The sequence below is a fragment of the Agaribacter marinus genome, from assembly GCF_030160655.1.
In the GTDB taxonomy this organism is placed as follows: domain Bacteria; phylum Pseudomonadota; class Gammaproteobacteria; order Enterobacterales; family Alteromonadaceae; genus Glaciecola; species Glaciecola marina.
In genome coordinates this window covers 57,672-115,342 of record NZ_BSOT01000011.1, presented here as the reverse complement: position 1 = coordinate 115,342, position 57,671 = coordinate 57,672, and the positions used below count along the sequence as shown (strand labels likewise).

35 protein-coding genes (2 of these 35 cut by a window edge) are annotated in these 57,671 nt (G+C 41.4%); 10 read left to right on the top strand and 25 right to left on the bottom strand.

Annotation, left to right across the window (positions count from 1 at the left end; all coding sequences use genetic code 11):
* Positions 1-1,001, top strand: partial view of a sialidase family protein gene (locus QQK00_RS17655; protein WP_284219005.1) — the end only. The gene continues 2,236 nt to the left of window position 1, outside the view; only the last 1,001 of its 3,237 coding nucleotides appear in the window; its start codon lies beyond the left edge, outside the window; it ends in the stop codon at positions 999-1,001.
* Positions 1,002-1,130: 129 nt separating this feature from the next.
* Here QQK00_RS17655 and QQK00_RS17650 read toward each other — a convergent pair whose 3' ends face one another.
* The 5 genes from QQK00_RS17650 to prsT form a co-directional block, all read right to left on the bottom strand.
* The gene (locus QQK00_RS17650) at positions 1,131-1,988 is read right to left on the bottom strand and encodes a hypothetical protein (RefSeq protein ID WP_284219004.1); all 858 of its coding nucleotides are present in this window, start codon (positions 1,986-1,988) and stop codon (positions 1,131-1,133) included.
* A 60-nt stretch (positions 1,989-2,048) separates the two neighbouring features.
* Complete coding sequence (locus QQK00_RS17645; protein ID WP_284219003.1) at positions 2,049-6,866, bottom strand: LamG-like jellyroll fold domain-containing protein; 4,818 nt, start codon at positions 6,864-6,866, stop codon at positions 2,049-2,051.
* Between the two features lie 384 nt (positions 6,867-7,250).
* Complete coding sequence (locus tag QQK00_RS17640) at positions 7,251-9,683, bottom strand: beta-galactosidase (RefSeq protein ID WP_284219002.1); 2,433 nt, start codon at positions 9,681-9,683, stop codon at positions 7,251-7,253.
* A gap of 174 nt (positions 9,684-9,857) precedes the next feature.
* Complete coding sequence (locus QQK00_RS17635) at positions 9,858-10,664, bottom strand: ion transporter (RefSeq protein WP_284219001.1); 807 nt, start codon at positions 10,662-10,664, stop codon at positions 9,858-9,860.
* Between the two features lie 126 nt (positions 10,665-10,790).
* Complete coding sequence (gene prsT, locus QQK00_RS17630) at positions 10,791-13,586, bottom strand: XrtA/PEP-CTERM system TPR-repeat protein PrsT (protein ID WP_284219000.1); 2,796 nt, start codon at positions 13,584-13,586, stop codon at positions 10,791-10,793.
* 189 nt (positions 13,587-13,775) lie between these two features.
* On the opposite strand from prsT, the gene QQK00_RS17625 reads away from it, so the two are divergent.
* Positions 13,776-15,518 carry a DEAD/DEAH box helicase gene (locus QQK00_RS17625; protein WP_284218999.1) on the top strand — a complete coding sequence of 581 codons (1,743 nt, stop codon included), beginning with the start codon at positions 13,776-13,778 and terminating at the stop codon, positions 15,516-15,518.
* A gap of 114 nt (positions 15,519-15,632) precedes the next feature.
* Positions 15,633-17,018: a siroheme synthase CysG gene (cysG, locus tag QQK00_RS17620; protein WP_284218998.1), complete on the top strand. Its 1,386-nt coding sequence runs from the start codon at positions 15,633-15,635 to the stop codon at positions 17,016-17,018.
* 24 nt (positions 17,019-17,042) lie between these two features.
* On the opposite strand, the gene QQK00_RS17615 is transcribed toward cysG, so the two are convergent.
* On the bottom strand, positions 17,043-18,299 hold the full coding sequence (locus QQK00_RS17615; protein ID WP_284218997.1) for a sensor domain-containing diguanylate cyclase: 1,257 nt from the start codon (positions 18,297-18,299) through the stop codon (positions 17,043-17,045).
* Positions 18,300-18,683: 384 nt separating this feature from the next.
* Here QQK00_RS17615 and QQK00_RS17610 point away from each other — a divergent pair, with 384 nt between their 5' ends.
* From QQK00_RS17610 to QQK00_RS17600, 3 genes are all read left to right on the top strand, one after another.
* On the top strand, positions 18,684-19,619 hold the full coding sequence (locus QQK00_RS17610; protein WP_284218996.1) for a hypothetical protein: 936 nt from the start codon (positions 18,684-18,686) through the stop codon (positions 19,617-19,619).
* A gap of 125 nt (positions 19,620-19,744) precedes the next feature.
* Complete coding sequence (locus QQK00_RS17605) at positions 19,745-23,116, top strand: amidohydrolase family protein (RefSeq protein ID WP_284218995.1); 3,372 nt, start codon at positions 19,745-19,747, stop codon at positions 23,114-23,116.
* A gap of 351 nt (positions 23,117-23,467) precedes the next feature.
* On the top strand, positions 23,468-23,704 hold the full coding sequence (locus tag QQK00_RS17600) for a helix-turn-helix domain-containing protein (RefSeq protein WP_284218994.1): 237 nt from the start codon (positions 23,468-23,470) through the stop codon (positions 23,702-23,704).
* 99 nt (positions 23,705-23,803) lie between these two features.
* Here QQK00_RS17600 and QQK00_RS17595 read toward each other — a convergent pair whose 3' ends face one another.
* From QQK00_RS17595 to QQK00_RS17540, 12 genes are all read right to left on the bottom strand, one after another.
* Complete coding sequence (locus tag QQK00_RS17595; protein ID WP_284218993.1) at positions 23,804-27,763, bottom strand: translocation/assembly module TamB domain-containing protein; 3,960 nt, start codon at positions 27,761-27,763, stop codon at positions 23,804-23,806.
* Between the two features lie 3 nt (positions 27,764-27,766).
* The gene (locus QQK00_RS17590; protein WP_284218992.1) at positions 27,767-29,560 is read right to left on the bottom strand and encodes an autotransporter assembly complex protein TamA; all 1,794 of its coding nucleotides are present in this window, start codon (positions 29,558-29,560) and stop codon (positions 27,767-27,769) included.
* Between the two features lie 336 nt (positions 29,561-29,896).
* On the bottom strand, positions 29,897-31,225 hold the full coding sequence (hslU, locus tag QQK00_RS17585; protein WP_284218991.1) for an ATP-dependent protease ATPase subunit HslU: 1,329 nt from the start codon (positions 31,223-31,225) through the stop codon (positions 29,897-29,899).
* A gap of 25 nt (positions 31,226-31,250) precedes the next feature.
* Positions 31,251-31,775, bottom strand: a complete 525-nt coding sequence (gene hslV / locus QQK00_RS17580) for an ATP-dependent protease subunit HslV (protein WP_284218990.1) — start codon at positions 31,773-31,775, stop codon at positions 31,251-31,253.
* Positions 31,776-31,903: 128 nt separating this feature from the next.
* Entirely contained in the window at positions 31,904-33,229 is a 1,326-nt protein-coding gene (locus tag QQK00_RS17575) for a glycosyltransferase (protein WP_284218989.1), read from the bottom strand.
* A 64-nt stretch (positions 33,230-33,293) separates the two neighbouring features.
* Entirely contained in the window at positions 33,294-34,373 is a 1,080-nt protein-coding gene (locus tag QQK00_RS17570; protein WP_284218988.1) for a hypothetical protein, read from the bottom strand.
* A gap of 135 nt (positions 34,374-34,508) precedes the next feature.
* Positions 34,509-35,099: an SPOR domain-containing protein gene (locus QQK00_RS17565; RefSeq protein WP_284218987.1), complete on the bottom strand. Its 591-nt coding sequence runs from the start codon at positions 35,097-35,099 to the stop codon at positions 34,509-34,511.
* Between the two features lie 131 nt (positions 35,100-35,230).
* Positions 35,231-37,423 carry a primosomal protein N' gene (gene priA, locus QQK00_RS17560; protein ID WP_284218986.1) on the bottom strand — a complete coding sequence of 731 codons (2,193 nt, stop codon included), beginning with the start codon at positions 37,421-37,423 and terminating at the stop codon, positions 35,231-35,233.
* A 250-nt stretch (positions 37,424-37,673) separates the two neighbouring features.
* Positions 37,674-37,835, bottom strand: a complete 162-nt coding sequence (locus QQK00_RS20545) for an integrase core domain-containing protein (protein WP_431307759.1) — start codon at positions 37,833-37,835, stop codon at positions 37,674-37,676.
* 706 nt (positions 37,836-38,541) lie between these two features.
* On the bottom strand, positions 38,542-38,835 hold the full coding sequence (locus QQK00_RS17550; RefSeq protein WP_284218985.1) for a hypothetical protein: 294 nt from the start codon (positions 38,833-38,835) through the stop codon (positions 38,542-38,544).
* Positions 38,836-38,936: 101 nt separating this feature from the next.
* Positions 38,937-41,150: a peptidase domain-containing ABC transporter gene (locus tag QQK00_RS17545; RefSeq protein WP_284218984.1), complete on the bottom strand. Its 2,214-nt coding sequence runs from the start codon at positions 41,148-41,150 to the stop codon at positions 38,937-38,939.
* On the bottom strand, positions 41,151-42,392 hold the full coding sequence (locus QQK00_RS17540; protein WP_284218983.1) for an HlyD family secretion protein: 1,242 nt from the start codon (positions 42,390-42,392) through the stop codon (positions 41,151-41,153).
* 387 nt (positions 42,393-42,779) lie between these two features.
* On the opposite strand from QQK00_RS17540, the gene rpmE reads away from it, so the two are divergent.
* Together rpmE and QQK00_RS17530 are read left to right on the top strand one after the other, a co-directional pair.
* Positions 42,780-42,992, top strand: a complete 213-nt coding sequence (gene rpmE / locus QQK00_RS17535; RefSeq protein WP_284218982.1) for a 50S ribosomal protein L31 — start codon at positions 42,780-42,782, stop codon at positions 42,990-42,992.
* A 151-nt stretch (positions 42,993-43,143) separates the two neighbouring features.
* Positions 43,144-44,382, top strand: a complete 1,239-nt coding sequence (locus QQK00_RS17530) for a malic enzyme-like NAD(P)-binding protein (RefSeq protein ID WP_284218981.1) — start codon at positions 43,144-43,146, stop codon at positions 44,380-44,382.
* A 30-nt stretch (positions 44,383-44,412) separates the two neighbouring features.
* Here the strand turns inward: QQK00_RS17530 and QQK00_RS17525 are convergent, their stop codons facing one another.
* Positions 44,413-45,534, bottom strand: coding sequence for a methanobactin export MATE transporter MbnM (locus tag QQK00_RS17525; RefSeq protein ID WP_284218980.1), 1,122 nt, complete (start codon positions 45,532-45,534; stop codon positions 44,413-44,415).
* Positions 45,519-46,406, bottom strand: a complete 888-nt coding sequence (locus tag QQK00_RS17520; RefSeq protein ID WP_284218979.1) for an MbnP family copper-binding protein — start codon at positions 46,404-46,406, stop codon at positions 45,519-45,521. Before QQK00_RS17520 ends, QQK00_RS17525 begins: the two co-directional genes overlap by 16 nt.
* Before the next feature lie 17 nt (positions 46,407-46,423).
* On the opposite strand from QQK00_RS17520, the gene QQK00_RS17515 reads away from it, so the two are divergent.
* Entirely contained in the window at positions 46,424-49,156 is a 2,733-nt protein-coding gene (locus QQK00_RS17515) for a choice-of-anchor B family protein (RefSeq protein WP_284218978.1), read from the top strand.
* A gap of 119 nt (positions 49,157-49,275) precedes the next feature.
* On the opposite strand, the gene QQK00_RS17510 is transcribed toward QQK00_RS17515, so the two are convergent.
* The 4 genes from QQK00_RS17510 to QQK00_RS17495 all read right to left on the bottom strand — a co-directional run bounded on the left by QQK00_RS17510 (position 49,276) and on the right by QQK00_RS17495 (position 56,029).
* Positions 49,276-51,693, bottom strand: a complete 2,418-nt coding sequence (locus tag QQK00_RS17510) for a M12 family metallo-peptidase (RefSeq protein WP_284218977.1) — start codon at positions 51,691-51,693, stop codon at positions 49,276-49,278.
* 216 nt (positions 51,694-51,909) lie between these two features.
* Positions 51,910-53,505 (bottom strand): alkyl hydroperoxide reductase subunit F, encoded by a 1,596-nt coding sequence (gene ahpF / locus QQK00_RS17505; RefSeq protein ID WP_284218976.1) that lies wholly within the window; start codon positions 53,503-53,505, stop codon positions 51,910-51,912.
* A gap of 219 nt (positions 53,506-53,724) precedes the next feature.
* The gene (gene ahpC / locus QQK00_RS17500; protein WP_284218975.1) at positions 53,725-54,288 is read right to left on the bottom strand and encodes an alkyl hydroperoxide reductase subunit C; all 564 of its coding nucleotides are present in this window, start codon (positions 54,286-54,288) and stop codon (positions 53,725-53,727) included.
* Between the two features lie 250 nt (positions 54,289-54,538).
* Positions 54,539-56,029: a CYTH domain-containing protein gene (locus QQK00_RS17495; RefSeq protein WP_284218974.1), complete on the bottom strand. Its 1,491-nt coding sequence runs from the start codon at positions 56,027-56,029 to the stop codon at positions 54,539-54,541.
* Between the two features lie 91 nt (positions 56,030-56,120).
* On the opposite strand from QQK00_RS17495, the gene QQK00_RS17490 reads away from it, so the two are divergent.
* Entirely contained in the window at positions 56,121-56,726 is a 606-nt protein-coding gene (locus QQK00_RS17490) for a TIGR04211 family SH3 domain-containing protein (RefSeq protein WP_284218973.1), read from the top strand.
* Between the two features lie 148 nt (positions 56,727-56,874).
* Here the strand turns inward: QQK00_RS17490 and putA are convergent, their stop codons facing one another.
* Positions 56,875-57,671 carry the end of a bifunctional proline dehydrogenase/L-glutamate gamma-semialdehyde dehydrogenase PutA gene (putA, locus tag QQK00_RS17485; protein ID WP_284218972.1) on the bottom strand. The gene runs 3,007 nt beyond the window's last position, so the window shows 797 of its 3,804 coding nt (coding positions 3,008-3,804); the start codon falls outside the window, past its right edge; the stop codon is at positions 56,875-56,877.

Here is a 57,671-nt window from a genome sequence, read left to right as displayed (position 1 = left end):
GAATTACGCAGTTGTATAGGCAATCGGTATATTACTCGGTAACTTGTACTGAAAATGACACTTGCAAATTCTTTATGCAACCAGACCCTGGTGTTAATATTACTAGTAACGAAAGTGGAAGTTTGTCTGCAACATCATTTATTCAAGACAATACGGGTAAACTTCGAGTCTCATATCGTGTTTTCGGTGATGACGTGACCCTGGCGATAAACAACTCCAATGACCATGGAGCAACATGGTTTAAATCTACCGATAGATTGAACCAATACTCAAGCAGTCGAACAGTATTGTATAATGCTCCTGACGGTGCTCTCTACCTGCTGACAAGTTGCGGTTCGTCATCACTATGTGTATTAGAAGAAGTTAGCTTTGGTCAATGGGATCGTAAAGCCTCTATCCCAATACCGACAACTAAAACATGCTTTGACAGCGGAATCTGTGTTACTCATTCCCCATCTGAAGATGATATTATTCAACTAGATTCCGGCGAGTTTATGGTTTCATTCTCACGCAATACTGATGGAAATAATGTTAACGTATATACGATCACGTCATTTGATCTAGAAAATTGGACGGCACCTGTCCAAGTAGCAAACGATGAAGATTTTGATTTTGGTTCCAAAGTCATCCAGTTGTCCAACGGCTCTTTACTTATGGCATATATTTCTTATGGAAAATCTGGTATTGAGATCGTCAGATCTGATGCTGGTGAAGATTGGGAGCATGTACAAACGATTGAAAAAGATGGCTACGCCTCATCTGTCATCTCCTTTACAAAGAGCAATGAAGATATACGGCTGTTTTATGTGCGGTATGGCAAACTTTATTATGAGATTCTTCAAGACAATGGGCAATTTGAATCGCCAATATATGTGACGGATATTGAAGGTTTCGAGCCCCATGTAATCAGGCTAGATGATGGAAGTTATGGTATGGTTTATTCGTTAGATCACAATGAAACACGGGATATCTTTTTTGAAAACTTAGGTAACTTAAACTAAGAACTCTTAATAGTTTCTAGTTGATCTATTACTTATGTAAGTTAAATTTCGTTTGCGAAACAAAAAAGGTCAGCGTTCAGCTAAACGCTGACCAAACATGTCACTCAAATATTTATCCCGGAGACACCGTTAAGGTTTATTTGAGCGACGACGTAAAAAGGTTAAATAGCTAAGTGCAACAATTACAGCCATACTAGGCGCACTTACGCTGTTAGCTTGTGCTGATACATTAAAGCCGCCTGAACTGTTAGGTGAAAATACGAGTGACATTTGATCTAAATCGAAAAAATCGTTACTTGCACCGGTAAATTGATCACAACTATCTGCACTGTCAAAACACCACTGCTCAAACACTGTTGATGCTCCTGTATTGTCACCTACACTTAAATCAACCAGACTATTTGGACCAAAATCACCCGCACTTATGCCAGTGACTATGCCTTCATCCAACGAATCAAAAAGGCTTTCACCTGCATCATCAAAAATGCCATTGTAACTAAAGATAATCTGCCCAATATCGAGTAGCTGCAATTGGAAACTAGCTAAATGATCTGGGTTGAGCGCCGAACCGACTTCATTCCATGTAAACACCGCTCTGTCACCAAAATCATTGAAATGGATACTGCCGCTATCCTCTAACGAAAGGTCAGTATTAAATGGCGTAAATAAAGGCGAACCATCGCCTAAAAATTCATCCAAATCTGCCCATAAATCATAATCAATATCATCGTCGTTACCTGCCAAACCTGCGTTATCGAGTGCTTGAACGCCGCCATTTGTGCCAACGGCAAAATCACTGTACGTATCACCCGCAAATGGAAATAAGAAACTCAGTGATACATTTGAAATCTCATCGTCTTCGCCACTTAAATCGGTAATTTCATCACCAAAATTTGATTCCCATAAAACCGGCACCGCCATCGCAGAGCCCGCTGAAAAAGCGAATAAACTAAACACTGCTGACTGAATTAATTTCTTGCTTTTCATCCTTATTACTCCTTTATCATTTTTCTTGCAGCGCCATCAACTAATGGCGCTGCAATTTCTTCAACGACCCAAATTATATAGTTCGCTAGCTTCAGTGGATGTGAGTGCATATTGATACACTCGAACTTCGTCAATGTCGCCGCTATACATTCTAAAACCGACATCTGCCGCAGGCCCGCCTATACTTGTCGGCCCATTGTCATTTAACGGCTCTACTTCAATCTCTCCTTCAAGGACATCATCAACATAGAACTTGAGTGATGTGCCTTTTAGTACCGCGACTAGGTGGTGCCATTCGCTGTCAGCCTTATCAGCAACCGTAATGAAGTTGTTTCGAATACCTGCCCGTACATCGTTGCCGATACCCTGAATGGTGAATGGGCTATTACCTGTCCATTTGCTCACACGCTTAAACATATAGTTGTCGCCTTGAGGTGCATAGCGAACCCACATCGACACACTATATTCATTGTTAATGTTGCCATACGGAATATTAGGCAACACAACGATATCGTCTTCCCCATCAAAATTCAGATAGCTACCATCACTATCACTCTGCCATCCATTAGTTTGTATCGGGACATCAGGTAATTCCCCAGCCCATTGTGCACCATTGAAAAACATGCCGTGATATCCATTGCCAGATGCGTCACAACTCGTTAGTGGCGCGTCAACCGCACTAGGGTCTACGTCTTCGAATCTAAGGAATACAGATAACGCTGGTTCGTCAACGATGTCACAAGGCGCATCAGCGAATGGGCGTTCAGCAGCATGATTGGCAATTGTCGCTTCATCTAAGGCGACATTGTTGTAGATGCGGAGATCATCCAAGCTACCTTTAAACGGATTTGCCGGTACAGCACTATCACCAATGGAAACAAGATTTCCGTTACTTTTTGGTTCTACTACCTCTTCACCCTTGAACTCACCATTCATGTAAAGCTTTAAGGTTTTACCATCTAAAATCGCAGCTAAATGATGCCACTCATCGTCAGCATAGCCGCTAACTAAAAGCCCTTTACCATTTACTCTTGCGCCAATTTTTCCGTCCGAACCCGCCATAACATAAAACGGATTGCCTCCATGCCAGCGGCTTTTAGAAAATGGGAAGCTTGTTTTACTTTGTGGTGCGAATTTTATCCAAGTAGATACACTGTATTTTGCGTTGCCATCGGCATCAATATCATATTGAATATCTCCAACTTCAACTCTGTCATCAACGCCATCAACGGTCACGCCGTTAATGCCTGAAGGTGGCACAGGCGCGATCCACATTGCACCATTCTCAAGTGAGAACACTTCATCAAATGCACTGTTGCAGGTAGTTAAGCTTGACTCAGGGTTGGCATCATCAGCATCATCCAGTCTTAACAGTACTTCCAATCCTGGCTCGCTGACCAACTCACAAGTCATGTCTGTTGGTTCACGTGTCATTGCTAACTCAGCGATTTCTGCAGCTGTGAGCGCTCTGTTGTTGTAAACCCGCACATCATCCAAACCACCTTTGAATGCAGGGCCAGACACGGCACTATCGCCAATAGATAGCGCTTGACTGTTTGATTGGGGTTCAACTACCTCGCTAGCCTTAAGCTCACCATTAATGTAGACCGATAGTGTTTTTCCGCTTAACACGCCCGCCACATGATGCCATTCATCGTCAGCATAGCCGCTGATAAGTGGACCTTTACTATTGATTCTTACCCCAATTTTTCCGTCACTTGTTGCCATGAAATAAAACGGGTTGCCACCATGCCAACGACTCTTAGATATTGGAAAAGTGGAGCTTGTTTGATTTTTAAATTTGATCCAAGTGGCTACTGTGTAGTTAGCGTCGCCGTTTGTATCAATATCATATTGAATATCACGTAGCACGACTCTATCGTCAATACCGTCAAAAATAAGGCCATTGACTTCTTCAATTTCAGGATCTGGCACAACAACATCCGGAACAAAGTTTTGTAGTTCACCGTGATTGCCCCTGCCAGAAAGATCTTGAGTCGTGTTTCCTTCCCCTTCATTTATACTTAGATGTAGACTTAAGACTGGATCACGTTTTAATACAGCTTCAAATTGCGTGTATGCATTTACGCTGGAGATACCAGTAATTTTTATATATCGAGCGTCAATAGGGACGTCAAATTCAAACTCTTCAAGCGCATTCGTTGCCATCGAATTTTCGGCAGATGCTTGACCATTCGCAAAGCTTACCGTCTCCCACACTTGATGATCTAAGGAATATTCAAGCGTAAAACTATACGCCGAATTGACGCCATTCAAGAACGCAAGTTTTATCCCCGAAAGATTGAGAACGTCTTGTAAATCAATTGAAATATATGCATCTTCACCACCAGACCAATGTGTCCCGTCATTGCGATCGAGTATATTGTTTGGATTGTTACTAGCCGAACTTTCAGATGCAATTGCCGATGCTCTCGCTATTTCACGCTTACCAATTTGTATATTTTGGATATGATTGCTGTTACCAAAAGAGCCTGTTGCATCCGCGCTTTGCCAATCACCCGAGGTTTTCGCTGTATAAACGGAAAATGATGTGACTCGATTGCCATCTTCAACATCTTGTCCAAATTGAAGACCCGCAGGTTCGTAGTAATCACCCAAGTCGAAGATAGTCTCATTTGGATAACTATCTGCTACCGTCGTTTTGCTTGCGCCTTCAATAGGAAAGCCCATTTGATCCAATACAACAATGTTTGCCTCGGCGCCATCGATGCCCGATTCAGCCACAAACCTGACATATCTTACCTTACCAGCAACCTCTACTAGCCATTCTGGCAATTCGCCAAAACGCTGTGCGACTTGCGCTTCGTATAAAGAGTATGGTTTTACAGGACGCCCTATCGACTCTTCAATCGCTTGAGACTGGCTATAGTCAGCATTTGAATACAGATACGGGTTTGCCAACGGTGGGAATATTGCGGTACCCGCGCCATCCAGCGTGTAAGTGATCACGGTCGAACCGTCATCTGCTGGACTATCGCAGTAGTCATCATCATCTTCGTCACGCACTTCTCTGCATTTAGGATGTAACTCATCAAAATTAGGAATTTCAGCGCCGTTAGTGAAGTATTCGTTTATGGCAAAATCCACATAATTTTGCTGTTTTTCAAAGGTATGAGGATTTCCATGCATGCCAATAACGTATGGCGTTACAATCCGTCCAAACTTACTCCCAGCTTGCATGAACTGAAAGTTTTCTTTACTTGCTGCTGTGTTATTCGGGTTCCAAAACACAAGGTGCTTAAGGTGATTGGGTTGACTTCCTACAGATCCTCCCCATCGACCTGTAATAAAACCGCCTTTGAGCTTGTCAAATAGGTTAGCGCGAGGAAATGACGCATGGATATTGGGACCAGCTGTCGGCGTCATATTCGCATTCAATATGACGTTGGCACTAGCATGATTCGCATAACCAGGGCCATGCCAAGTATCAGCCCTATCATCAATATTTATCGCAAGGACGTTTGTACTTCTTTCAATTGCTAGACTTGAGTGACCAGCCTTACCCGTAAAATCAACATCTTGCACGGTAATAGCTGCGCCGTTAATGGTAAGTCCCTGATTGAAACTTTTAAACTCGACATTCTTCACCCACGAGTGCGACACACGATTCATTCGCAATGCGGTCCATCCACTGTCATGTATGTAGTTTTTGTGATGAACAAAATCTTCATTCCATGCACCTTCGAGCGTAAGGTCTTCCATACCAAAAAATTGCATGGGCTGCAGATCTTCCTCTAATCCCCAACCATGTCCTTCGGCTTCGGCATTTTTTGCCTTCTCTATTGTTGCGTGTATAGGCGAATGAAACACCACACGTTTACCAATGATTTGTTTTATTTGTTTTCTCTCAATCCTACTGAGCCCTCGATTTAATCCCGCTTGGTGTGATGTTCCATCCGCTAAAAACCAAGGCTCAGGCATATAAGGCGACATTGCCTCAGCAATTGCGTCATCACGAGTATCTAAACTTCGGAGCGTAACCCACTGCCCTACATATAAATCATCAACACTCTCAACCTTTAGTGAATCAGATGACTCTCTTAGTACACTGTCTTTTGCCCGCGTTATATAATTAGGCTGAGATAACTTATGCTGTGCTGGCGAACTAGCAGCGCCCGACCGCGGTTGCCACTCACGACTTACACCGACTTGAAACAAAGACGGTGTCGTCCACATGAGATTTGAATAAGGCGCTCGAAAATGCTCTCGCATGTATAAAACAGTTTGGCCTTTTCCTGCACCGCGCAAAATAATATTGCTCCGGTCTATGACGATAGGTTGGTGCGCCTGCGCAAATATTCTGTCTGCGTCGTTCCCCTGCCCTGTGGGTTGCGATTCAGCTACACCCATCATATCCGATGGTTCATTGACCAAAAACAGCCCCGCGGGAAAATAAATGATCGCACCGACGCTGTTTTCACCATAAATGGCGTTGTTGTCAATGTACTCACTTGCGGCAGCTATAGTTGCGCGCAATGCCTCCTTATCAGAGTTTGTGTCATTCGGGATTGCACCATAATCCAAGACGTTAAATATTTTATGGCCAGTTAAGCTTGGATCAAACTCAGGAACACTCGCTGGATAGCCAATATCGAGGTTGCGTGTGGGTAATGGCTCTTCACCAAATTTGTAACCTGCGAACGAAAAATTAGGTAGTACATCGTCAGCGCTGTAGCTTTTATCTCTGTAAAAAGATTTTTTGTCTAATTGAAAGCTACTATTTTTCTCTCTGGCTTCGAGGTAATTTTGCCAGTGCTCCGAAACGACTGGAGGGCCATCTTGTGCCATTACGTCTGCACTCAGCGCTGATAATGTCATTAGCGCTAGCAGATGTTTTATTCTGTAAATTGAGTACATGGTCTATCTCTCTTTAAGCGTTTATGTGCCGTTATTGTTCGCTTAAGGTGCATTAAGAAAAGAATTGGGGAATAACGCCGGTCATTCCGGAAGTTCAAAAAACACACAAAGCAGAGGTATGTTATATGACAACATACAATATTACAAACCAAAATTTAAAACTATTTATAACATTTAAATAACAATTAAATCAGGTAAATAAGAAGAGGAAGATGTTGTCGCAAGAATATGCAAGATTCAATGGCTTGATACAGCGCTAAGATGAAGAGCAATACTAACTACCGAGTACAATCGTTAACCTGATGTGATGGTTAGCCAGTATTGCTAATTTTTACGTCTAACTAACAGCGAAAATAGCTGTCTAATTGTGTCGATTTACACAAACTATTTCTCGGTTTTTAAGTCACCAAAACGCCGCTCATACATTTCTGAATGCAGTTCTCTAGCAGCTTTCACCATAGCGTTATATGGAATATCAGTGACGGAGACAAAACCAACATTGTAGTTTTCTCCATCCCATGAACGACCAGTAATCGGCGAATCTAAGTATTGAAACCAATGTGCACCCACAAAATAGTTATTGTCTAAAATAGAGTACATATAGTCTTTATACATACGCGCTCGGTCGTCTTGATCCGTCGCATGAACTAAGCCAGGGTGAAAAAATCCCGAGGCTGTTGTGCCCATATGGAATTCTCCAATAACGGTGGGCATATCTAAGTCATCTAAGAATTTCCATTTATTTTTGGTCAAACCTTCCTTGTATAAGTTAAAACTTACCACATCAGCGTGCTTAGCTGAGGCCTTGACGACAGGCTTAGGCATGCCCCAATCGGCGAAACGAACGCCCATATACATATGATTTGGCATATGCTTATCCATCGACTCACTAATAATTCGGAAATACTCAGACGAGTAAGTAAATAACAGGTGCTCATAATCTTTTACTTGCTCAGCGTTTTTCTCATCCAGTTTGGTTTCAAACCCACCTTTCGCAAATGCTTCCCAAGAAGACAGCGCTATGCCCCATACCGCGTTCAATTTATTGATACTGCCATACTTACTCTTCATTTCTCGGACAAATATACCCTTTGTCGGCGACTCATCTTCCGGCCGATTAAGCGTGTTGATAACAATACCCAGTTCGGTAGTCAGCGACTCAGGGCGCCCCCAGCTATGCTCGTTGTCAATAAAAACACCCACACACCAAGGGCTGTCCTGCACTTCTTTTGCAATTTTGCTTACCGTACTTTCAACGCTAGACGAAAAAATGGGGTCAAAAGGATCTGGCATTCTGACCCAGAAATCATTTCCGCTAGAAACCGTTTTAAAGTCACCACTAATCCACCCATTCGCGAAGTAGGGAATTTTATTGTTGTCATAAAACATCGGATCAACCCAATTGCCAAATGACGTAAAGCCCCAACTCAACATTCTGTCTACTGTCACGTTACGCCATGTCTCCAAATAAGAATAAGGTGACGTTTCGCCATATTTACGTTCAAGATTAGCCATATAAAAACTGAACACTTCGCCTTTTTTCATTGGTCCAGAATGCGCACCACCTCTATAGCCATAGCTGCTTGCCAATGGATGATCTACTTCAGGTAACCATTCAAACATGTTCTTTCGCGTATCCGAGAGTAGTTCACGACTAGGAATGGATTTCAACGCTGGCGGGTTAAGCCCTTGTGTGATGGCAGGGTCAACGTCGTCAGGTCCTCTGGCCCCGACAAGGTTTGAATCGTAGTCATAGCCGGTCAACGTACTTGCATCAGTAATTCTGATGTTGGCAATACCAGTGGTTAAAAATAAATAGCCTTCTGGGTCTACAAGCGACCATTTCTCGCCAACCTTTTCAGTTCTAAAATAACCTGTACCTTTTAATTTGGGACCATCTTTCCAACCACTGAACTTAGAACGATTAGCAATTTTAGGCTTAGCGTTTAACTCCGCCAGCTCAGCATCACGCACGTTCAAAAGTTCATCAGTAGAGTGTACTTTTTCTTCGTATTCCATTCGTGATGGCTGACCAAATTCATCAACGATATTTACCAGAAAATCTTTCTTCATTTTAGGGTGTTGCAATAACCGAATATTATCTAGGGTAATTTCTTTATCATGCAGGTTATATTGCACACTCATCGAGAAAGTACGGATACCTGCAGTATCTAGATTTTTCGCCCCCCACATCCAAATAAACTGCGTGTCGTCTGTTTCCCATGTTGGCGGGTTCGAACGTAAACCTGAACTCAAATTCAGTTCAACTTTATCACCAAGTCCTGTATCGGGACTCCCAAGATCGTGCCCGATCATTTTCGAATAGTAGGTATTCGAACCACCAACAGGAATGACAACGCTTCGTGTGTAAGACTGCCATTTGGCATCCCCTACGTTGAGGTATAGTTGGGTAGAAAGCTTACCTTCATTTGCAATATCAAACGCAAGGCTAAAACTATCTAAATGACTCCAATCATAAGGTACTTTAGGCGTAAAACTAATACCCGAATATTCGTGTAACGATGAATTAAACTTCACTCGTAAGGCTTTTTTACCCTCAGTAACACCATTGCCACTTGATACAAACTCGGCGGTCGCGTTAACCAGTTGAATGTCGACAGGAATATTGTCACCTTCAAAGCTAAACAGCGTATGCTCGGCGTTTGAAACACTCTCTTCTGCCTTGACTATTTGTGATGCCAAAAGTAACACAGATGCCAACATTGCTGATACCGCAATAGTCAACAAGGAATAACTAGATGAAGCGCAGCCATTGTCGTAGTTATTACATGTTTTCAAGAGAGATTTGTGTTCCATATTTTTGCCTTTTTATGACTACACAGGATGAATGACAGCTTTATAAGAGCGATAAAACAGGTATACCCGAGTATATAAAGTTCACTATTATTTAGTCTGTATCAACCTAGTTTACAATTAGTAAAAATTTTTTAGCCGCGACACGTATGCAGCATAAAACTAACGCCCGCTAGTCTAATTTTTTAGTTGTTTAATCTGCTCACTCAACGACGCAATTTGCGCTTGTAAGTCGCTGAGTGTGGGCTGATCCTTTTCCAATTCTTTACGTGCTTCTTCACGTTCTCTTGTATGTTCTTCTTCCATTACGCCGACAACAATCCCGATAACCATATTCAGGAAAGCAAAAGCGGTGAAGAAAATAAATGTCATATAAAACAGCCAACTCATTGGATACACATCCATGGTTTCGTATTGAATATCTGTCCAATCTTCAAATGTCATTACGCGAAACAGAGTCAACATCGAGATCGCAATATTGCCCCATAGCACAGGATTAATATCACTAAACAAGAAACTGCCTACAGCCGCATATATATAGAAAATAATAAACATCAACAGTACAACATAGCCAAGTCTTGGCAACGCAATGAAAAGTGAATTTATCAACACTCGTAATTCAGGCACGATGGATATCATTCTAAGCACGCGGAAAATACGAATCAGGCGAGCAAGCAGGGCCATTTCAGAATCGTCCACGGGAATTAAGCTAATGATGACGACCAAAGTATCGAAAATATTCCAGCCAGAATGAAAGAAACGCCTTTTATTTTCTTCTGTGATAAAACGGATACATATCTCGATTAAGAAAAATACCGTTATAAATACATCTAAGTAAGTTGTAATTAATAGTGACGTGGGCGAAAGATCATAGGTTTTTGCGCCGATTTCAAGCGCTGAAACTATGATTACAGCAATAACGAAAAATTCGAACGCTTTGTTGTGGCGAAGTGTTACTAGGCCTCGATGAAGTGCATCAATCATTGACTAAATACCAAGTGAAAAAAAGCCCGCAACTATGCAGGCTAAGTAATAACATGTTGCGCTAAATGTGTATGAAAATGCGGTGTGATCATACAGATCACACACTACAAAAATAGAAAAATTACCCTATAAATCATAATCTTTTTTTAACTGTTCAGCTCTATCTTTAGAAATAGGGGAACGCAAGCTCAGCTCATTAAGCCTACGCTCTGCGATAAGCTTGTTTCCGCTCAACAAAAGAGATTCTACGAAGTTCAAGAGTATTTCTTCGTTTTTAACCTCATCAGTGATAGCTCTTTTGTAAACATCTACAGCATCCTCCACTTTGTCTTGCTTAAGCAAGACTTGCGCGTAAGTATCAGCCGTCGCCACATTGTCTGGGCGAATGTCATAGGCTCTCTTAGATAACTCAGCGGCTTTATCCAGTTGACCTTCTTCCATAGCCAAATAAGCCAGGTTGTTTAACACAACAAAATTATTTGGCGTAATTTCGATGACTTGTTCATATGTTGACATGGCATCAACAATCGACCCTTTCTGGATTTGGCGTTCACCCAATAGCATTAACACCCTGACGTCTCTCGGCGCATCATTACTATGTGCTTTAATAACTGAAAACGATAAGTCAGACTTACCGGTCAAGTCATATGCACGCGTAAGTACCAAGAGATTATTTATGTTGCGATTAGCATCATAAGCCACTTTTGCGTCGTCAATCGCGTCTTCGGGTTTATTCTCAAGCAAGGCTATTCGGGCTTTTACACCACGCAAGAAAGGAAGTTGAATATACTGTTCATCAATATTCTTTAAGGCATTCTTCGCCTCGGTCAACCGGTTATTCATCGCATATAAATAGGCTTGTATAAACTGAACCTGTAAATTGTTTTCCCTAACTAAAAAATTAGTCGCAATATTTAATGCTTTTTCATATTCCCGCTTACCATCTAAAATCAACAATTGCCCCAACACTGCACTTTCTTGATTTGGGTACAATTCAGCCCATTTGTTGTAATGCGTTTCAGCTTCATTGACTTTATTAGCGCGTAAAAGCGCACTGCCGTATAGTGCCCAATATTGGTTAGGTGACGATTTATCTGCGTTAATATCGTCTAATACATCGATTGCATCGTTGACGTTGTTAGTTGCGATTGCAGCACGTGCTGTGAGTAGTCTAATTGGCGCGTTATCCGGGTTGGCGGCCTGCTGCGCTTTAATTTTCTCATATGCAGCAGCCGAATTACCTTTTTGCGCTTTTAGCGCAAAATAACTGGCAAGCCCGACGATGTTTGACGGCGATTTAGACAACAATTGTTCCGTCGCCGTTAACGCATCTTCATTCTTACTTTGCCTAAGATATAATCTAATTTGAGCAACCTGCACCGCTTCACTTTCGGGCGCTAGCGTTTTTGCTTTATCGAGTGTTGATTGTGATGCAACAAAATCGTCTTGTCGTTGTTCCACCTCAGCCTGAAGTAAATAGCCGTCGACAGAGGCCGCTGCCGCAGTCTGCCATTCCTTTGCGAGCGCAAGTGCCTTATCTAATTGACCTGTAGACAGATATGCTGATGCCAAAGTAGTTTTCGCGGTAACAGACTCAGGCGCTTTATCTACGGCCTGTTCTAAATCAAGCAAGCCCTCTACATCATTCAAAGACAACTTTAAAATACCTAAGCGCGTCAGATCGTCGGCCGTTTCACTAATTTTTTCGGCCTGTTCGATTACTGTTCTTGCGGCCTCTTCATCCCCAGCTTTAAGAAGTTCGTAGCCAGCTCTTGAAAATAGAGAGGCATCTTCAGCCGTTATGTTATCTAAACGCGCAAGCACTTCGTCAGTTTGATCGCCCATGTTAGCCTGTAATTGACTTGCGGCTAAAATGCGTAAGCCCGGATGATTGTCAGGTAAAAACTCAGCGATAAATGCTAAATGCCCTACCGCTTTTTCAAATTCACCCAACTTAAACGCAGAATAGCCTGCAATGAGTCGACTAGTAGGATCAGCTCGACCAAACTTTATTGAGTTTTCACTGTATTCGAGTGCTGCCGCATGATCTTCAGCGGCAGCTCGAGTTACCCCTTTCAATTGATTTAATAGCGCATTATTTGAGTTTATAGCTAACAAATCATCGATATGTACTTCAGCCCGCTCTGTTTCACCTTGCTCAACAAGAATATTCGCAAGTCCAAACTTAATTTCAATATCATCCGGCGCAACTTTAATGTAATCCTCATACACTTTCGTCGCTTCGCCCATTTGTTCATTTAAAATGTACATCCGTGCGGTAAAATTCAATACATCTCGATTTAGCGGTGCTTGTGCCTTAAGCGTCTTTGCTACTTCAAGTGCAGCGGGAAAATCTTGATTCAACACCTGCTGGACAGCACTTACTAGCCCTCGATACACAGACGTAGATTCAATGAGTAGAAGGTCATCAATTAAGTTACGTGCGTCAGCGTTTTTTTCAAGTTGAACAAGCGATTGCAACTTTCTGTAGCCAAATTCTAATCGTTCTACACTCGTTAACTGCGATTCATCGATTTCTAATTCAGACAAGGCGACATTGGCACCGGTCCGCTGATATGCTTGAGACAATAACGGAATGACGTCCGCTGCAGGTTGCCCTAACTCAAGTGCTCGCGACAATTCTTTTTCCGCAGAATCATATTTGTTTGTACTTAAATATACTTTGCCTAATTCAAACCTTGCCGCGGCTAACTGAGGATTCTCTTGTACGGCATTTTTAAGTTCAACAATAGCAGCTTGCGTATCACCTTGTTCGGCAAACACTCTTGCTTGCTCAATATGTTCATCTGCCGTTTTACCCGAACACGCTAATAAACTGATTGAAAACGCACTAATTGCTGACAGTTTTAGTAGCGCTTTAATAGCGCTTTTTTTCGTAAAACGTCGCTTACTACCTTGCATAAAACTTCCTCGTATTAAAAATACATGTAACACCTAAGCATCACCTTTTCTAACTGATTCTATTAAACCACAGCTTTGTTAAATAGTTTAATGGTATATCATTGTCATTTAGCATATAATGCGGTCAATTCATAGGCGTTCGCATCCTCTCTGCTTTGCCCCATTTCTAGTTTTACCAGGATTTATAAAATGACCGACACTGTCGATATCACATTTGCCGACCTTGACCTACCTGCACCAATATTGCAAGCGCTTGAAAAGGTAGGTTATGAAAAGCCATCACCAATACAAGCTAAAAGTATTCCCCTTCTTCTCGAAGGGAACGACTTGCTAGGTCAAGCACAAACCGGCACGGGCAAAACAGCGGCATTCGCGCTTCCCATGCTATCACGCATAGATGCTGATGCACTACATCCACAATTGTTAGTACTTGCCCCTACGCGCGAATTAGCCATTCAGGTCGCAGAAGCATTTCAAGTATATGCTAGCTTTTCTAAAAAAATCAAAGTATTACCGGTTTACGGTGGTCAATCGTACGATAACCAAATTCGCCAACTCAAGCGCGGCGTTCAGGTAGTTGTAGGCACGCCAGGGCGTATTATTGACCATATTCAGCGTAAAACGCTGAAATTAAATAACCTAAGATTTCTTGTATTAGATGAAGCAGACGAAATGTTGCGCATGGGCTTTATTGACGATGTTGAGCTTATTTTATCTCACGCGCCGGAAGAGAGACAAACGGCGTTATTTTCTGCAACAATGCCTGAGCAAATTAAGAAAATTGCCAATCGTTATCTAAACAAACCTGAACATATAAAGATTGCGTCAAAAGCATCGACGGCTAGCACCGTTAAACAACGATATTGTCAGGTAGCACCGCATCACAAATTAGAAGCACTTACGCGCATCATGGAAGTTGAAGAATTCGACGGCATGATTATTTTTGTTCGCACAAAGACAGCAACATTAGAACTTGCGGACAAATTGAGTGCTCGTGGATTCGATGTTGAACCACTCAATGGTGACATTCCACAAAACTCTCGTGAACGTACTGTCGATCGCTTAAAGAAAGGCTCTATCGACATATTGGTTGCAACAGATGTAGTCGCGAGAGGATTAGACGTAGAACGTGTTAGCCACGTAGTCAACTATGATATCCCGTATGATACAGAATCCTACGTACACAGAATTGGACGTACTGGGCGAGCGGGCAGATCTGGCGACGCAATATTATTCATATCTCATCGCGAAAAACGCCTGTTGTTTTCTATTGAAAAAACAACAAAACAACGCATTGAAAAAATGGATATTCCGTCCGTTTCTGAATTAAACGAAACGCGTGTTGAAAAATTCACGCGTAATGTGTTGAATGCGATTGAGGACGATAGTTTAGAGTCGTTCATGCCGCTGATTGATACTATCATCACAGAAGCAGAAGCTGCACCTGAACGCATTATGGCTGCATTGGCGAAAGTAGCTCAGGGTGATGAACCCTTGTTTCTTGATGAATCTAACAGCGCCGACTTAAACGCAAGACCACAGCGAGAAGAACGTGGACCCCGCGAAGGCAGAAGTAATAAGCGAAACGAACGAGGCGATAGAAGCCCTCGCGGAAATGACCGAGGCGAACGTAAATCGAATGTCCGTAGTCGCGGAAAACCTGAACAAGGCCTTCAAAGATATCGCTTAGATGTTGGTTACGTGCACGGTGTAAAACCAGGCAATATTGTAGGTGCAATAGCCAATGAAGCCGGTATTGATAGTCAGTACATCGGCGCAATTGACATCCATGAGAGTTATTCACTTGTCGATTTACCTGACGGTATGCCGCCTGAAACTCAGGAAGTATTGCAAAAAGCACGTGTATCTGGACAGCGACTGAATATACGCGCATGGAGTGATAAACCACCAAAACGTCCACGTAAGAGCTAGTCTAAAAGTCATTTTAGCTATATTAAAGTCAATTTAGTGTGTTTATTTGCATAACAAGACCTTGCATAATTGGTCTTTAGCCAATAAACACACTTAACCTTAGTAGTACTTACTATGAAATACTTCCCCATATTTGTCGACGCCCAACATATGAAATGCCTAGTTGTAGGCGCTGGAGAAGTAGCTGCGCGTAAATGCGAATTATTACTAAAAACCTCAGCACAATTATCTATTGTCGCTCCATGGGTAAGTGAAACAGTACATCAACTCGTTCAAACCAACTCGATTACATTGCATGAACGTGTTTTTGAAGCCGATGACTTAGACGGCATCAATATGGTGTTTGTTGCCACTGACGATGAAACCATAAATAAAGAAATACATGATTTAGCGCACGCCAAAGGTATATTGGTCAACGTGGTAGACAATACACCGCTGTGTAAGTTTATCACTCCGTCGATTGTCGACAGAAGCCCAATCATTATTGCGATGTCAAGTGGTGGTGTGGCGCCAGTGCTGCTGCGTTATTTGCGTCAAAGACTTGAATCTGTTATTCCTGCAAACGTGAGTTTACTCGGTAAATTTTCTGAAAAATTCCGAGACAAAGTCAAACATGCACTGAAATCTGTCACAGAAAGGCGGTATTTTTGGGAAGACGTATTAGATGGTGATATTGGCGAAAACGTACTGCAAGGCAATGAAGCATTGGCCGAACAGCAGTTTGAAAAAACACTGGCTGCGTTCAAAGACGATGCAAAAACTGAAGGACAAGTCTATTTGGTTGGTGCCGGCCCCGGAGATCCAGACCTTCTGACATTTAGAGCATTACGCTTAATGCAAAAAGCAGATGTGGTTGTATACGACCGTTTAGTGTCTAAGGAAGTATTAGAACTTGTAAGACGCGACGCCGAAAAAATCTATGTCGGAAAAGCGAAGAGCAATCACACGATCCCTCAAGGCGAAATAAATGAATTGCTGGCCAAATTGGCCAAAGAAGGCAATAGAGTCGTTCGCCTAAAAGGTGGCGATCCATTTATTTTCGGCCGTGGTGGAGAAGAAATCCAAACGCTTATTAAACACAATGTCGAATTTCAAGTCGTACCGGGCATCACAGCGGCTACCGGCGCCGCTACTTATGGCGGTATTCCGCTTACTCATAGAGATTACGCGCAATCTGTTGTGTTCACCACCGGTCACTTAAAAGATGACTCAATTGATCTCAATTGGAAAACACTGGCGCAGCCAAATCAAACCATCGTATTTTACATGGGTTTAACAGGCCTGAATATTATTTGTCGCTCGCTGATCGCTCACGGCTTGGATGAAGAAACACCGATAGCATTGGTCGAAAATGCAACGCGGGCAAATCAGAATATTGTGACCGGTAAGTTAAGTGATATTTGTAATCACCCTGAGTTAGCAAATGTAAAACCACCCACACTTATTATCGTTGGTGGCGTAGTTAATTTACATGAACAATTAAACTGGTTTAGGCAATAAGACGCCTAGCTGGTATACATAAATCTAGAGAGTGGTAACGGTGTTTCTTCCCGCGTTTTTAGATGCATAAAGTGCCTGGTCTACGCGCTTAAAAACACTATCAACATCGTCATCTTTTAAAAACTGTGTTACGCCGAAACTTACCGTAAACCTTGGAAGCCCATCTTCCAAGGTCTGCTCAATTACGCCTCTAAGTTTATCAGCCATAGTACTCGCTTGGATTACATCTAAATCTCTAACAATAATAGCAAACTCTTCTCCACCTAGGCGAAACAGTTTGTCCGCTTTTCGAATGTGTTGCTTTACCAACTCACTTAAGTGAATAAGCACTTTGTCACCTACGTCATGACCATATTTGTCATTAACTTTTTTAAAAAAATCGACATCAAACATTAGTAAGCTTATTGCGCCGTTGCGTTTGGCATTTTCTAACTCGTTTACTAGGCAATCATCCCACTTATGGCGATTAAAAGCGCCAGTTAACTTGTCCGTTGTTGCCAGTTGAATAAGCTGATCCTCCAATTGATATCTATTTGTCATCTGCTCAGAATACTTGCTCATGACTTGATTGATATCGTTAGCTAAGTCAGTCAATTCGTCAGCGCCCGCAGGTTCCTCAAGAGCAGCTTTATCGAAAATACTCAACGGTTCTCGCTTTGTAATTGATTCCTGCAAACTCTCTATCTTGCCATGAATACTGCTTACCCGTTTACGGAATGAACTAATTATATAAGTTGTTAAATAAATACCCGTAAAAAATGCAGTGACCCCTAGTGCTGTATTAATGGCAAGAAATTCTCTTTCATGTTTTTCCGCGTTTTTCGCAATATCTTCCGTTAGTGTCTCAATCCGTTTTAATAAAGTAATAGCAAACTTGTCTAGTGCACTATCCTGCGCTTCGAGAGAACGCCAGTTTGCGAGCTCAGTATCACCATCAATGGAGCTCAATAGTATTTTCCCTGCGTCTTGCTGAAAAACTTTATGCTGAGCTTGGTACGCTTTTATATCCTCAAGTGCTTGGCGATGCTCATTAATCTGCTGACTAATTTGGCCACTTTCTAAACCATTGCTAATTAGAGAAATAGCTCGAGAAAGCTCACTATCCAGTTTTTTTGAAAATGATTGAAAATTGCTTTTCAACATCTCAAAATTTACTTGCGGATTTTGCTTTATCTGATGCAGTTGCACTTGTTCCATTAACAAGTGTTGCTCAAGTTGCAGAATTTCAACTTCCGCAAGTACCTCTGTCAACGGAATATCTACCCGCGCGACCTCCCGCATTTCTTGGCCTATTTCTAATAGTTTTATAATCGAATACAAAATCACAATTAGAATAAAGGATAATAGTACTGTAGAAAGTCCACCGATTTTTCGGGTGATAGATTCATTGTGCCAGTTCATGATATGGAAGATTCAACAGGTATTTTTACCGCATTTTACTAGTAGTAGTCGCATTAGAATATGTAAATAAACTTAGTTGAGTATTATTTTTCATACTTAACTATTATTTTTTTGAAGTGTCTACTTCACTGTTTCTTTTGAACCAAGGTATCTTTACTGATATTTTGTTAATACGAACAGGGTCCAATATCTATTGAGGTAGTTATGCAAAAGCAGTTGCATTCGCTGCATATAAATATTTTGCGCATGGCAATAAGCTGCTTGATGCTCATAACATTAACGATACTCGCTGCTTTTGCGACACAAGATGCGCAAGCATCTCAACTTGGCTTTCAAAAAAAATCCAACGTAGAAGGGCATACTTTTTCGTATCGATGGTTCGATGGAGAAAAACACTATGCTATTCAATTTCCCCTAGCCAATGCCACCTTAAACCAATTGCCAAATTCTCCCATACGTTACAACAATGACTTGCTGCAACAAGAAATTGTTGCGGCTATCAGGCGTTACGCAGTGGATGTTTCCGGTGAAGGGATTCAAGTTGTTATCAAACGCCTAGGGCTCAACACCGAATATCAAGTACGAGCGCCCAACGACAAAGTAGCGAAGGAAACCCTTAGAGAAATTGATGAGCTACAAGATACTGTAAAAGCTGAGTTTTACGAGAAGAACTTTTTCCTCACTTATACATCTCCTCTTGGAGAAAAAGCCATTCAGCACGATTTTGCGAGGTACGTACACGACAGTAAAGATGGGCTAAATTCCATTGTCGATGCAATCAAGAGTATTCAAGAGAATCAAAAAGATTATAGAGAATTCATCACCATTGCGATGAGCTGGGTACAAAGTATTCCTTATGACGATTTACGAAATCGAATATCGTCCAATGGTTCAGGTTTTGCGTCACCCAAGGACCTAATCTTGCAAAACCGAGGAGACTGCGACAGTAAATCGACGCTACTAGCGGCCATATTAAAAGCATACAACGAGCAAATTAAGCTTAAGATGATACTTTTACCGAAGCACGCCTTACTCGGCGTAAGCCTCAGAGCATTACCGAATGAGAAAACCATTACATCAGACAGCATTCCTTATGTTTTGCTCGAACCGACTGGTCCTGCCTATTATAAAATTGGAGAAGCTGACGACGACTCACTCATGGCGATTAGAAATCGTCAATACAGATTGGCCTCACTGTAGGCTAGGCGGAACAGGCACGAGATACATCCAGTTATACAGCAAGTAGAACGTTAACATCCACGCTTGAACAAAACGCAATTTCCCCTTATTGTTTGACCGCAATATAAATAAAATAAGAAAAATATATGAACCTACGACACAAAAATACCTTCAACAAAAAGGCAAAAAATTACTTCCTTAAATTCATCTCACTCTCTTTCGTATCAACGTCCTTATTTTTTTCGGGCACGTACGCCGCAGTTGAGGAAAAAACGAATGAAAGTGAACAAAAGAGCGAATACACGGATTGGGACGTACTTAATCCCCCCTTCGAACTCAACACTTTGACGATCAATACAAATGAAACAACTTGGTCGAGTTTAGATATTGCACCTAATGGTAAGCAATTCGTATTCGACATGTTAGGTGACATATTTATCGCGAGCACAAATGGTGGTGACGCTACACCACTAACTCAAGACTTTGCATGGAATATTCACCCAAGTATTAGCCCTGACGGTACAAAAGTAGCATTCATTTCTGACAGAGATGGCTTATCCAATGTCTGGGTTATGGATATTGATGGCAAAAACATTACCCAAATAACAAAAGAGAAAAAACACTTAATTCACTCGCCTAAGTGGAGCCCAGATGGTGAATATATTGTGGTTACAAAGGGCTTTATGTCTGCACGCAGTATTCCTGCAGGTGAAATTTGGATGTTTCACAAAAGTGGTGGCGATGGCATCGCTATAAAAAAACGTGAAAACGGTAATATTGAACAGCAGAACATTGCAGATCCAGTGTTTTCTCATGACGGCCAGTACATATATTATACACATGACATAAGTGCCGGTTCACGATTTGAATACAACAGAGACCCTCTAAAATCCATTTTCGCGGTCACGCGTTACGACCGAGAAACGGGCGAAGAAGAGCGGTTTATTTCGGGTACTGGTGGCGCGGTAGTACCAACACCATCTCCTGATGGAAAACATATAGCATTCATTCGACGCGTAAAAAATAAAACAGCACTTTTTATTAAGTCCTTAGAAACAGGTAGTGAAACACCGTTGTTTTTAGCCCTAGAAAGAGACATGCAAGAAGGCTTTGGCACTGAAGGTTATTTTGCCTATTTTGATTGGACACCTGACAGCAAGCAAGTCATGTTTTGGACAGGAGGTAAATTTCATAAATTGAGCGTAGCCGACCAATCACTGACGAGTGTAGATCTCAATATTACGACGACGGTGAAATACGCTGACGCCCTGCGTTTCAAAGTAGATGTTGCACCTGACGAGTTTGATGTAAAAGCGATTAGGTGGGCGCAACGCTCACCCAATGGTAAATCGGTGCTATTTCAAGCCTTAGGAAAGTTGTACCTCAAAAATATAAAGTCGGGTAAAACAAAACGCTTAACCAAACAAAATGAACATGATGAATATTACCCACGTTACTCTTTAGATGGGAAATCCATTGTATACACGACGTGGAATGATCAAAGCTTTGGCAGCATTCGTGTTGTTTCCGCTAAAGGTGGAAAAGGCAAAGTTGTCAGCCTCAGTCCTGGACACTATGTTGAACCAAGCTTTTCAAATGATGCTGAATTAATTACCTACCGAAAAGCGACAGGCGGTTACCTACTCGACCCAAGTCATAGCACTGAGCCGGGAATTTACGTGCTAAATAGGGATAAAAAATCCGTTAAGCGTGTCGCCAAGAAAGGATTTGAACCTCACTTTGGTTCAGACAATACAAGAGTGTATTTTACCGAGTCGGCGTTCGGTTCTTACCCGGAAACCAAATTTTCGAGTGTCGACTTAGCAGGCAAAGATAAAATAGTGCACCTTGACGGCAAAGACAAAGTTAGTGAGTACCGACTATCGACAAATGGAAAATATATTGGCTTTGTACACCAATATAACACCTATGCCATGCCATTTGTACAAACGGGTCAAACGCTTAATATCGGTCCAGACATCACTAGTTTTCCGGTTACCAAACTCTCCGCTCGCGCGGGTAATTATATGTCGTGGCGAGATAGTAGTAACACCTTAGGTTGGTCTTATGGCCCTAGATACTTCGAACGCCCACTGGATGACGCTTTTGCCTATAGAAACGACGCACCTGATACACTGCCAGACCCACAGAGTGCCGGTATTGAGTTAGGATTCAAATATACGTCCGATAAACCTAAAGATATTAAAGCCCTTGTCGGTGGCACCGTAATTACAATGCGTGATGCAGACAACCAACAAGAGGTAATCAAGGATGGCGTAGTAATCATCGAAGATAACCGTATTGTTGACGTTGGTACTAAAAACGAAGTACTGGTACCCGAGAATGCAAAAGTCATTGATACAACAGGTAAATCAATCATCCCTGGCCTAATTGATGCCCATGCCCATGGTTCACAGGGCAGCAATGAGATAATTCCTCAACAAAATTGGTCACAATTTTCTAATTTGGCATTCGGTGTCACGACCATACATGACCCTTCCAATGATACGAGTGAAATTATGGCCGCGGCTGAATTGCAACGCGCAGGTAAAATTATCGCACCGCGTATTTACTCTACAGGTACCATTTTATATGGCGCGGAAGCCCTCGCATACAAAGCTCAAATCAATGATTATGATGATGCTTATTACCATGTTCAACGTCTCAAAGACATGGGCGCAATCTCGGTGAAGAGTTACAACCAGCCAAGGCGTGACCAACGCCAACAAGTACTCTTAGCGTCACTGAAACAAGAAATGATGGTCGTGCCTGAAGGTGGTGGTAAGTTTCAGCAGAATATATCAATGCTCGTCGACGGACATACGGGATTAGAGCACTCAATCCCTATAGCGCGCGGCTATGATGATTTGACGTCTCTTTGGCAGGCTACTCAATTTGGGTATACACCCACGTTTGTTGTCGCTTATGGCGGTATGATGGGTGAAGAATACTTTTATGATCGCACGGAAGTATGGAAAAACGAACGTTTAATGCGCTATGTACCTAGCTTTTTAGTGGACCGTCGCTCGATTAGAAGGCCGACTGCGCCAGATAACCAATACAATCACGTAGATGTTGCCAAGTATGCCAAAGCACTAAGGGATAAAGGTGTGCGTGTGATGATTGGCGCACACGGACAACGTGAGGGCTTAGGTGCTCACTGGGAGTTATGGGTCATGGCTCAAGGTGGGTTTCGCCCATTTGAAGCGCTTCGTGGCGGCACAATAGATGGGGCAATTCATCTAGGGATGGATGAGAGCATCGGTTCTATTGAAGTCGGAAAGCTTGCGGATATTGCTATTATCGATGGTGATGTACTGGCAGATCTATCACGCAGTGAGTATGTGACACACACAATTATTAATGGCCGAGTATACGACACCACCACAATGAATGAACTTGGTAGCAAAAAAGAACGCTCAGCCTTCTTTTTTGAGTCGGACAATAAGCGTTTTATGCCAGATGAAACTAAACAGTTAATGCAAGAAAAAGCAAAACGTTACCATTGGGTACATTAATCTGCTTTAGCCAATTTTTGTCCGCGCAGGCGTTCTTAACAGCGCTACGCGGATAAAAGTCGAATATTCAAACACTTACAATCCACCTAACTGACTTTCGTTCAGTAACAAAAAGAGGACAAAACTTAACTTGTCCTCTTTTTGTCATATCCTGACCATTGTTTACCGGTATTGGTTGAAAAAACTAGGTTTAATAGATCAGGTCAACAAAGATAACTTGTTCGACTAGACAACAGCTGCGTGAAGTAAGTGGATTAACACTTAAGTAATATTCATTTAGGTGCTATTCACATAAGTACTACTCACTTAGGCAATATCAAAATCGGAAAACAATTTAAAGGATTAATAAATATGAATTATGTAGAGAAAGCAAATACACTTGAAAGCATTGATAACTTGTCAAAACGCGAAAAACAAATTGCCATGAAAATTATGGAAGGCCTGCCCAACAAACTTATCGCGTGTCAGCTTTTTATCAGCGAGAGAACGGTTAAATTCCATTGCGCCAACATATATCGCAAATTACAAATTAGAAACCGGCATGCACTTATTGCCAATTATTATCGTGATTTGGTCATCTACGCTTGAGAAGATAAGTAAAGTTGTAATCCTCCTATAAAAAAGAGTTAACAGCAGCACCTAAATTGAAACTAACACTACGAACGTTCATTTAGATGCTGCAAACACTTACTCGACCTTTCCATGACTAAACTGATAGAACAAATTCACCGCGTTATTCACACCACTTTTTGCCTGTACAAATAATTTGGGTAGCAATTTATATTTTAAAATGACTTCGCTCGCAGAATCAAAAACACCAACCCCGTAGGTAATTTGCAAATCATCAGAAATACGCCCAGTAAGTTGCAATTGCGTATTGTCTCCTTGCCCCGCTGTCTGAAAATTAAGAGAATCAAATCCTAGTTTGCGACCAAGCTGACCGACTCTGTTTTCACTGCCGCCAACGCCAAAATTAACCAGAGCATTGATCATATTGGTATTCATAGATGTTTCTTCACCACTTGACGAACTTAAAATATCTTGTCCCTGCAGCAGATACGATAACTGTCTGGCTTGGGTCATCGACGGTTCAGAAAATAACTCGACTCGCGGAAGGATCGGGTTTCCAGTAATATTCAAGCCGGCAACAACGTCATCTTCTGTGTAAAGCGGATTGCGAATCGCGGAAATATCAAACTGTGGCAAGCTCGGTTCACCACTAAAAAATATACTACCCCGCCTTATTTCCAAATTTTGGCCGTAAGCTTCATAGCTCCCTTCAAGCAGCTTAATCTGCCCATTCACCAAAGTTTGCATCGGCAAATATCCATCACCAGTAGTTCGACGACGTTGTAAAACTTTTACATTTAAATCGCCGTGCAAGGCAGCAAATAAACCCATGGCTTCTACTTTTACAAAGCCTTTTTCGTCAGGGTCAACTAACAACGATACATCAACATCAATGCCAATAGGCACTTCCGGCGGTGGTATCTCTTGTCCAATAATAATAGTGTCGGCACTAGGGGACACAGCGCTATCGGGCAATGATTCTATACGCACAAAAGTCTCGTCCATCACTACCTTCCCCTTCACCACAATATCATCGGGCGTAATATCGAATTTAATATCTGGAGAAACATTCGCTTTTTGCGTTTGATAAGCAAATTGTAATTCTTCACCAAAGATACTACCAGACGCACTAAAACCATCTAAAAAATCAATCTTCGCATCATACTTGGCCTCTCCTTTACCAAGAAAAAAGCCCCCCTCAATATCTGCAGAACTGCCTGAAAACCTGAGTGTTTGATTAAACCGGGTAAGGGGGTATGCATAAGCATCAAGAATTAACTCAGCCTCATCAATCGTCAACTCCCCACTTAGATTTGGTTCAGTTAAGTCGCCATTAAAGCCAATATTCGCGTTTACGTCTCCTTTCAAAGAATCAATAATAGGAAGGAAGCGCTGCAGTACAGACAAGTCAAACTTATTTATACCGAGTTGGCCGACATGTTTGCGGTCTTGAGGAGATAGAGATAGTTCAGATTTAACGCCCAATGTGCCGGACTTTTGGGTACCGGCAAATACGTTTGCCTTTACTTGATTATCGATAATATCTAAATTTGCGACAATAGCCGTCAGATTTAGTTGGTGTTGTGGCGTGTCTAAACGCCCTCTCAGTACATTCGATACTTGTGCTCTTAACCCATCTGTTGTCGAGTATGTGCCGCTCAAGCTGGTAGTAAGCGGCAAATCACTTGTATCCATAATTAGTTCTGGTAAGGCATAGTTGGCTGCAGCAGAAAGGTTATAAGATAGGTTTACTCCAAAACGAGAAAAACCATCTGCATAGTCCACATCGTCAACACATAGTTGCGTAGATGCCTGTTGACTGGGATCGTGCCAACAATGTTGACTTACGCTTAAAGTTTGCTTCTTAAGGTCTACATTTATATTAATAGGATCTTTTAACGCGAGCGTAATAACGTCATGAGTAATATTTCCGTCGGTCCATTGCCCTTTCCAAACAGGGTTGTCTAAAGTGTTTATCCCGCCCTTAATGTTTTGTGACACCTTAAGGTCTGAATGAATTAAAGCAATACGCATGTTGTGTGCGCTTAAATCACCTTGGACGGTAATTTCTGCCGTCTCAATTGTTTGCTGATCGAGCGTAACATCAGAAGCAGATAGTAAAATGTCTGATTTCCAATTTTCTGCGCTACTGATAACGGCCTTGATTTGAGCCGAAGATATTTCTGTAGTTTGATAGGCAACATCGCTGACATTGCCCGCAACATCGATTTCTGGCGACACTATGTTGCCCGTTATCTTACCATCTAACATGGCTGTTCCCGTTAAATCGGGCATTAGTTGCTCAAGGTTTGGCGCATCAATTGTAAACTCAAGACGACTTGTTAATTTATCTAACCAAGACGAGTCAAACGCCCAAAGCCTTGATGATGGCAAGTTCACATTGCCATCTAAAAACACATCATTGTCACCTGCCTTAGCTGCTATTCGATGAATATTTAACTCGCCAGACTCAGCAAAACTTACGTCGCAACTAAATGAAAAATCACGCGCCTTTGCTTGTGCTTTTAACTCATCACATAGCAACGAAAAACTCAATTCGTTTTCACTCAAACGGCTATCAAACACCAAATTTCCTGTAATATTTTCCGGTAAACTCTCATCAAAGATGGATAACATTACATTGTTGATTGCAATATTGTACTTGTTATTGGCTTCCCAACTATCCTGTCCAATCATTGCCGCAGTCTGGCTCGTGTCATCATTTATTTTATGCAATGAAGATTTACCTACAAAGGTAAACTCGCCAATTTCGCCTGACGTAGTCAATTGTTCGATATCAAAGATCTGTTGTTCGGGTGCTAGTGTTACTTTTGCGTCGACCGAAGATGTTGAAGCATTGTTTTGCTTCGCAGATAGCGCCGGGTGCATCACGTCGGCATCAACGGTGAGTTGATAACCTGCTTGCCAATTACCCTGTAAATCCAGACGGCTAGGTTCAAAATCAATCACCTGCTCTAATTTTAAAAATGCATAAATAGCATCAATAGAATTTATTGCCAACTCAATGCTAAGCGGTAAATTTTCCTTAGAAAAATCTTGAGCAACATCAGCTTTCGCTATCTGCTCACCTACCGAGCTTAACTCTATTGCCGTTGTATTTATATTCCCGTTACCTTTGAGTGTTAGTGGAATACCATCATTTGTCAAAGCAGTGGAAAATGTATGCTGAAAGTTGTCCGCTAAGTCTAGGGAGAAGGCAACACTGGCATCCACGCCACTTAACGCACTATCAACGAATACAGTAATCTTTGAATCTATTTTTTGTTTCAAAATAGACAATGATAAAGACGCGTCACTTAGCAAGGGGGTTTCGCTATCACTGTCCGTATCAATTTGATTTATTTCATTCACACGTAAACTATCAATCAATATGTCTAGGGGAACGAAAATTTTTGGGATAGTGATTTTTGGCGCAGACTCTAGCTGCTTTGCAAGCTTAGCTAATGAAAAATTAAGCTTATTAGAGGGCAACTCTTGGGCCTTCACTTTAGTCGTTGTTTTTTCAATGTCTTCGTTAATATAAGTAGTGACAGTCGCTAAACTCATTGAAGGAATATGTAGACGACTGCCCGTTGCGTATAACTCTGTATTAAATTGCTTTATGCCAATGATTGGTTTTGTATCAGCTGCAAAAACGCTTAAAGACGCAAAAGAAAAATCATCAAGCTCAATGTCTACGGGCAATACAATATATTCGTCAATGGGTTGTGAAGGCGATTCATTCGATTCAACATCATGTAGCTGCACGCGCAAGTCGCCCATTTGAAAAGACTTAATGCATACCTTAACGTCAAACAAACAAGTTATGCCTAAATCTAGGGATACAGAGGATATATCAACGGTAGCCGCTGGAACACTGATGTTTAAATCAGTAATGCGCAGTTGCCCATACAAACTGCCGTCTATTTCTCGATAATCTATAATTTCACTTTGTTTACCAAAGTACCCTGCGATTTGCATCCCCCAGTTTGTCGGGATAAATAGTAGCAATGCAAAAATAAAAAATACGACAAAAAGAAAGATGTAAGCTAAGTACTTACTCAACGTTGAAACCATTAGTTACACCCCCGGCCCAATGATCAAGTGAATACCCCACCGCTTTTCCAACTTACTGCTGCCTCTCGCGACGTAAACTCTTATGTTCCCAATTGGCGATAAATAGTGAGCACCTAGTCCTGCCCCCCACGCTATGTCTTCTGCAAATTCTCCGCTTGCATTCCCGGCATCAGCAAAAACTGCCGCCCGCCATTTAGCGTGCACTAAATATGCATATTCCACACTGCCAACACTTAAGTATCGGCCGCCAATAAGTTCAGGCTTTTGTTCACCATCGACCTCTTCAAAGCGAAAATCCGACACTTCATTCAACCCAAAGCCACGAATACTTTGATCGCCACCAGCAAAAAAGCGTTCACTTGAAGGGACTTGTTCAAAATCACTGGTAGATATTGCACCGACATCAGCACGCATAATTAATCGATGTTTATCAAATTCCCTTATCCATTTTGTCCGAATTAATAGTTTTGCAAAATCTATATCTGACAAAAGTGACTGACTCGCACCAGACAGTGTTATTTGTTGCCGATCGCCCCACTCAACAAATAGGTCGCCCTTTTTCCTTAACCGGCTAAACGTCACACCCGGCAAGAACAAACGGGTCGTCTGACGCTCTTCATTTAACCCTTGGCGAAAGTTTTCTTGTGTATAACGCAAAAAAGCAATTAAATCCCACTCTCCTTTAAAGCGTTCTCCGTATTGACGCTGCACTGCAATACTAAAACGATCGCTGGCGGTTTGGTTTTCATCAATCTGTTGAAAACCAAGCTGAATGTCGATGAAATCTTTTAAGGGATTTCCAGTAGGAATTCGATATCCAACTTCTAAGGATTTGCGTGGTTCGGAAAGTAACAAACTTGCATTCATTGAATGGCCATCTAAGTTTACCCACGGCCTGGACCAATCAAGCGTAAATCTTGGTCCGGTATCCGTTGACACACCAATACCAAATTCGTAATTGTCGCGCGGGCGCGTTGCTAAAATAACCTCTATTGGCACTTGGAAATCAACAGTTCTTTCAGCATTTGCTCGCGCGATTGCATTTTGAAAATACCCGGTACTTTGCATTGCCATAGAGAGTTCACTGACTTTAGCCTGTGAAAAAAAATCGCCTGTATTAAATGGCTTAACGCGCTCAACCAATTCGCTACCTACGTTTTGTTCGAGGTAAATCAAATCACCAAACGTATAGCGCTGACCAAAATAAAAAATCCAATGCACGGTTGCACTGCTCGTTTCACCCTGTTTCCCGGGTGTAACAATTAATTTATGTAAAGGAAAACTAAAGTCAAAAAAGCCATAGAGCACACTGTACGCTCTCAATTTTGCTTTAAGAGATTCGTAACTACCATGGTCAAGTATTTTACCTTCCCATGCTCTGACCTCTTGAATGATTGCTGTTAGCTCTTTAGGTCGTGCTTTAAGAGGCACTTGCTCTACATCATGCAGTAATACAACCTTGTCGACAGTCGTTTGTTGGCCAAGAGCAATGAGGATATGCCAATAGGGCGACTCTCCGGGGGGCGTTCGTTCTTCAATCTCTACAACGGCATCGTAGTATGCGAAAGCTTGCAATGCGATTGCCACTTTCCCTTGAAGCGTCTCAATGTACTTATCTTTATTAAATGCACTGGTTGGTGTAGCTGTATCTTTTAGATGTAATCGAATATTGTCTTCAATCGCACCATCATCCACCCCTTCGATATCAAAACGCTGCTGCGCTAACGCTGAGGTAGTAATAGTAAGGGAAACTGCAAAAACGAACATCAATCCAATGATGTAAATTGCTCTTAGCAAAATAAAATGATCCTCTAAAAACTCGAAACAATCCTCACGTCCAGTTTCACCTAACTAGATAAATCAATATTATACCTATCACTGCACGGAGGCAGCAAAATCAGCGCAAGGAAGCATTACTTTTATATTTTTTGATATAGAAGTTTAACACATGGAAGTAAAAATTTATTCAAGGGATTGATGAGTTAAGGCAAGGACGCAATATAACATAAAATCATTTGCATAGACGCAAATATTGCCACGGATGGCAACTCATGGAAGAGTAAAAAGGCGCTGAATATAACTACATCAGCGCCTTTCTCATATTGCAGAACTCACGACAAAATTATCGGCGTGTTACAATATAAAGCGACTAAGGTCTTCATTATCGACCAACGCTTCTAAGTGTTCATTTACATATGCATCATCGATAGTGTAAGACTCTCCACTCTTATCAGACGCATTAAAACTTATCTCTTCCATTAAACGTTCCATCACGGTATGCAAACGCCTTGCACCGATGTTCTCCGTTTTTTCGTTGACCTGCCATGCGGCTTCAGCGATACGGCGAATACCACTTTCAACAAACTCGATGTCCACACCTTCGGTTTTCAACAAGGCTTTATATTGTTCTGTCAACGATGCGTTTGGCTCGGTCAATATACGAACAAAATCCCCCACGGTTAACGCAGACAATTCAACTCGAATAGGTAAACGCCCTTGCAATTCAGGGATTAAATCTGAAGGCTTTGCCATTTGAAATGCGCCAGAAGCAATGAACAAAATGTGATCCGTTTTTACCATACCATGCTTTGTAGAGACGGTTGACCCTTCGACCAACGGTAATAGGTCACGTTGTACACCTTCTCGACTTACGTCAGCAGAACCAGTACCTTCACGTTTACAGATTTTGTCTATTTCATCCACAAACACAATCCCATTTTGCTCTAAGGAATCAATTGCCTGTTCTTTTAAGTCTTCTTGATTAACTAATTTCGCTGACTCTTCTTCAACTAAGACTTTAAACGCGTCTTTGATTTTCAGCTTCTTCTTCTTTTTCTTATCTCCGGACAAGTTTTGGAACATGCCTTGAAGTTGATTAGTCATTTCTTCCATACCAGGAGGCGCCATAATTTCGACACCCACTTGCGGCGCTGCAACATCGACTTCAATCTCTTTGTCATCAAGTTTGCCTTCTCGCAACTTTTTACGGAATGCTTGGCGAGCACCTTTTTCTTCAACAGGCTCTTTATCTCCAAATGCATTTTCAGGTGGAGGAATTAAAATGTCTAAGATACGATCTTCCGCAGCTTCTTCAGCTCTAAACTGTACTTTTTTAGACGCCTCTTCTTTTGTCATTTTAACGGCAATGTCAGCAAGATCACGAATAATGGTCTCAACTTCCTTACCAACATAGCCAACTTCGGTGAACTTAGTGGCTTCGACTTTAATAAATGGCGCATTCGCCATTTTGGCTAAACGTCGAGCAATCTCGGTTTTACCTACACCGGTAGGACCAATCATTAAGATGTTTTTAGGTGTGACTTCTTGGCGAAGTTCAGGCGACAATTGCATACGACGCCAACGATTGCGAAGCGCAATTGAAACCGCTCGTTTTGCGTCCGCTTGGCCAATAATATGATTATCCAATGCGTGGACAATTTCTCTGGGTGTCATTTCCGACATATAATAATTACCTTTTTTACCAGCGTTAGAAGTCTAAAACTTCAACAGTATGGTGCTGGTTTGTGTACACACATATATTTCCAGCAATTGCGAGGGCTTTTGTGGCAATGGATTCAGCTTCGAGTTCAGTATTTTCAATCAAACCCGTTGCCGCAGCTTGAGCAAATGGTCCACCAGAACCAATCGCAATTAAATCATGCTCAGGTTGAATAACATCCCCATTCCCGGTGATAATAAGCGATGCGCTATGATCAGCCACCGCAAGAAGGGCTTCAAGTTTACGTAATGCACGGTCTGACCGCCAATCTTTAGCTAACTCAACTGCCGCTTTTGTTAGGTGGCCTTGATGCATTTCAAGTTTACTCTCGAATCGTTCGAACAAAGTAAACGCATCCGCGGTACCACCAGCAAAACCAGCAATCACCTTATTGTTATACAGACGTCTAACTTTGCGCGCGTTGCCTTTCATTACGGTATTACCCAATGAAACCTGACCGTCACCTGCGACGACTACTTGATTACCTCTGCGAACAGATACAATCGTTGTCATTTAATTACTCCCGAAATCTACGCCTTTTATCTATATAAGAAGGCAGAATGAGGAATAGATGGGGTAAATAATTAAAATTTCAAGACTACAAATATACATGTATAACGATCACCATCGGCCGGTATAAACTATTTAACCAGACGGATATACCCCTTGCAATTTAGAATATCTTCGTCAAATTTATGTTGGTCTTCTTCGTTAAAATACGCCATGCCATGTAGTTCGTTTATTTTTACTGCAAGATTGTCGATGTGTTCACATTCGTCGATAGCATTGTTAATACCTTCCTGTAAGATACTGGTGCCTTTGTGACAATTGTGTCCTTCTAGTACATAGGCTCTCGGTGAGAATGCCTCTGTACTATGTATCATTTCTTTAAGATGTTGAACTAAGGTATTTTCTGTCGCCCAACGACCTGTCTTTTCATTTATATAACTATATTTTTGACCGTAGTTAAAACCTTCTCTCATAATGCACGGAGTATTGCAAAACATGCCTTCGATAATGCTTCGATTTAGGCCTTCAAACCTCGACCAAAGTAAATTAACTTTAGCTCTGGCGAATAACTTACTTACTTCTGCAGGTTCTATCCATTCATGAAAACTGAGGTTCTCATCTATTTCAAAATGCTCGGCAAGTGATTTTAAGTCGGTAAGTGTCAAATCATGAGGGTAGCCAACTAATGCCGCACTGAAATTTGGCATCTCTGCCTTAAGCTTCTTTAAGGCCTCAAAAATCTTATGATGCCGTTTAAATGTTGCCCAACCTGATACAATGATAATGTCTATGTCACGCTCTATGCCATCATTTGGCATAAAATTATTGTGATTAACCCACCAATTTGAACTTAAAAGTAAGGGTTTAAGGTTGCCATCTAAGCGATCTAAAAAATCAAAATCTCGTTGCTCATAAGCCATCACAAACACAGGAAACTCCAGCGTTGAATACGCCAAAATACCCGGTTCACAGGTACCGGCCCAGCTTGGTTCAAGTACAAAATGATACTTCTGGGCAAGGCTAGGCATATCAAATAGTTTAAATAACAAAGGAAAGTAAAAGGAATACTTAACTATAATGACGCCTTTGGTATCGTTTGTCGGGCTTTTAATAATTAAACAAACGCCATCAAATATATTCAGTGGATCTTCAAAATACCGCTGAGTATTGTCGACTGGTTCTATTCGAGTGACCAAACTGGCCAAAAAACGCTGCTTGGCGGATGTATCGTTCAATACAAATTTTCTGACTAAAAAAATAACTGCAATTTCACTGCCTAACCAAGCAGTGCGATGTAATTTAGACAATGTTTCGACTGCCAACAGCGTGTTCTTGTTGATTAAAAACCAAATTGCTTTTAGCAGATAAAGGCAACTCAATGGCAACATCAAAAACTTTAGATCATGTTTTAAAAATTCTGACAGATTGCTTTTAAAAATATGCTTTTTAATATTCACATTAATCTCTTTTAACGCAACGGTTATATTACTTAGTACAATTACCCAGTACAGATTTACTGTTTTACTTATGCAATTTTTCGATGCTTTTTTGAATGACACGTCGAATAATATATTCAATATTATCGAATGCCCAATAAACCTTTAATAGAAAAGTCGACCTTAACTGCCGCAGCGCGGTTTTACCGGCGATATCAATGTAGTTGGCGGCGACCGTTGTTAACGTTTGGGTGTGCAAATTGTTATCAACAAACGTATTCAATCTGTCAAAGTAGTCACGAGACAACCAGTCGTCGATTTGTTCCGGACTAGGCGTTTCTAAGCCTTTGTCAGCAAAATACTCATAACTATACGAGGTTTTACCAATAGCGAATGGAATTCGATTATATATGTACTGTTGTGCTTTCGTTGGTGGCTTGTTTTGATGCGCAAAACTCTCAGATTTGTTGTCGAAAGCCGCTTTACACGTTTGCATATATTCGTTTTGCTTTTCTGCGGACCACTGCTCTAAAACATACCCTTTTGCAGACCATTGCCCGTCTGTCTTAACCACTGCGCCTGCACCAAGTTTGTCCGACAAAAAGTGTAACTTGCCCTCAAAGTTTTCAAGATCAGTGAGAATCTTTAACGGGAAAGGAATACTGACTTTATCAAGGATATCAAACAAGGGGGGGAGATACTCAAGATGACCAATCCAAAGCACAAATCCATCTTCAATATATTCGCGTTTTTTATCTAAGTGATATTTTAAATGGTGGTCGACAGCATGAAAATCATGACAATATAAACCCAAGTATTTCTTGAGACGCATATTATGTAAGGCGATTGAATCGATACATAAAAGCTTTGAACGATCTCTTTTTACAATTTCAGGCAGGTAAAAATAGTCGATTGGAAAATATACGATTTTTTTGCCACGTTTTTTTTGCGTAATTAACCAACTAAGGGATGGCAACAGCTTAAAAATAAAAATGGCATCCGCGTCAACATGCTCTTCGAATTTGTCAAGTCGCAGAATATCAACATCAGAATGCTCTTCAAGATATTTAGCAACGTCGCTGCCCACCCACTCGGTTGAAGGCAATCCAACCAAAGGTAAAAAAGCTATTTTCGACGCTTTATTAGGTGTGTCCTGTACTTGCATCTCTTTGATATTCCTTGTTCTTTAAGACTGACAAACTGTACTTGCAGATCAATACGTTTGTGTGAGCTCGTCAATTTCAAATCAATATATCGGCATGTTGGAAAAAAAAGCAATAAATTAACTGAAAAGATCTGCCTACCAAATAATACAACCCGGTATTTTAGCTCTTCTTAAATGATGTCTATCTTTTTCCGCTGCTCGCTTCCTATCATATGGACCAAGTACGACTCTGAACCACCGGCCATTACTACCATTACTTTCTACAACGTTTGCTTCTAAGCCTTGAAACGCGATTTTAGCTCTAAGTGCTTCAGCTTTTTCCATTGTACGTACCGAGAAGCACTGCATAATGTATTTTTTATCTGATTTAGGCAGTTCTTCAACATCTACTTCAACTGAATATTCTGGTAAAGCATCTATGAAGGCCCACTCTTCTTCTTTTAATACCGGTAAATCATCTGCTTCGTATTTAGTAACATCATTAGCTTTTGATGAAGGTATTTCGTCATAACCGGCATTGTGACTAGGCTTATTGGCGATATCCTCTTTTCTACTGTTGGGCGTTGACTGCAAAAAATACAAACCAAAAACAAACCCTGCAACCAACAGAGACGCGATCGTGATGCGAAACCATGGTGTTTGATGCGATGCATTTTTTTTATTTTTCGAATTTTTTGTGTGTCGCTTTTTAGCTTGCCCACGTTTTACATAGTCTTGATGCGCCATAATTCCCTGCAACTATTATTTTTATTGAACCCCATACCTAATTGCGCATAGGGGGCTGCATAGTATAAATGCTATAAAAAGATTTTAAACTACAAACTTGACGCTTTGTGCTGAATCTTGCTCAAATCAAGCTAAGAGAAATCTTGCGGCTGCACATCTACTTGCCAACGTAGGCGACTGCTCAATTTATGCGCCTCTAACTCAACCAGTACTTGTCGCATTGCGGATATCAAATAAGCTCTTACACGACAATTAATAATCATCTGATATCGCATGCGACCTTGTTTTTTTTCAATCAAACAAGGCATAGGTCCGATAATTTTCACATTCTTAAATTGAGAAAGCATACTCTTAGCATAATTAAGAAATGCCATAACTTTATCAATGTCCCGTGACTCGACTCTAAGTAGCGCTTGAAAACTAAAAGGGGGCAAACTAGCACCTTCCCTTTCTTCCAGTAAACTTCTTGAAAAGTCCATGAAACCATTATTCACTAAGTCTTGCGTTAACGGGTGCTGAGGCTGGTGAGTCTGCATCCACACTTCTCCCGTTTTATTTGCTCTACCAGCTCTGCCACTGAGCTGCGTGATCAACTGCCCCATTTTTTCAGGCGCTCGAAAATCTGCGCTAAATAGTAAAGCATCAAGATCCAATACGATCGCTAAAGTGACATTCGGAAAATGGTGCCCTTTCGACAAAATTTGTGTGCCAACAAGAATTTGGTGTTTGTTCGAGTTAATAGCTTCCAAAATTTCGTTCAATCTTGCCTTACTGCGCGTAGAATCACTGTCTATCCTGACAGCGGAATAATCAGGGAAATATTGCGTTAAAAATTGTTCTAACTGCTCAGTACCCTGCCCCTGTGTGCTCAAATCATGATTTCCACATTGAGGACATTTTTGCGGTAAATAGGTATGTTCACCACATCGGTGACATTGTAAATTCCTCGCTAGACTATGCACAGTAAAGGGGCTTTCACAGCCATTACATGTTTCTACATGCCCGCATTGATGACAAAGTAAGCTAGGTGCAAATCCTCGGCGGTTAACAAAAATTAAGACCTGATTACCTTGGGCCAACTGTATTTGCATTTTATCCAGCAGCCCTTGTGCGATGCCGCACAAAAGAGATTGCCCGGTAATATTTAACAAGTGTTGACTGGGCAAGCTAGCATCGCCAGCCCTGCTGGTTAAGGTTAGATGATGATATTTTTTAGTATTGGCATTATGCAATGACTCTAACGACGGTGTTGCACTCCCCATGACTAGGGGGATATCTAATTTCACCGCCCTATATACAGCTAAGTCACGTGCATGATAGCGTAAACCATCTTGTTGCTTAAAAGAATCGTCGTGTTCTTCATCTACGATAATCATGCCTAAATCTTTAAACGGTAAAAAGATGCTAGAACGAGTGCCAATGACGATACCCACATCACCACGACGAGCTTGATGCCAAACCTGCATGCGTTGGGTGTCAGTTAAACCAGAATGCATTGATGCCACAATATCGCCAAAACGTGTTTTGAAGCGCGACACTGTTTGGGGCGTTAAACCAATCTCAGGCACCAGAATCAGTATTTGCTGACCTGTATTCAAGATTTTTTCAAGCACCTGAAGATACACTTCTGTTTTACCACTACCGGTAATACCATCAAGTAAAAAACCGCCATATCCGGCGCTTCGATTGATTGCAGAAATTGCAATTGCCTGTTCGACATTCGCGTCGAATTTTTCTGTCACATCAAGTTTATTCTGCCATCCACCTTGCGGTTCGGTAATTTCTACCTGCTCCAAAAACTGTTTGTCTTTTAAGGCATTAACCGTTTGTGTGGAATACACGTTCTTAATATCTGCTTTACGTCGCATGCCGTCCATTAATTCACGAAATAAAGACAGTTGCCGTTTTGCGCTACTGAGAGACTCTACGGCTACTTTTCTATCAATACTTTCAGGAATTTGAAAGTAATCGGCTTTGCATTCGGTTAGAACGTTGTCTTTACGAAGACTCGCAGGCAACATCGTAAATAGTGTTTCGCCTATCGGATGCAAATAGTATTCAGAAAGCCACGCCCCAAGCATCATGATATGCGTTGATAGCGCGGGAAAATCATCAAGTATTGCTTCTATACTCTTAAGCTTGCTCTCATCGTAATGCACATCAACATCTAGAGAACTTACAATGCCGACCACGCTTTTTTTCCCGAACGGCACAGATACACGACTTCCAATACTGAGCTTGTCGGCATTCGTTAGCTTATCTGGTAATCGATAGTCAAACACTTTGCGAAGCGGAACTGGAATAGCGACTTGGATAATCTTCACTGAGTGACATTGTTCGTGAGTTGATAATTGATTTATTTAGAATAACAGGACTTAGACCGCTTCACTACTAAGATAGAGCTAACCCACTTCACATAGTTAGTGCATGGAGTTGTGGCAACGGTACTGTGCTTGGTCAGCAAAAATTAGATGACATGAGTAATGAAATTACCGCTGTCCCTAAACTGCTTGATTTACTGAATGTAAAAGGATGCGTAAACATACCGTCAAGCGCACAATTCAAAATTAGAGATTATGCTACCAATCTTCTTTTAAATTCACTCGGTAGTATATTGCCTTGTGATTCATGTGGTCTTTCTTTATTATAGCTCTTCATCCATGCCCAACTTAATCCATGTATTTGAGATAATGCGTTGAATAAGTGGGGAGTGAGAGCCTCTCTCTGTGCGCCTATCTGCGCCTTAAGGTATCTAATAACAATACGACTTTAACATACACAACCCCAGATTTGACGCACATCCCCATACTTTAATAATATTTCGCTCAGTTCACAGATTTCTAACCCTTCAAAGTGAATCAAATTTTGCTAATTTAAATATCCCCACAATCCTAAATAGCAAGATGCATGAAATCGAACACATCAAAAGAAAAAAAACAAACATAAAAACGTCGAATTCTTGCTGAAAAAAAGCAAAATAAAACATGCCCAAAGATACACTAAAGAAACCATTGAAAAGCGTAAAATACATTTTTTTTGCGTAATGAAATCTCAACTTTAATCGACCTATCTTCACCTTTTCTACCTTCAGAAACAAATTCCTAAAAGCAACTAAGACAATACTTGAAACACATATTGCAGATATTAAAGCCAACTGCACGTCATCAATTTGATTAGAGCTATTAAAAAATGTGAACATATAGTAGAACTGGAAACATAGTGATAGAGTAGAAATTGCCAAAGCAACATTAAGAATAGCGGAATATTGTTTAACAATTTTACTAGGAATCCTATAGGTGAAATATTCTCTATCAGGATCTATTTTGTACGAAAGGGCATTCAAAAATAGCGTACCACTATTGTCTTCATAAAAAGCCATATTTACTCTCAGATATAGTAAAAATAAATTAAGCAGCCATTTCACGAATGGCTGCTCTTTGCATTAGCTTGACAAGCTTATAATAACCCCACCACCAGCAGTCAAAACAGCTGCGGATGCTGCTAATCCAGCCCCCACCACCGCACCTGCGGCAAGAAAAGGAATTACTGCTGCAGTTGCTGCACCAAGCAATACAAATCCAACACCAGCCAACAAATTTGCTCCTGAAGAGCGACCTGCACCACTATCATTGTCTTTAGGGCGTTGCTCTTCTTCTGTTACTGTTGTGTCTGCAATCTCACCACCAAATACAAAATTCATTTCATAAGCGGTTAAATCTCTAATATCTTGAGACATATTATTTTCCTTTAAAGTTCTTATAATTTGAGCGCTACCGCTCTCCATACTGCACCTTTTGGTACATCCAATTGCAAAATACAATCGAATCCTTCTCCTTCTTAGCCAGCCGTCAGAGCCAACTCCTCAGATATGTTTGTTTGCCGAACTTGTGACTTAGGCTCTATCAATACACCGTTTTCAATTTGAATAAGGCGATCTGCCGACTGTATTACCGCTTCTTTATGAGCAACGGTAATACGTGTTACCGGTAAAGACTTTATATGCTTTAAAATGGCTTTTTCATTTTCTGCATCTAGGTTGGCCGTCCCTTCATCCATCACTAGAAACGTGGGATTGCGATACAATGCCCGTGCAAGTAGTAAACGTTGCTGCTGTCCGCCTGACAATGACGATCCCATATGACCAATTAAGGTATCGTATTTCATTGGTAAGGTTTCAATGTCCTTAATGATGGATGCATTTCGCGCTGCCAGTTCCATTTGCTCCGGATCTACATCCTGGTCAAAGAAAGTAATATTGTCAGCAATACTGCCTGACATAAGCGAGTCTTGTTGCATAACACTGCCAAATGCTTGCCTGTAATGGCGCATATCTAGGCTTTCGAGAGGCTTGTTATCAATTAGTATCTGTCCCTTAGTTGGCTTCGCTAATCCCAGCACTAGCTTGAGCAATGTTGTTTTGCCTCCCCCAGAAGGTCCAGTAAATACCAGCATTTCACCCGCTTCAGCGATAAACGATAACCCTTTCAGGATCCAAGGATCAGCATCACCATATTTAAACCAAACATCTTTGAATTCAATTTTACCCAGAAATTCAGGAAGCGTTCTTGTATTGCCTTGTTGTTGTGGTGTCGCTTCCCTATCAATTAGCACCGAATCTAAGTCTGCTTCCGGGCGTTCGAATGCAATATCAGCTAATCGCTCAAGGTGCAGGGATAACATTTTAAAATCGAATATACGCTCGATAAGTGCTTGGATATTGCCACTGAACTGTTGCTTGTAGGCCATAAAGGCGAATAGCATGCCAATACTCAAGTTATTTTCAAAAATTAACTTAGCTCCAAGATAGACGACTAATACATTTTCAATACCGAATAAGACACCTTGAAACGAGCCAAAGAAAACCAGTATCCGAGCAGCACTTATTCTGCTGTTCACCTTATTGATAAGGCTATTTAACCATGTGGCTTCTCGCTCATTTTCGCGCCCAAATATCTTGATAGTTTGGATTGCACTAACACTTTCGATAAAGGTAGTATTTTCTTTTGCTCCAGCCACAATCGCTTGTTTGTTTCGCGCCTTGATTAGTCGAAATAAAGCAAAGCGGACTATGCTAAATACGATGATGGCAATCATAACAACAAGGGCTAACTGGGGAGCATATAACCACATGATAATACCTGTCGTTATCGCCATGACTCCATCAATAATTGCAGCAGCAATACCTTCAGAAAAGAGATTACCAACCGGAGAAGTTGATCCGAAACGACTTAATATATCGCCCATATGGCGCTTTTCAAACCATTGCATAGGTAGATACATTAAGTGATGAAACAGGTTTCGCGTCATCTGAATACTTAAGGAATTGCCTAAGTAGAGCATTAACATAGAGCGCATAAAACTGGTTACTACATTGATTAACATCAATAATGTAAAGCCAGCAGCTACCACAAAAAGCAAATCAGTATCGTATTTTGGTACGACCTCATCAATCACAATTTGCATATAGAAAGGGGAAGCAAGCGCAATAATTTGAATGACTACAGACAATATCAATGTATAGAAAATCGACTTTTTCAATCCTGTGGTACTCGACCACAAGTCTGTGAGTTTCATTTTTTTGGGCGCTTCTTTTTGCCTAAAATGCTCTGTCGGATATAACTCTATTGCTACGCCAGTGAAATAAGGGGAGACTTGATCCAATGTTAAGGTTAGCTCTCCTTGAGCAGGATCGTGAATGGTGACTTTATTGCCTCTCACCCTTTTTAGCACAACAAAATGATTCATTTCCCAATGCAAAATACAAGGTGCATTTAACTTCTCAAGTGCAGACAATTTTGCTCTAACAGGACGCCCTTGTAGTTGCATTTTACCTGCGGTATGCAACAAACCTTTAAGGTTAGAACCATTTAATGAAACAGGATATGACTTTCGTAACTCTATAATATCTGTCTGCCAACCATAGTAATTGGCTACCATTGCTAGACATGCTAATCCACACTCAGACGCTTCAGTTTGATAAATTAACGGAAGTTTACGGCGCGATGAAAAACGAATTTTACTCATTAGCCTAGCTGCATGTGAGATACTCATTTAGCCGGCCCTCTGAAATCTAATAAAGGGATCAAGAAACCATTCATACAAGCGTCTCGATGCTAAAACAATATCAGCCTTAACATGCATATTAGGTTTTAATGGTATGGTTTTTCCATAAGCATCAACAAACTGTTGATCAAGTTTTACCTCTAATCGATAAGACGGTCCATTTAGTGTGACCGAACTGGGCGTTTCTGATGGTGTAAATAAAACATCCGTTATGCTTTCGACTCTCCCACTATAAGTACCGAATTTACGATAGTCGTATGCATCAAAGCTTAATTTCACGACTTGGTCTTTTTCAATAAAACCAATGGCACTTGCTGGCACGTACAAGTATGCATGTAATAACTGATTCTTGGGTACAATAGATAGTAAAGGTATTCGACCGCTAACTGTTGATCCTTCCACTACCTGCAAACCCGAGACAATACCGTCTCTTGGAGCAACGATATAGGTAAAGCGTTCATTTTCTAACGAGAGAAGTTGCTCTTTCAGAGAGAGGCGGTCTCTATCCAATACTAAGATATTCTGATCATGCCCGACTGACAATTCATCTTTATCGTTTGCAGCTCTGCCTATTTGATTCTCTAACTCAATAACTTGCCTTTTGAACGACGAAAGCTGCTTAGTATGATTCAGAAGTTCTATTTTCTGACGGCTATACTCTGCTCTCGAGAAGTAGCCTTGTTCGACAAGAGTTCCTGTTTCATCAATGATAGCTTGAGTATCAGAGATAATAGCCTTCTGTAGCTCAATCTGATTTAGCACTTGAACAAGGGATTTTTTGTTCCTAGCTTCATTGTCAATTATGTGATTTAAAGCGCTATCGTAACGTCGCTTTTCGTTATCTTGATTGGTGGTAATTAACGCTAACTTCTGCTTGACTGTTTCGACTATGGCATAGTCCGCAGCTTCACCATTTTCGTTAACCCGGTTAACTTCGATTGAAAATAGGCGATCCCCTTTTCGAACACTATCACCTTCAGATACAAAAAGATTAGCAACAGAACCGACCTTAGGCGCATAAACTTTAGCAACTCCGCTTGTAGGAACAAGTTCACCGACTCCCGAAACCTTAAGGGAATATTTTCCCAAATAGAGGTAAACAGCAATGATAAAAATAAAAGCAGAAATAAAAAACGAAATTAAACCAATTGACGGCGGACTGATAATTAATACATCACCCCACAGTTTTTGCCTTTGATGATCAACGGCCTTTTTACGAAACAAATCCATTTGAACTTTCCTAACGAACTACGTAGGTACAACAAGTAACATTAAAAATTTAGGGGCGGGAGTATAATCATCGAATTGGTAATGTCAACACAACAAAGCATAAAAAATAGCCGCCTTAGAGGATAGTTTCAGAGCAGGATTAGAGTGGAATTGCTTTTAGGGGAGAATTAAAATGCTCTTGTCCTGAAACTTTGGCTTTCCAAGAACAAAAATTCCTTGAACGCTTAGCTTATTATTGGTAGTATCCGCGTCCGAAATTTATGGATTGTTGTTTATAAGCATATAAATAACGGTGCATTACGATTAATAATCGCTTGGTGTTTAGTGTATAGCTAATATTTAGCTAAGGGCTTTATAGCGAGGCGGCCTAATAAATAAGGTATCCCAATGAAACCAGGTATTCACCCAGAATATAACGAAATTAAAGCAACTTGTTCGTGTGGCAACGTGATGAACATCCGTTCTACAGTGAAGAAAGATTTAAATCTTGACGTATGTTCTGCATGTCACCCATTCTACACAGGTAAGCAACGTAACGTTGATACTGGCGGACGTGTTGATCGCTTTAAGAAACGTTTTGGTGCCTTGTCTTCTAAGTAAGGCAACACTCTATACATTTCAAAAGCGCCTTATAGGCGCTTTTTTTATATCTAATTCCTTGCCTTGTCCCCAAGGTCAAAAAATTTATGTTATCGTAAGTCTCAGATACCACGAGGATTTTTAACGTATTCACGTTTTGGAAAATTTTTAAATGTCAGATTTTCGTCAAAGAGCTTTAGACTATCACGCACTGCCAACACCTGGAAAAATTAAAGTTGAATTAAGTACGGCCGCGGAAAACGTGGATGACCTCGCCTTAGCATACAGCCCTGGCGTTGCAGAACCCGTAAAAGAAATAGCCGCAGACCCTAACGCAGCCTATAAATATACAGCAAAAGGCAATATGGTAGCTGTGATTTCTAATGGTACTGCTATTCTCGGTTTAGGAAACCTAGGGCCACTTGCTTCAAAGCCTGTCATGGAAGGTAAAGCACTATTATTTAAGCGCTTTGCAGGCATTGACTCGATTGACATTGAAGTTAAGCATCGCACAACAGAAGAGTTTATTAGTACCGTAGCAAATATCGCTGACAGCTTTGGCGGTATCAATTTAGAAGACATTAAAGCCCCAGAATGCTTTGAAATTGAACAAGAATTAATTAAACGCTGCAAAATTCCTATTTTTCATGATGACCAACATGGTACTGCAATCGTCACAGCTGCAGGTATGCTTAATGCGCTAGAAATTCAAGGTAAAGACATCAATGAGGCTCGCATAGTTTGCATGGGGGCTGGCGCTGCAGCGGTTGCATGTATGGAGCTACTCATAAAATGCGGCGCTCAACGTGAAAAAATTTACATGCTTGATCGCAAAGGCGTGATTCATACTCGTCGAGGTGATTTAACAGAACATAAAATGTTATTCGCAAACAATACGGACAAGCGCACAATTGAAGACGTAATGACCGGCGCAGATGTATTTTTAGGCGTGTCAGGACCAGACTTGTTGCAGCCTGAGAGCTTAGCGTTGATGGCGCCAAATCCTGTTGTGTTTGCATGCTCGAACCCTGATCCTGAAATAAAGCCCGAACTTGCTCATGAAGTAAGAGACGATTTAATCATGGCGACTGGTCGCTCTGATTATCCAAACCAAGTCAATAACGTGCTTTGTTTTCCATTCATATTCAGAGGCGCACTTGATGTGCGTGCAACAGAGATAAACGACGCAATGAAAGTGGCAGCCGTAAATGCGTTGAGAAGCGTATCTAAAGAGCCTGTGCCGCAATCAGTTTTAGATGCATCCAATATCGACAACCTAAGCTTTGGTAGAGATTACATTATTCCTAAGCCAATGGACCCTAGATTATGTGAGCGTATTGCAACGGCAGTTGCGAAGGCAGCAATAAATTCTGGCGTTGCACAAATCGATGAAATGCCTTCTCATTATTAAATATCCAGAGTTAGGGTTAAATAGTAATTGCTAATTGTGTGACATAATTATTGTACTTGGCGCTGGTATTGGCGGGTGATGATTTTTGTTTTTTATGAACGACTCATCTGTTAAGCCGTGGAGAAAATTAATTAGGTCGTCGCGTTCTTGCTTTGTCATATCAAAGCCTTTAACAAACTGGCTCTTCCATGGATTATTTATACCTTTACCTCTACCACCAGCAGCGTAAAACTCAATGACGCCAGCTAAACTGGCAATCGAACCGTCATGCATATAAGGACTTGTTAGCGCGACATTTCTCAAGGTTGGAGCACGAAAATGTCCCATGTCTGATCCCTCCAACGTTACATCAATTAAACCTTGATCGTCTATTGGATATGCACCATTTCCATCTTCATTGTACAAACCGGTATTGTGAAACGCCTTTAACGTAAGTGTTTGAAAAGCGTGTTTACTAGACTGCGTAAAATTAAATCCGCCATGACAATGAAAGCACTCCATTTTTTCAGAAAAGAATAATTCCATGCCTCTTAATTGTGAAGGAGACAAAGCCTCATCTATTTGGCGATAAGCATAATCATCAAATGCGGAGTTAAACGAAACAAGGCTCCGTACAAAGCTCGCGAGTGACTTAACGATACGGTCGAAATTTAAAACGCTGTCGCCAAAAGCGGCTCGCGTTAACGATTTGTAATCAGCTGTGTTAAATCGCGCTAAAATTACGTCTTCAAAATTTGTGACACCCATTTCAATAGGCGTATCAGCGAATAATGGGATCATAAGCTGCTGTTCTATATGCCGCAAGCCGTTGTGAGACCAAGTCAGGGTGCCGGCATAAGCAACATTAACTAAGGCCGATGCATTGCGTTTTAATGTCACGCCCGAAGCGCCGACCGAGCGCGCTTTAGGTTCACTAAATGCACGTTCAGGCAAATGGCAGCTCGCACATGCAGTCGTATTATTAAAAGAAAGAGCCCTTGCAAAAAATAAGGCACGACCTAACGCTACTTTCTCTTTGGTCATCGGATTATTTTCTGGTATGTCTGGCGCAGGGAAGCCTTGCGGCAAATCCCACTCATATGGCTGAGCACGCTCACCACAAGAAAGTAAAAGCAGAACAATGGTAAGAATACTGACTAATTTGGCTGCCACGTAAATACCCGATTATTGACTAGGTTACTTGTTAACACCTCACATGAGGCTTTTTGACTTTGCATGAACATACAAGATTGCTCGCTAGTTAATTCGGTATTGTCAAGCAACCGTTCTAGATGTATCTGCATATTTAATCGTCTGCCATACTCATTGTTGTTGCCTTCAAGACGCCGATTATCTATGTGTAACGGCACAATAATTTCGAATTGATTCGCTTGCTTGCAAGGTGCTGGCGGCGGGCGAACAACCGCGACACTTTCACAACCCACGCTCCCCAAATGGAACAACCAATCATCCTCTTCTGATTGCATGTCGACGCGCATAAATTTGTGCCCTTGACGCCACGACCAAAACATCTCTGCGTTATTTAGTGGTGGCGCTTGAATAAGTGGATTGAGATGGTTTTGTTCAAACGGGACAAACAATGAAAATTTAAGTTTTACAATGTCATCCAAAACGACATTTGGTAAATAAAACTTAACCGTAGCATTTGTGTTTTTATCATTGCTGTCGCTACATCTGGCAACTAAATTAATGAGTGTTGTCTGCTCAGTCTGCCAATCATTTGGTACGTTCTCCACATGTAACCAACGGCCACCATCAACACCGACATGAATGTTTGATACAAAGAAAGCAAACTTATTAATTCTCCATTTTTTTGCCGCTAAATCGACTTCAGCGCCACATAGCACCTGTTTTTGTTTATACGTGAGTACAAAAGTCAAATCGACCCAATTGTCATTCGTTACATTGGCATTTTGAGAACACCCGACAATTCCAAAAAATATGGCTATACTTATTAAAAGTAATCGAGACAAGACACCTTTGTTAATTACTTTTTCTTTTGCTGTGTTGCCACCTAAAAACATGGAAGTGCCATAACCTGATGAAAATGAATGAAATGATCAGCGGAGATATTCGCATGAAAACCATGACGCTACCAGTCTTGATGAGTAGCCTAATGACGCTATGTGTCATATTTTTTAGCCACTTTGCAAATGCGCATGGCGAAGACGATAAAGCGCGGTTTGTCTCTGCGTCAGGAACGGATAGTGGCGCGTGCGACAACAGATTTAGGCCCTGTAAGAGTATTGCCTATGCAGCTTTGCAAGCGAATAAGGGCGACAAAATATTAGTAGCACAAGGTTCATATTCCGTAAATGATGACAATGGCCTACTGTATTTAATTTCAGATTTAAAGCCAGTATTAGGCGGCTTTAATGCATTGGATAATTTTCAAATCCAGCAACCCGACAAATCAATATCTTATTTAACCGGTGTACCCGCTGAATATGCACGCTTGCTTGAAGAAAAAGGCTTTCACGCCATCATTGACAGTAAAGCAGTATTATCTTCTTCGACCAAAGCTGGCCTAAGTAGTATAAACGCGATGCGAACACGACATTCGGCAAGTGAGTGCATAGACAATGATTCATCGGGGTTCGAATGTAAGAACATTTCACTATTAAGCCATATCCCATTAATTGACTTTCCAACAAACAGTTTTGCTGCCAATGATATTTGGGGGCATGTCGACTTAAATACGATGGACGAATACGCATTACTTGGCCTATCAAATGGTATTGCTGTCGTGAAGGTAAGTGATCCAGAAAACCCTGAAATAATTGGCTCTGTCTCTGGCCAAAGCACCTCATGGCGAGACATAAAGGTTTATCAATTTTATTCGCAGGAGAGACAACGTTGGTTGGCTTACGCATATGCCAGCGCTGACAATGTGACAGAAGGCTTTTCAATATTAGATTTAAATGCACTGGAAAAGGGCGTCAGCCTAGTGGCCCGAATTACGATCGATAGAAGCGGTCACAATATTTATATTAGCAATGTTGACTACACAACTAACACAGCCATAAGTGACAAAAAAGCAATGTTGCATAATGTGGGTGGTAGAGCAAATGGTGGCGCCTGGAATACGTATTCTCTCGAAAACCCAGAAAAACCTGAAAGTCGCTATACGCCTGATGGTCTAAACCGCGAGGATTATAGCCATGATATTAGCTCCGTCGTCATAGAGGATGAAAGAGCCCTAAACCACTGCGATCAAAACGCGACAAGCTGCAATATTATCATCGATTTTAATGAGGACGAACTTCGTTTATGGCAACACAACACAGAAAACACGGCTAATATGTTGGGCAGTAGCACATATCCAAATGCCGCTTATGTCCATTCTGGTTGGTGGAGTGAAGACAAAAAATATGTGCTACTCCACGACGAATTAGATGAGCCTAGATTTAACCTCAATACCACGGTGCACATTTTCGACATTACCGATTTATCAGAGCCCACCTTGGTATCTACTTGGACAGGGCCAACGCGAGCTACTGACCACAATGGCTTTACTCGTGGCAATAAATACTACATGTCTAACTATGAACGAGGCCTAACAATACTCGACATTGCTGATCCAGAAAATCCTCAAGAAGTGGGTTTTTTTGATACTTTTGGTGCATCAAATAATGCGTCGACCAATGGCAATTGGGGAGTATATCCATATCTGCCCAGCGGTACTTTGCTTGCTAGCGATATTCAAGGCGGTCTATACATTTTGAAAGACCATACTTTATTGGATGGACAGACAGCCGTAAGGTTTTCGCAAACCGAAATGACAGTTGAAGAAGGAACTAGTATCCGAATTCCTGTTGAAAAACAAGGTAATGCGGCGATGTCTGTCAATTTCCATATCATAGCTGGCTCTGCAAACCTAGATGACTTTAGCGCAGTCAATGGCACGTTGGAATGGACGCAAGATGACTCAGCGCCTAAATATATCGATATTGATATCGCTGAAGACAATATACGTGAAACTGATGAGTTATTCTTTGTTCGCTTGTCCAATCCTCAACAAGGCACAATAGACAACTCTGCGACGACCGCTTTTATTACCATTAATACTGAAGATGTATTTAGAGGTCAAGCCAACTTTGCCGCGTCGGAATTGAGCGTAAAAGAAATAGATGGCGCCATATCAATCGCACTTGAACGTGCGGGGGGAAGCGATTCATCATTGGAAGTAAATGTAGAGATCATTGGTGGAAGTGCCGCAAACACCGAATATAATTTGACGAACACATCCGTCCGTTGGGACGATGGCGACACCGCCACAAAAGACATTGTTTTATCGATTATTGATGATGAAGAAACTGAAGAGACCGAAACTATCATTATTCGATTGGCATCAAACACAGCCGGCATTTTAGGCGCACAATCTGAACTACAAATTAATGTTCGAGACGATGAATCCAATCAAGCGCCAATGGCAAATGCAGGCGCAGACCTGCAGGTGAATACGCGACAAACTGTTCGAATGAATGGCATCGCGTCAGATATTGAGAGTGACGTAACTATTCAGTGGTCGCAGACATCTGGCACACCGGTCACCTTAAACTTTGCAAATAGTACGAACATGAGCTTTATTAGCCCGCAAACTGAGACGACCCTAAGGTTTTCAATGACAGTAAGCGATGACTTTGGCGCAGAATCTTCCGACGACATAGTGGTAAATGTTGTGGCACCTCCACCAGCAAGTAGCGGCGGGGGTGCTATTTCCGTTTGGTTTATTGTAGCGATTCTGTTGCTTCGATTTATTAGAACTAAATAACCCGAATTCTAGATAAATAAGAAAAAGGCCATGAAAAACATCGGTTCTGTCATGGCCTCTACCTGTGAACACGGATAAATTCGTCCGCTTTACTTAAGGAGCCTCATTAACTGCGTCAATCAGTTATCTTTAAGTACGATGTTTTTAAATGTCACATTACCGTTTGGATTTCTAACATCATGATCCATGATAAACACTAAACTCACTGAGGGGTGGGTAAAATACTCGCCAACAGGAATTCTAAACGTTTGATAGTCGCCATTTCCGGTGTACGTAAAATCACGTATCCCCCAACTCTGGCGTCCACCTAGTTGAAAAGCGCGATTTGAATAAATACCGTCATTCGGGAAAATCCCAATGCCGTGAATTTCACCTTGAGCCGTAGATTTATATTCAAATTCTAAAATTGACGTTGGTTTTATTTCTTTGTTGGGGATACTTACAGCCTCCCATTTATTACCAACGATCTCAATCCCTAGGCCATTTTCTACAATCGTAACTGTCCCCTCGCCATTTTGGTCGGCACGCAACGGATTTATACTCAGTTGTCCTAAATTTATCGCTTCAGGCGACGGTTCTGGTGAAGGAGAAGGCTCTTCAGGCTCGGGATCTGAAGGTGCCTCGGCTCCCTCCTCATACACCCGAATATTGCTATAAGTACTGTTAGCGCCAGCGACTAATCGATCGTTATCATGGACAAAAAACAAACGGTTAATTGGCCCTTGATAATAGTCACCCACTCTAATACTAATTCGTTGTTTGTTGCCGGAGCCGTCATATCGAACGTCTCGAATTCCCCAACGTTGGAAGCCATAGATACTAAACGTACGCTGCGGGTTAGCCCATGATCTGCTATCAAACCCAATGCCTTGTATTTCAGCTTCAATATCACTAGAAAATTCAAATTCCAGTATCGTATCTGCCGTGATCTCATAGTCAAATGCGATGCTTTTCCATGTATTCCCCTCTAACACTAATTCATAGGGTGTTGCACCAATCGTCGCACCGCCTTGATTGTCTTGCCCTGGATCGTGACTTGAAATAGTTGACTGTTCAAAATTGATAAACACGCCATCACTCACTGGGGTTTCTACCTCTATTTCAAAAAACTGCGTGTCTTGACCGACAGCATTTGAGACTGTAATTTGCACCGGATGCTCACCAACATCGTCAGTGTTAGTTACCCAAACAAGCGTACCATTACTGTCTATCGTCATTTCGTCAGGTGCAATATCTAAGGTATATGTAAACGGCGCAGTCCCAGTAATGTCAAGGGTATTGTCGCTATCATAACGATATGAATTTCCAGCAATAACGGTAGTATTCGGGTTTGACGTTATACTCGGCGCGGTGTTTGCCACTTCAATAATACATGCGTTAAAGCCATTCGTATTCGCGTCAATAACGGGTGCCATCTGCTCTATACTACATGCTGAAAACTCATTTCCACCGCCACCGGCATTAGGATTCATAACAAAGCCACTAGGTGTACTAGCGCACGCTGTGCCGCTTTGGTTGTCGTGTGGCGCGCCAAAATTATGGCCTAGTTCATGCGCAAACACGATAGAAGTAAGCGAACCAACTCGCTGAGTTAATCCAACGGCAAACTTGTTACATAAAGCACCAACGTATGCTATACCAACGGTTGAACCATCTAAATTCTTACCGGTAAATAAGTGTCGTAAGCCCGGATTAGGCGTTCCTTCATCTCTAAATTTAAATAGTAGCGCTTGTGGGTCGGTCTCTATAAAATCACCATTGTCAGATAACTCTGTAATGTCTTCAACCGAAATACTCACGCCTAGTTGATTACTAAAAATGCCATCCGCAATATTCAAATACTCTAACATTTCAAGTGTTGCTGTTGCGCGGCTTGTAGAACCAACAAACTCAGTATCAGCAACAAGCGAAATTTTTATCTCTTTCCCCGCACTCGACGTTGCGGTTTTTAAATCTTGTACAAAACTGCTATATGTTTGACTAGCGGTAAGTTGCGAGTTGTGCAGCGCACACGTGCCAGAACTATCCATATCACGGATATCTACCAGTACGCTTAAATTTTCTTTTTTGCCAAGTATTGCCGAATATCCCTCTAAAGACTGCGACGTTAGTCTAGATTCTATCTCGGCTAAATTCTCCAGAAAATACAACGAATCTCCGTCATAAAAAGCACCCGTCACTTGATTATTTTGTCTTGAAAAACGCACCCATGACTCGTCTATACCTTTTATTTTTCCTTCAAGAAGGAAATGCTCACCACTTCCTCCATTTGTATTCATTAACGACATTAGCTGCTTGTTCTCAGTCAATTCAAAATTTAGCTTACGCCCATTTACTTGAATACTGTAAGAAAAGTCGCTTCCTTTCAGGGCTTGCATAGCTGCTCTGGTTGGTTCAACAACAACAGCGCGATGAATAGAAGTATGTGTATCGTGATGATGCTCGCCAGCAAGCACTAAGAAAGAAAAAAGAATGAGAGGTAATAATAGCGCTAGTTGCCTAGCACTAGCTTTTATGGCGCTGTAAAACGTATTCATTAAAATACCTAAATAAATGGATAGTGAAGTAGCTAATTAAAGATACTTATTCTAAAGAAGCATACGTGCCAATAATAGAGTCTGGCATATGACACACTATGCATAAGTATTAGGCTTTATACATAAGGTACTACCAGATATAAAAACGGCTACTATAAGCTAGTAGCCGTAAAATCAAAAATTAACGCGTTCCTGAAAACTAAGTTAGCGCATCAATCACGCTGCTTTTTCGGCCGCATCCTCGCCCTTATCCGCTGGGTTTAAAAGCAAATAATCAAATGCAGCAAGTGCGGCCTTGGATCCTTCGCCCATCGCTACAACGATTTGCTTGTAAGGTACCGTAGTCACATCACCGCAAGCAAAAATACCGGTTTGGTTAGTTTGTCCTTTTTCATTGATAATGATTTCACCATGCTTTGTCAAATCTACAATGCCTTCAACAACTTTTGAGTTAGGCACTAAACCGATTTGAACAAAAATTCCTTGTAAATCTTTTTTATATACCTCACTCGTCGCTCGGTCTGTGTATTCAATCGCAGTCACTTTTCCGTTTTCAGCCACCACTTGATTAGTTGCTGCATTTTTAATTACGGAAATGTTATCCCGCTTCCCAAGCTGCTCAACTAGCACTTTGTCCGCCTTTAGCTCTGGCAAAAATTCGAATACGGTAACACTGTTAACGATACCCGCTAAATCTAGCGCTGCTTCTACGCCACTATTACCCCCACCAATGACTGCGACATCTTTTCCTTTGTAAAAAGGGCCATCACAGTGTGGACAATAAGCAACACCATTGCCGATATTTTCTTTTTCACCTGGCACTCCTAACTCTCTCCAATTTGCCCCAGTAGCTACAATGATTGTGCGAGTCTTGAATGACTCACCATTGTTAAGCGTAATGGTTTTTAAATAACCATTGTCTATACTTTCAACACGTAGATGTTCTTTCAACGTAACGTCGTAATCATTTAAATGTGCCATTAACGAACCGGTTAACTCTGGACCCGTTGTTTTTGGAACAGAAATCAAATTCTCGATACCCATGGTATCTTTAACCTGACCACCAAAACGGTCAGCAACAATGGTCACATTTAGGCCTTTACGGGCTGAATATATAGCAGCGGCAACACCGGCAGGGCCACCACCAATAACGGTAACATCTTGCAATGGTAGCTCAGGCTCAGCACTAGAGGCCTGAAGTATTTCGGGTGCGACATTACCAAGCTTCTCAATAATACCAGCGATTTCAACTTTACCACTTGCAAACACTTCGCCATTCAAAAATACCGTTGGTACACCTTGGATCTTATTTTCATCCACAAGCTCAGGGTAAACGCCTCCGTCGATCATTTCTGCGCTAATATTGTTGTTCAATAGCGCAAATTGATTCATCGCCTGTACAACGTCGGGGCACGCATGACAACTCAAACTCACATACACTTGAAAATCGAGTTTGTTGTTCACCTTCTTGACCATATTTTGAATACTTTCGTCAAGCTTCAACTGACTACCACCGGTTTGCAAGATGGCCAATATAAGTGAGTTAAATTCATGACCACCGGGCACTCCCGAAAATACAATGCCTGTCGCGTCACCATTTTTCTCAAGCAAAAATGAAACAGGCGATCTCAATTCACCTGCCATATCTCTTTCACTTACTTCAACCATGTCAGACACTGAAGCCAACTGCGTGAGCATATCGAGCAACTCTTCGCGTTTTTCATGCGCGCCTGTCTGCACAACTAAGGTAATTTTATGCTGTAAATCTTTCATGTACCCTTTTAAGGCATTTAATATATCTTGAGTTAACACGTTAAGTACTCCTAAATTAAGGCCGCAAAAACCTTACCGAAAACGCGCGGCATTATTTATCATGTGTAAGGGTTACAACCTGTGCAGGTTATAACGGGTATAGGTAGTTGAACATTGGAAGTAAATGGATATACAACGGAAGAACTAGCTGTGTATTCATTTACTTCCAATGTGACTCGCAGCATTGCTGCGAGTCAATATTGATTTTGTAAGCAAAATTTAGATTTTGCCAACTAAATCCAAGCTTGGAGTTAGTGTCGCTTGACCTTCTTCCCATGCTGCTGGGCACACTTCACCGTCATTGTTTGCAACGTATTGAGCTGCCTTCACTTTACGCACCATGTCTTTCGCAGAGCGACCGATACCCAAATCATGAACTTCAGCAACTTTGATAACACCTTCAGGGTTTGCCAAGAAAGTACCACGTAGTGCTCTTCCATCTTCTTCAATCAGTACGTCAAAACCGCGAGATAGAGTAAATACGTTGTCAGCAAGCATTGGGTAAGTCAATGTACCTATTGCTGGTGACGCATCATGCCATGCTTTATGCACAAAATGTGAATCCGTAGAAACTGCGTAAACTTCAACACCTAGCTCTTGTAATTCAGCGTAAGACTTTTGCATATCTTCTAGTTCTGTAGGACATACGAACGTAAAATCAGCTGGATAGAACAAAAAGATTGACCATTTGCCCTTAACGTCATCGCTAGTCACTGTTGTAAATTCACCGTTGTGAAAAGCTTCAACAGAAAAGTCAGGAATCGTTTTGTTAATCATAGACATTGCAGTTTTCCTCATAAAAATTAATGTTTGTGTAAATAACGTGATTGATTACGTTGATACATAAGATATAGATGTTCTAAAACAAAATAAAATGGAAAGAAACGATGCGCTTAATCAAAAAAATTGATTAAGCGCTCACGTCTGATTTAAAACATTCAATCAATCGTAGGAGAAGTATAGGCACATTGGCGAAACACAAGAGCAATTGACACTAAGCGTTGAAATTTAAACCATTACCTACTCGACTGTTCTACCAATATGTCTCGGCTTGCATCGCCACCTGACGAGAACGCTCCATAACCGTCAACAAGGCTGTACTTTTCTCATCTAGCCATTGACTAAACTCAGCAGGGTCATCTATATCCAAATCACTCAATGCATCACGCATAAACGCAATAGCTTTTAACTCGCCAATCCCTTGTTGTAAATCTAGCCACGGTGCTCTAAAAGTACCTCTTGATTCTGTAAATAAGTCACCAAGCAAAAAGCCATTAGTAAGAGACTGTTTTAATAGCACTTCGAGCGCTAGATACTTGCCGTCATCCATGGTGCCAGTATTGGGTAATGATTGCATAACTGTCTGCCACGTTTGCGATAACCAACCATTGGCATGTTTACGAACGGGAATATCGGCGCCCGAGTTTTGCTCTTGCCAAGGCTTCTCAACCAATATTTTTGATGCAAATAGCTGCAGTTCAATCGATTCTTTCGATAACAGTCTTGCCATAGGATCATAGGCACTAAGTAGGCTTTCTTTGCGCCCTTGAAGATAATTCAGGATATCCGAATGTTTTGGAATTCGGCGACTAAATGCCCCCTTTTTTGAACGCAAACGACCAATTGATTGCAAATCATCTTGCCATTTCCACTTTTGCGTCAGTAACAGTAATTGCCTATGCAGCTTAAGTAAATCATCCGACTGTAGCACCGGTAGATACAAGGATACCCCTTGCAATAGTAACGACATGCTCTCCCTTATTTCGGTCAACGCTTTAAGCTCGCCAGTATTGACAAAAATACTTAGATGATATTGCCAGTGGTCTAAAGCGCAGGTGATCGCCTTACACAAACCTTGTTCAGTTGTATCTTCAATATGTAAAGACAAGAATTTAGGTAAGCGTTTTACCGCAGGAAATTGACCTTTGACTAAACGATAGCCTCTGGCGGCTTTTGTTGTATTACTTAAACGAACCGGTAAATGCGTCGTTAAGATCTCCGCCAACTCGAACAAAATAATCGGTTTGCCATCTTTTAACTCTAATTCAATTTCGTTGATGGCAACTGAATCCTTGTCTGTTCTGACTTCTCCCACGTCATATACTAGCTCTACACGCCCATTTGCCAATTGAATATCAAACTCATAGCGTCGGAAATGGGTAGTAAACACTTTTTGAATAGACTGATTGATCTCTTCTACGTGTAAATCATCAGCCCAAATGTCTGAGGGAAACTTTGTAATATCTGGATAAGGCTTTTCTAGGTCAATATTATACTCAGGCCGCTGATGAAGGCCACCGTGAACCTGACCTTGTGTTTTGATTGTTTGTTCGTATCGCCCGTTCTGTGTTCGTACTCTAAAACCAATTTTACGGCGCCTCAGCACAAAATCAGGCGTATCAAAATAGTCGTTGAATACTTCTTTCTCTTTACCGCTAATTTCGCCTTCAATGCTTGGTAATACTTTTTCTTTTAAAAGTGCTAATGCATCACCGTCCACTGCGAGTTTTAATTCGACTTCCATAAATTCCTACTCAATACTCATACAGTTTTATTGTCATTTACGTAAGATAAGCATACCATCTACACAAAATAAAGTTGCCTACCTATTTGTTATGCGTTCCATTTTATCCCTAATCCTGCTCTTTATATCCATTCAAACAAGCGCACAAACTGATGTACAAAGCGCATCACAAAATAGTGACACTCGTTTTATATCAGATGATTTATTCATATACTTACATGCAGGCCCTGGACGGGATTTTCGTTTAAAAGGATCTATTGGTGCAGGGAGTAAAGTTCAACTATTGCAAGTTGATGAAGACAAAGGCTTCGCAGAAATTATTGATGAGCGTGAGCGAAGGGGTTGGGTCGAAAGTAAATTCGTTAGTCGAAACCCTTCGATAAGAGCGCAACTATCGGTGATGCAAACAGCGGTGAATAATAAGCAAGCCGATGTCGAAAAAATGCAAGCTGAAGTAAAAGCGATGAAGCAAAACGTATCTCAATCGAATCGGCAAAAAACGACACTTAATCGTCAAATTACCGAGCAACTAGAACAAATATCGTCCTTAAATCGGCAAATAGAACAACGTGAACGCATGAGTAATATGCAATGGTTTACCCGAGGCTCAGTATTAGCCATTGTCAGCGTTGTGATCGGTTATTTACTTGGTCTATTTGGACGTAAAAGCGGTACAAGTAAAGACAGATTAATGTAGTATATGTTTGTTTCAACAATGATGCGTAGTCAGTCAAAATCATGGCATTCTATGTTGCTAGACTCCGTGATTGTTCGCACTTCACAATAAGCTTGAGGCCTCAATTGCTAAGAATGGAGATCTGGTAGGTGCTCACAATCTTGACCACCTAATCATCATCTTCAATCATCGTCATCAGAGATGTATTCCCACCTGACGCTGTGGTATCGATACTAACGGTTTTTTCAGTAACTAATCGCTCAATCATGTTGTCGTTATATTCAGCGGTAATCATCGGTAAGATAGCGCCCCGACGAGCAGCCAGTTTAACTGCAATGTTGTCTGTTCTTGACGCGCTGCTATCAATCACTACGCCTGATAACGAAGCGTGTTCTAATAGCGCTTCTAACTGATTAAGTTTAGCCACTTGAAAGATGTTCTCAGGCGCGCCTGTAGTCTCTAGTTTCGCCTTAAATGCGCGAGCTTCTTCATAAAAAAGATCGGAGACAACAGATATCACTGTATTTCCGGTTGCAAGTGCAGTTACAACCGACAATACCCAATACTCAAACGTCACCTCTCGGTCTGCAAATGTAACCAGTATACCTCTAGGCTCCAAGTATAGTTTGTTATTTTCACCGGTTGGGCCAGGCAATGAGGCTGGTTTTTTAAGCCGTTTTTCGATGTTTATTAATTGCGCGCGCGCAGTAGCTAAGGTTTGATCCAAATTATCTGCCAGCTCCTCGACAATATCGACTGTCGCAATTTTAGCAAGTAGTTGACGCACCCATGAAATTCGTTTCATTAACGGCGTTAAGCGCCAAGCAACACTCACTTTTGCCGCAGATGACATCAAAATATCAACCTGTCGATAATCCTCTTTGGCACTGACTAAGGCTTTGTCATCTTCGAACTTGTCATCCACCACAGTCGAGCGTGGTGTTGCTTTTTCGACCATTAAGCGTT

Coding starts and splice junctions, on each gene's coding strand:
- QQK00_RS17650 (WP_284219004.1), bottom strand. CDS start 1,988: ATGAAAAGCAAGAAATTAATTCAGTCAGCAGTGTTTAGTTTATTCGCT.
- QQK00_RS17645 (WP_284219003.1), bottom strand. CDS start 6,866: ATGTACTCAATTTACAGAATAAAACATCTGCTAGCGCTAATGACATTA.
- QQK00_RS17640 (WP_284219002.1), bottom strand. CDS start 9,683: ATGGAACACAAATCTCTCTTGAAAACATGTAATAACTACGACAATGGC.
- QQK00_RS17635 (WP_284219001.1), bottom strand. CDS start 10,664: ATGATTGATGCACTTCATCGAGGCCTAGTAACACTTCGCCACAACAAA.
- prsT (WP_284219000.1), bottom strand. CDS start 13,586: ATGCAAGGTAGTAAGCGACGTTTTACGAAAAAAAGCGCTATTAAAGCG.
- QQK00_RS17625 (WP_284218999.1), top strand. CDS start 13,776: ATGACCGACACTGTCGATATCACATTTGCCGACCTTGACCTACCTGCA.
- cysG (WP_284218998.1), top strand. CDS start 15,633: ATGAAATACTTCCCCATATTTGTCGACGCCCAACATATGAAATGCCTA.
- QQK00_RS17615 (WP_284218997.1), bottom strand. CDS start 18,299: ATGCGGGAGGTCGCGCGGGTAGATATTCCGTTGACAGAGGTACTTGCG.
- QQK00_RS17610 (WP_284218996.1), top strand. CDS start 18,684: ATGCTCATAACATTAACGATACTCGCTGCTTTTGCGACACAAGATGCG.
- QQK00_RS17605 (WP_284218995.1), top strand. CDS start 19,745: ATGAACCTACGACACAAAAATACCTTCAACAAAAAGGCAAAAAATTAC.
- QQK00_RS17600 (WP_284218994.1), top strand. CDS start 23,468: ATGAATTATGTAGAGAAAGCAAATACACTTGAAAGCATTGATAACTTG.
- QQK00_RS17595 (WP_284218993.1), bottom strand. CDS start 27,763: ATGGTTTCAACGTTGAGTAAGTACTTAGCTTACATCTTTCTTTTTGTC.
- hslU (WP_284218991.1), bottom strand. CDS start 31,225: ATGTCGGAAATGACACCCAGAGAAATTGTCCACGCATTGGATAATCAT.
- hslV (WP_284218990.1), bottom strand. CDS start 31,775: ATGACAACGATTGTATCTGTTCGCAGAGGTAATCAAGTAGTCGTCGCA.
- QQK00_RS17570 (WP_284218988.1), bottom strand. CDS start 34,373: ATGCAAGTACAGGACACACCTAATAAAGCGTCGAAAATAGCTTTTTTA.
- QQK00_RS17565 (WP_284218987.1), bottom strand. CDS start 35,099: ATGGCGCATCAAGACTATGTAAAACGTGGGCAAGCTAAAAAGCGACAC.
- QQK00_RS17550 (WP_284218985.1), bottom strand. CDS start 38,835: ATGTCTCAAGATATTAGAGATTTAACCGCTTATGAAATGAATTTTGTA.
- QQK00_RS17545 (WP_284218984.1), bottom strand. CDS start 41,150: ATGAGTATCTCACATGCAGCTAGGCTAATGAGTAAAATTCGTTTTTCA.
- QQK00_RS17540 (WP_284218983.1), bottom strand. CDS start 42,392: ATGGATTTGTTTCGTAAAAAGGCCGTTGATCATCAAAGGCAAAAACTG.
- rpmE (WP_284218982.1), top strand. CDS start 42,780: ATGAAACCAGGTATTCACCCAGAATATAACGAAATTAAAGCAACTTGT.
- QQK00_RS17530 (WP_284218981.1), top strand. CDS start 43,144: ATGTCAGATTTTCGTCAAAGAGCTTTAGACTATCACGCACTGCCAACA.
- QQK00_RS17520 (WP_284218979.1), bottom strand. CDS start 46,406: ATGTTTTTAGGTGGCAACACAGCAAAAGAAAAAGTAATTAACAAAGGT.
- QQK00_RS17515 (WP_284218978.1), top strand. CDS start 46,424: ATGAAAATGAATGAAATGATCAGCGGAGATATTCGCATGAAAACCATG.
- QQK00_RS17510 (WP_284218977.1), bottom strand. CDS start 51,693: ATGAATACGTTTTACAGCGCCATAAAAGCTAGTGCTAGGCAACTAGCG.
- ahpC (WP_284218975.1), bottom strand. CDS start 54,288: ATGTCTATGATTAACAAAACGATTCCTGACTTTTCTGTTGAAGCTTTT.
- QQK00_RS17495 (WP_284218974.1), bottom strand. CDS start 56,029: ATGGAAGTCGAATTAAAACTCGCAGTGGACGGTGATGCATTAGCACTT.
- QQK00_RS17490 (WP_284218973.1), top strand. CDS start 56,121: ATGCGTTCCATTTTATCCCTAATCCTGCTCTTTATATCCATTCAAACA.